Here is a 54,858-nt window from a genome sequence, read left to right on the forward strand (position 1 = left end):
CGTGCCTGCCCGTGGGCGTCGGCCGCAACCCCACCCGGAGGAGCCGGCCCCACCCGGAGGAGCCGGCCCCACCCGGAGGAGCCGGCCCGGCCGCCGGGTCGGCCCCGGCCGTCGGAGCCTGCCGCCCGACCAGGCCCTGCCGCGCGGGACCGAGATCTCGGTTCAGGAACGGCGGCGCGGCTTTCCGGAGCGCGAGCTCCTGGGCGCGGCACCGCCGCCCGCCTTCCGGCGGCCGCCCCCGCCCGACTGCTGCTTCTGCCCCTGCCCCTTGCCCTGGCCCTTGGGCTTCCCGGCCGCGGACGCGCCCCGGGCCTTCGCCTTGGCGGACCCGCCGGACTTGTCGGCCCTATCGGCTCCATCGGGCTTACCCGACTTGCTCGCCTTGTCGTCGGGACGGCGGCCGCGCGAACTGTTCACGGTCCGCCCGCGCACGATCCCGATGAAGTCCTCCACCAGGTCGGTGGTGGCCTCCTCCGGCCAGGCCAGCGCCACCTGCGACTGCGGGGTGCCGGTGATCGTCCGGTACGTGAGGTCCTTGCGGTGGTGCAGCCGGGCCAGCGACTGCGGGACGATCAGCAGTCCGATGCCCGCCGCCACCAGCTCGATCGCGTCCGCGGTCGTCGCCGGACGCTCGAAGGCCGGCTCGCCGGGCGGCCGCTCCCAGTCGAGGGTGTCGTCCAGCGGGTGCAGCACGACCTCCTCGGCGATGTCCTCGACGGTGACCTCGTCCGCCGCCGACACCAGATGGTCCTTGGGGCAGACGACGACGGTCGTCTCCGTGTAGAGCGGGATCGCGCTGAAGACCGTGCGGTCCACCGGGAGGCGCAGCAGGGCGGCGTCCGCGCCGCGCTCCCGCAGCACCCCCTCCGCCTCGGCGGCGGTCACCTGGTCCAGTTCGAGGCGCACCTCGGGGTGCCGCTGGGTCCAGACCCGCGCCCACTTCCCGGGCGTGACCCCCGGCACATAGCCGAGCCGGAACACGGGGCCGGCGGCCTCCGGCCGGTCCGTGCCCGACTCCGGGGCGTGCTCCGGGACCGGCCCCTCGGCGGGGTGCTCCCCGGCCGGGTGGTCCTGGGCCGGGGCGGGAACGGGGGTGAGGGATGCGTCCGAGCCTGTCACCAGGCCAGATTACCGGCCGTGGTCGGCGGGCGCGCACCTGCCCGATATTCTTGTCGGCATGACGCAGCAGCAGAACGCCCAGACCATGAAGCCCGCCACCGCGGCGAAGAAGCTGGGCGTCTACCTCGACGCCACCCCCGCCGACTTCCGCGAGGGCATCGTCACCCGCGCCGAGCTGAACGCCCTCCAGACCGACCCGCCGCAGTGGCTGCGCGACCTGCGCCGCGACGGCCCGCACCCCCGCCCCGTCGTGGCGGCCAAGCTCGGCGTCTCCATCTCCGGCCTGGCCCGCGGCGGCGTGACCGAGGCCCTCACCACCGAGCAGATCGAGGCCCTGAAGGCCGAGAACCCGGAGTGGTTGCAGAAGGAGCGCGCCACCCAGGCCGAGGTCCGCAAGGACAATGCCCGCATCAAGGAGATGCGCGCCGAGAAGGCCGAGAAGGCCGCCCGCGCCACCGAGCGCGACTGACGCCCGGCCCGACGGCGGCTCCCGGCGTTCCGGGGGCCGGCATGCGGCCGGTCACGCCAAAACCGGGTGCGCCCGGCCGGGCCCCGGTGGTGCAATCGCCGGATGCGCAGTGACACGGAGACGCAGCCGCAGACACCGACGGCGGACGGACCGGCAACCGCCGCCGAAGACGGCGCCGGGACCGGGACCAGGGCCGGGGCTGTGGCCGAGCAGTCGACCACCGTCGACCGGGGCCGCTTCCTTGACGCGGTCACGCCCTGGGAGCGCACCGACTGGCGCACGGAGGCCCTCGGCTGGGTGCGAACCCACCTCGCCCGGCACGGACTGACCGAGACCGGCCCCCGCGAGGCCCGCGTCCGCCCCTGGTCCGTCCTGGTCCGCTTCCGCACCGGCCCGGGCGAGCGCGACGCCGTCTGGTTCAAGGCCAGCGCCCCGGCCGCCGGATTCGAGGCCGCCCTCGGCGACGCCCTCGCCACCTGGGTGCCCGAGCACGTGATGACCCCGCTCGCGGTCGACGCCGCACGAGGCTGGGCGCTGTGGCCCGACGGCGGCCCGTTGCTGCGCGGCGCGCTCGACCGCGGCGAGGCCGGCCGGGCCGACTGGCTCACGGCGGTCGGGCAGTACGCGCGGATGCAGCGCGCCCTCACCCCGTACGCCGACCGGCTGGCCGCGCTCGGAGTCCCCGGCGCCCGTACCGCAGAGCTGCCGGAGATCTTCGACCACCTCGTCGAGACCAACCCCACCCTCGCCGCCGACACCCGCCGGACCCTGCGCGCCGGACGGCCGCGGCTGCTCGACTGGTGCGCCGAGCTCGACGCCTCCGGCGTCCCCGACTCGCTCGACCACTGCGACCTGCACGACGGGCAGGTCCTCGCACCCGCAGCCGGCCGCTTCACCTTCTTCGACTGGGGCGACGCCGCCGTGGCCCACCCCTTCGCCAGCCTCCTCGTGCCGGCCCGGGACGTGCGCGAGCGGTACGGGCCGGAGTCCGTCACCGCCGTCCGCGACGCCTACCTGGAACCCTGGGCCGAGCTCGGGACCCCGCTGCCGGAGCTGCGCCGCGCCGCGACCCTCGCCGTCCGGCTCGCCGCGCTCTCGCGCGCCGTGTCCTGGTTCCGGCTCTTCCCCGGGACCCCGGCCGACGACTGCCACGAGGCGAGCGCCTACTGGATCGAGGCCCTGTTCGCCGAGCCCGACCTGCTCTGACCCGCGCCCCGGCGCCGATCGGCCCCGAGGGGCTATCCCCGCCCCCGTCCCGGACCCCGCCCCTTCACGGCGAGGAGGTGCAGCAGCCGGGCGGTGTGCCGGTACGGGGCGCGGCCGGCGGTCGCGATCTCCAGGCGTTCGAGGCGGGCGTAGTAGGCCGGGTCGAACTTCACGGCGTCGTCCGGGATGTAGTCGCAGAACACCCGGATCCCGTAGGGGTGCACCTCGTCGCAGCCCAGCTCGCGCAGCGCCCCGGCCAGCTCCTGCTCGGTGTGCAGCCGCAGCTCCGCGTCGAAGAGGTCGGTGTGCACGGTCGGCGCGTCGAGCGCCGCGAGGACGCCGTCCGGGTCCATCGTGCGCACCGCCGCGCGCAGCGGCTCGGAGTGCCGGTTCATGGCGATCACCGACACGAGCCCGCCCTCCCGGGCCGCCCCGAGCGCCGCGCCCAGGGTGCCGGTGGTGTCGCGGGCGTACGGCAGCACGCCGTGCAGCAGCACGAGGTCGAAGCCGCCGTCCGCCAACGCGGAGGGCAGCGCGGTGACATCGGCCGTCACGCACGCGATCCGGTCGCCGAGCCCGGCCCGTACGGCGCGGCGCGCGGCGGTCGCCAGCATGGCGGGCGCATAGTCGACCACGGTGACGTGATGGCCGTGCGCGGCCAGCCGCAGCGCGTCCCCGCCGTCCCCGCCACCGAGGTCGAGCACCCGCAGTGCCCGGCTGTTCGCCGCAGCCTCAGCCGTCGTCTCCGCCGCCGTGTTCGCCACTGTCTCCGCGGTCGTCTCCGCCGTGGTCTCGTCCGCCGGCGGCAGATGGCGCAGGAGGTTCGCCTCGGCCACGGCGTACCGCAACCGTCCCCACGGTTCCTCCTGCCACTCCCGCCACGCCTCGACGCCCGTGTCGAACGCTTCCGCGTCCCCGCCCCGTTCCGTCATGCCGCGTGCTCCCCTTCGCCCGTTCCGCCGCTTCCGGCTGCCGTGCCGGACCTGCCGGACCGGCGGATTCCGCGGACTACGGTACGGGCCGGGCCCGGCCCGCCCGAGCCGTTCCGCCGGACCGGGGTGTCCAGGCGCGCGCCCCCGGACCGAGGCGTAGCCCGTGCTGCCGTGCGCCGGTGCGCGCCGGTCGAGCATCAGTTCCGCTTATGGTCGGCATCGGAAAAGCGAACTGGACCTGAGGGGTTGCCGGCCGCCACCCTCGACGGCATGGAACTGGACTTCACTCCCCACGGCATCCTCGTCCCCCTCGTCACCCCCTTCGGCGCCGACGGGCGCCCGGACCTCGACGCGCTGGACGCCCTCGGGCACTCCGTCCTCGACGGCGGGGCCACCGGGATCGTCGCGCTCGGCACCACCGGCGAGGTCGGCGCCCTCGAACCCCACGAGCGCGCCGCGGTCGTCGACACCTGCGCCCGGGTCTGCCGCGAGCGCGGCGTCCCGCTCGTCGTCGGCGCGGGCGGCGGCGCCACCGCGGCGGCCGGCCGGGAGCTGGCCGAACTGGGCGCCCGGCCGGAGGTGGCGGCCGCCCTGGTGACGGTGCCCGCCTTCGTGCGCCCCTCGCCGGACGGCGTGCTCGCGCACTTCCGCCGGCTCGCCGCGGACAGCCCCGTACCGCTGATCGTCTATCACATCCCGTACCGCACCGGCCGTACCCTCGACGCCGCCACCCTGCGGGCGCTCGGCTCGCTCCCCGGCGTGATCGGCGTCAAGCACGCCGTGGGTGGCGTCGACCAGGACACCGTGGCCCTCCTCGGCGACCTCCCGGAGGACTTCGCCGTCCTCGCCGGCGACGACGTCTTCGTCTCCCCGCTGCTCGCCCTCGGCGCGGTGGGCGGCATCCTCGCCTCCGCCCACCTGGCCACCGAACGCTTCGCCGCCCTCGCCGAGGCCTGGCGCACCGGCGACGCCGCCCGTGCGCGTTCCCTCGGCCACCGCCTCGCCCACCTCTCCGCGCTCCTCTTCGCCGAACCCAACCCCACCGTCGTCAAGGGCGTCCTCCACGCCCAGGGCCGCATCCCCACACCCGACGTCCGTCTTCCGCTGCTGCCCGCCTCGGAGGCGTCCGTGACGGCGGTGACGAAGGCCCTGGCGGAACTCGCCGACCCCGTGTGACGAGCAGGGGGGAGAGGCGGGGAGGCGGGGGACGCGCGGCACGGGGCCGAAGGAGAGACTCCGAGCCGCCGAGGGCAGGGAAAAGCGTTTGAGGGGGAGAGGCGGGCCCGCTACCGTCAGCCGGGTGACGAGCCCCGAGTCGGACAGAACCGGGCCGCCGGTCATTCGACCCCGGCGGCGCACCGACGGCTGAGCCGGACCCCCGCGGTCCCGGCCCGGCCGCGCCTGCCCGGACGCGCGCGCCCGCGCCCCGAGTGACCGGACCGAGCGCCCCTCGTCCGCCTCGTGTCACCGGAGCCGTCTTCCGTGCCTCTCTTCCTCCATGTCCTGGCGCTCGCCGTGTTCGCCCAGGGCACCTCCGAGTTCATGCTGTCCGGGCTCGTGCCCGACCTCGCCCGCGACCTCGGCGTCGCCCCGGCGGCCGCCGCCGCGCTCACCGCCGCCTACGCCGCGGGAATGATCGTCGGCGCGCCCTTGATGGCCGCCGTCGGCGCCCGGCTGCCGCGCCGCCCCGCCCTCGCCGGCTTCCTCGCCGCGTTCGTCCTCGTCCACGTGCTCGGCGCGCTGACCACGGACTTCGCCGTCCTCTTCGGCACCCGCGCCGTCGCCGCTGTCATGAACGCCGGCTTCCTCGCCCTCGCCCTGCCCCACGCCGTCTCGCTCGTCCCCGAGGCGCGGCGCCCGCGCGCCACCGCGCTGCTGCTGTCCGGCGTCACCCTGGCATGCGTCGTCGGCGTCCCGGCGGGCGCGGTGCTCGGCGCGGCGTACGGCTGGCGCGCGGCGTTCTGGGCGGTCGCCCTGCTCTGCCTGCCCGCCCTCCTGATGCTGCTGCGCCGCCCCGCCCCGGGCCGCGATCGGGTCCCCGCCGGGCCCGCGGACGTCTCCCTGCGGCGCGAGCTCACGGCGCTGCGCTCCGGCCCGCTGCGCGCCACCCTCACGGTCGCCGCGCTCGTCAACGGCGCGACCTTCGCCGGCTTCGCCTTCCTCGCCGTCATCGCGACCGACACCGCCGGCCTGCCGCCGGTCGCGGTGCCCGGACTGCTCGCCGCGTTCGGCACGGGCGCGTTCCTCGGCGTCACCGCCGCCGGCCGCACGACCCTCCGCCTGCCGCTCGCCCTCGCCGTCCTGCCCGTCGGCTGGGCGCTGATCGCCGCCCTCGGCGCACACCCCGTCCCGCTGTTCCTGCTGGCCGCCGCGCAGGGCGCGCTGTCCTTCGCCCTCGGCACCACCCTGGTCTCCCGCACCCTCCACCTCGCCCCCGACGCCCCCTCCCTCTCCGGCGCGTTCGCCACGGTCGCCCTCAACACCGGCGCCTTCGCGGGTCCGCTCCTGGCCGCCGCCACCACGACCCCGCTCTGGACCAGCGCCACCCTGGCCCTCGTCGCGCTCGCCTGCTGGGCGGGGACGCGGCGCGCCTGACCGCCGACGGCAGCGGGCGGGCGGGGCGAGCACCGGTCACGAGCCCGGCCGGCGGCCCCGCCAGGGCGCTCCGGGGCGACGTGCGCGACCGTCGGCCCTCCGTCCCCCCGACGGGCCGGTGTCAGACCCGTCTCGTACGCTGCCTGGCCATGAGCATGAACGGTGAGTACCTGCGCCTGACCCCCGCCGAGCTGAAGCGGGCCCTCGCGGACGCCGAGTGGGCCCTCGAGCTCGCCGAGGAGGCGCAGGACGCGCAGGACGAGGTCGACGGGGGCGAGGGCCGGTGGTTCAGCACCGGCCAGACGTGGAACCTGCTCGCGTTCCTGCTGCGGCGCGTGGAGTTCCCCGTCGACCTCGTCTTCGGCGAGGAGACGCTCACCGAGGAGGACTGGGGCTATGGGAAGCCCCGGTACCTGACCCCCGAGCGGGTGCGGCTCGCCGCCGACGCGCTGGGGCGGACGAGCTACGACCGGCTCGTCCACGGCGTGGACCCCGCCGAGCTCACCGCGGCGGAGGTCTACCCGCTCATCTGGGACGAACCGGCCGCGCTGGACTGGGCGCGGGACGACTTCGGCTCCCTCGTGGAGTACGTCCGCGGGGCGGCGGCCGACGGGGACGCGCTGGTGCTCTGGATCGACTGACCCGGCCGATCCCCGTCCTGGCCGATCCCCGTCCCGGCCGGATCTCCGGGACGACCGGATCCCCGGGACGGCCCGTCTGCCCTCAGGCCCGGTGCATCGCCGCCCGACGGTCGGCCGTCGCCAGGGCCGTGTTCGCCGCGGCCACCGTGCCGTAGACGAGCGCCCACACCGGCCGGTCCAGGGCGGCGAGGGCCAGGGTGGCCGCGCCGAAGACCAGGGCCTTGACCGCGAGGACGATCGGGAGGGCGACCGGGAAACGGGCCTTCGGGGCGGCGAAGAGCCCCCACACGAAGGCGGCCGCCGCCGGCAGCACGACCGCCAGGAGGAGACGCGGCGCGAGCGGGCCGGGGCTCGCCCAGCCCCACCACGCCAGGACGGCGAGGGCGGCCAGTTCCAGCAGGAACGCGAGGCCCTCGTTCAGGACGTGCACGGGCGTGGGGAGGCGCATGGCGGTCATTCTGCGCCAGGACCGGGGCGGCCACGAAAGGAATTCCGGCGCCGGCGCCGGAATGGCGGGCGTCATGCCCCAACGGCCCCCGTATGTCCCTGGCCTGGCGTCCCGTCAGATCAACAATGGGTAACGGAAAGGGACAGTGCGGGCAGAATCCTTCCCTCCGCTACCGCTCGCCTGGGATCTTGCGTCCACCCCACACCACACAGGGCCCGGCCCGGCGCCACCCGCGCCACCGGGCCATCGGAGGACGCATTGTTTTCCCACATATCGAGCCGGCTGAGACTCCCCGTCGCGGTCGCCGCCGCCGTCGGCGCCACCGTCGCGATCGCCGCCCCCGCGCAGGCAGACGTCCAGCCCCTGGTCCCGAAGGACCGGCCGGCCACGGCCACCGGCAGCCAGGCGCCCGCCGCCCGGGCGACCACCACCGGGACGGCGACGACCGCCGCCTGGGCCGCCGGCACCCGCGCGTACCTCGTCATCACGACGCCCGGTGACACCACCGCCGTACGCTCGGCCGTCACCGCCAACGGCGGCACCGTCTTCGCCGCCTACGACGCCATCGGCGTCGTCGTCGCCCACTCGACCTCCGCCTCCTTCGCCGCCACCCTGCGCGGCGTCGCCGGCGTGCAGCAGGTCGGCGCGACCCGCACCTCCGACGTGCCCGCCGACGCCTACAACCCGGCGCTGCCCGCCAACCCCGCCCAGTCGACGACCACCCTCACCGAGTCGAACCGCTGGGACATGACGCAGATCAAGGCCGACCAGGCCTGGGCCGTCACCACCGGTTCCGCCGCCGTCAAGGTCGGCGTCCTCGACACCGGCGTCGACGACCAGCACCAGGACATCGCGCCCAACTTCGACGCCGCGGACTCCGTCTCCTGTGCCTACGGCAAGGCGGACACCCGCGCCGGCGCCTGGCGGGACGTCGACACCCACGGCACCCACGTCGCCGGCACCATCGCCGCCGCGAAGAACGGCAAGGGCGTCATCGGCGTCGCCCCCGGAGTGAAGATCGCCTCCGTCCGCATCGCCGAGCCCACCAGCACCCTCTTCTTCGCCGAGAACACCATCTGCGGCTTCATGTGGGCCGGTGACCACGGCTTCAAGGTCACCAACAACAGCTATTACACCGACCCGTGGCAGTTCAACTGCCCGGACAACGCCGACCAGGCCGCCATCATCGAGGGCGTCCGCCGCGCCCAGGCCTACGCCGAGTCGAAGGGCTCCCTCCAGGTCGCCGCCGCCGGCAACTCCAACTACGACCTGGCCAACAAGACGACCGACAGCGAGAGCCCCAACGACTCCACGCCGGTCACCCGCACGATCACCAACGCCTGCATCGACATCCCGACCGAGCTGCCGGGCGTCGTCACCGTCTCCGCCCAGGCCAGCGGCGGCGCCAAGGCCTCCTACTCCAACTTCGGCAACGGGATCATCGACATCGCCGCCCCCGGCGGCGACGGCACCACCGGCGTGTACTCGACGCTGCCCGGCGGCAAGTACGGCTCCAAGAGCGGTACGTCGATGGCCTCCCCGCACGTCGCCGGAGTCGCCGCGCTCATCGCGAGCGCCAACCCGGGCTTCACCCCGGCCGACATCCGCACCGCCCTCGCGACCCAGGCCACCGACAGGGCCTGCCCGTCCGACACCCGCTGCACCGGCACCGCCACCAAGAACGGCTTCTTCGGCGAGGGCCAGGTCGACGCGCTGAAGGCGGTCAGCGGCACGACCCCGCCGCCCACCGGCTCGTACTTCGAGAACCTCACCGACGTCACCATCGCGGACAACGCCACCGTCGAGAGCCCCATCACCGTCTCCGGCCTCACCGGCAACGCCCCCGCGACTCTCAAGGTCGGCGTCGACATCAAGCACACCTACCGCGGCGACCTGGTGCTCTCCCTCGTCGCCCCGGACGGCACCGTCTACCCGCTGGAGGACTTCTCCAACAGCGACAGCACGGACAACGTGGCCAAGACGTACACGGTCGACGCCTCCGCGGAGGCCGCGAACGGCACCTGGAAGCTGCGCGTCCAGGACATCGCGAGCCAGGACACGGGCCGCATCGACGCCTGGAACCTGACCTTCTAGGTCGTTTGCCTTCCAGGTCGCTCCGTCCAGCCCCCGGGATCCGTTCCCGGGGGCTTCGGCGTGCCACCGGCCGCGCCCGGCCGGGGTAGGGTCCCCCCTCGCACGCATGATCACAAGGGGTGGGGATGAGCAGGGACACGTCGGAGAGACCGTCGCGCACCGGCACGAAGACGGATACGCATGCGGAGGCGGGTACGGATACGGAGACGGGCACGGACACCGACGCGTACGCGGACGGGCGGGACTGCCCGGACTGCGGCGAACGGGTCCCCGTCGACCCGCGCTTCGTCACCTGGTGCGCCGCCTGCGGCTGGAACGTGGACCCCGAGGGCGCGGCCCAGGAGGAGCCCGAGCCCGATCGGGTCGAGCGGCTGCGCCGCGGCCTCGCGCACCGGTACGGCGAGCAGCTGTTCGCGGACCTCGCCGACCCGGGCGCGGACGGGCCGGGCGCGCCGGTCACGCGCCGCACCGGCGGAGCCGCACGGCTCGGCACCCTCCTCGCGCTGGCCGTGCACGGCCTCACCGCGGCACTGGCCGCCGCGGGGCTGTGGCTGCTCGTGGCCGGCTGGGGCGAGGGCCTCCAGGCGGTGCTCGGCGCGTTCCTCCTCGCCCTCGCCGTCCCGCTCCGCCCCCGATTCGGCCGCCTGCCGAAGGACCCGGGCGAACTGCCCCACCTGGAACGCGCCGACGCGCCCGAGCTCTTCGCACTCGTCGACGAGATCGCCGCGAGCGTGGGCACCCGGGGCGTCGACCTCGTCCTGCTCGACACGAGCGTGAACGCCTCCGTCAGCACGTACGGCATCCGCCGGCGCCGCCTGCTCACGCTCGGCCTGCCGCTGTGGAGCACCCTGGAGCCGCGGGAACGCATCGCCCTGCTCGGCCACGAGCTCGGACACTACGCCCACGGCGACACCCGGCACGGCCTCCTCGTCCACAGCGCCCTGTGCTCGCTCGACACCTGGCGCTACGTCCTCGCACGCAGCGAGGACGGCGGTACCCTGTCGGACCTGTTGATCAACGTGCTCACCGCGCTGCCGCGCTGGGCCGTGCACGGACTGACCGCACTCCTGGACGGCGCGACGCTGCGGGCCACCCAGCGCGGCGAGTACCTCGCCGACGGCGCCGCCGCCCGGGTGGCCGGCCGCGACGCCGCCACCGGCCTCCTGGAACGGCTGCTCGTGTCCGGGAGCATCGAAGCGGCCCTGCACCGGGAGATCGTCGGCGCCCGCACCCGGGTGGGCGCCCGGGCCCGCCGCGAGGCCCAGGCCGACGGGCTGTGGGAACGCGTCGCCGTCGCGGCCCGCTCCGTACCGCGGCACGAGTACGAGCGGCTCCGCCGCGTCGCAGAACTGCGCGGCCACTGCGTCGACGACACGCACCCGCCCACCCACCTGCGCCTGCGTCACCTCGCCCGCGCCGAGCCCCGCCCGCCCGTCCTCGTCCTCACCCCCGCCCGCGCCGCCGCCCTGGACACCGAACTGACCACCCCGTCCCACCGCGCCGCCATCCTCCTGCTCCGCGACGGCGCGGCCTGACGGGGCTCGTCCGGCCGGAGCCCGGGGGAGTGGCCCCTCGGGCACCCGAAGCCGCCCCAACCCGCCTACGCGGGTGCCGTGTCCGTCACCGTGATCGCGCCCACCGGGCAGGCGCGGGCGGCCTCGCGGACCAGCGGGCCGCCCCCGGCCTCGCGGTCGGGGCGGACGGTGCCGAAGCCGTCGTCGTCCTGGGTGAAGACGTCGGGGGAGACGAGGGCGCACTGGCCCGCGCCGATGCAGACGTCCGTGTCGATGCCGATGTGCATGGAGGTGGCTCCTTTCACCAGGTGACGGGGAGTTCGAGCATGCCCTGGATGGTGTCCCCCGGCTTGAACGGGATCTCCTCGGCGGGCGCGGCGAGCCGCAGGCCCGGCAGCCGGCGGAGCAGGGTGCCGAGGGCGATCTCCAGCTCGGCGCGGGCCAGGTTCTGGCCGAGGCACTGGTGGATGCCGTAGCCGAAGGCGAGGTGGTGGCGGGCGGACCGGTCCCAGTCGAGGACGTCGGGGTCGGCGTAGGCGGCGGTGTCACGGTTGATGAGGGAGGTCGCGAAGACCACCCCCTCGCCGGCGCGGATGACCGTCCCCTCGACCTCGATGTCCTCGCGGGCGACCCGCAGCATCCCGTCGGCGATCGACAGGAAGCGCAGCAACTCCTCGACGGCGCCGGGCAGGAGCGCCGGGTCCGCGCGCAGCTCGGCGAGGCGCTCCGGGTGGCGCAGGAGGGTGAAGGTGCCGAGGGAGATCATGTTCGCGGTGGTCTCGTGCCCGGCGACGAGCAGGATCGTCGCGAGCTGGATCAGCTCGGCGCGGTCCGGCGCCCCGTCCTGGAGCTGCCGGGCCACCAGGTCGTCGAGCACCCCCTCGCCCGGCTTGCGGACCTTGCCGTCGACGAGTTCGCCGAGGTAGTCCTCGAGCTTCGCGAGGGCGTCCTCGGTGTCGGCGCTCGTCGGGCCGCGCAGCAGCCGCCGGGACTGCTCCTCGAAGAAGTCGTGGTCCTCGTACGGCACGCCGAGCAGGTCGCAGATCACGATCGACGGCACGGGCAGGGCGAACGCGCCCACCAGCTCGGCCGGCGGCCCGGCCTCCTCCATCGCGTCGACGAGCCGGTCGACCGTGGCCTGGATGCGCGGCCGCATGGCCTCGATCCGGCGCACGGTGAAGCTCGGGATCAGCATCCGCCGCTGGATGTTGTGCTCGGGATCGTCCCAGCCGAGCAGCGCGGCACGGCGGCGCCTGCGCACGGCCGCGGCGCGTTCCACCGGGATCGGGAAGTCGGAGCGGGTCGAGTCGGTGGACAGGCGCTGGTCGGCCAGCAGGGCGCGGGCGGCCCGGTGGCCGGAGACGAACCACACCTCCCGGTCGTCCCAGAGGGTGACCCGGGACAACGGGCGTTCCTCGCGCAGCGGGTCGTAGGCGGTGGGCGGGTGGTAGGGGCAGGTGCGGTCCTGGGGGAATGCCACGACGTCGGTCATCGGGGTCCTCGCAGACGGCGGTCGTCAGGATCTCTTTCCTCACCCACTACATGCCTCAGGCATCTATCTGGTCTACGCGGAGTTCGGCCAAACCACCGGAACGGGTGCGTCCCCGCGCGGAGGCGTCCGCACGCCCGTCCCCGGGGCGGTCCGAGGAGTGGAAATCCGCTTGCCCGCCGGGCCCGCCGCCCTAGGCTCCTGCGCATGTCACAGCCTTCGCAGCAGTCCCAGATCCCGTCCCGGTCCGTGCGTCTGCACGTCCACATCACCACGCTCCCCGGCCGCGGCGGCGAGCAGATCGCGGCGTACGAGCGCCTCGCCCCGCTCGTACGGGCGGAGCGGGGCTGCCTGCAGTACGACCTGCACCAGGTGCTCGGCGACGCCGACCGCTTCGTCCTCGTCGAGCACTGGGCCTCCCGCGAGGCGCTTGCCGCGCACGACGCGGCCCCGCACATGACCGAGGCCGCTGCGGTCAACTCGGCCTTCCGGGCGGGCCCGGTGCAGGTCGTCGAGCTCGCCGCCGACCCGGTGGCCTGATCCCGTGCCCGGCCCCGTTCCCACTCCCGGCACCGGACCCGATCGCCGGCCTGGGCCCGACGCCGACCCCGTCGGCACCCCGACGGTCCTCTTCCCCGCCGACCCGCTGCGCCCGCACCGCCCCGACCCGCACTTCGCGGCGGAGGCGCGGTGCGTCGCCGAACTCGGGGGCGCGACCGCCGTCGTCGACCACGACGCCCTTGCGGCGGGCGGCGACGTCCGCGAGGCGGTACGGCGCGTGCCGGCCGGCGCAGGGCCGGTCTGGTACCGCGGCTGGATGCTGTCCCCGACGGCGTACGCGACCCTGGAGGCCGCCCTCGCCGCGCGCGGGCGCACCCTGCTCACCCCGGCCGCCGCGTACGCCCGCGCCCATGAACTCCCGGGCTGGTACCCGGACTTCGCCGCGCACACCCCGCTGAGTACCTGGCTCCCCGGCACCGGCATGCCCGACGACGCGGCGCTCGCCCGGGCCGCCGCCCGGCTCGGCGGCTCCGGCCCCGCCGTCGTCAAGGACTACGTGAAGTCGCGCAAGCACGAGTGGGCCGACGCCTGTCTCGTCCCCGACCTCGCGGACCCGGCCGGGCTGCGGCGGGTGGTCGGACGGTTCGTCGAGCTGCAGGGCGAGTTCCTGGCCGGCGGCGTGGTGCTGCGGCGCTTCGAGCGGTTCGTACGGGACGCGGAGGGACGCGCGGAGGAGGCGCGGGTCTGGTGGCTGGACGGCGCGCCGGTCCTGGTCGGCCCGCACCCCGACACGCCCGGGGTCCGGCCGGAGCCCGACCTCACCGCCGTGGGCCCGCTGGTCCGCGCGCTCGGCTGCCGCTTCGTCACCACCGACCTGGCGCGCCGGTCCGGGGACGGCGCGTGGCGGGTGGTGGAGGTCGGCGACGGGCAGGTCAGCGACCTGCCGCGGGGCGTCGACGCGACCGGTCTCCACACCGCCCTCCTGGCGGCGGGGCCCGGTTACTGAGCGGCGGTCTCGAGGAGGGCGGTGATGCGCTCCTCGACCGCCGGGTCGAGCCCGGTCAGGGCGAACGCGGTCGGCCACATCGTGCCCTCGTCCAGCGTCGCCACGTCGTTGAAGCCGAGCGTCGCGTAACGGGCCTTGAACTTGGAGGCAGGCTGGAAGAAGCACAGCACCTTGCCGTCCTTGGCGTAGGCGGGCATCCCGTACCACAGGCGCGGGGCGAGCGCGGGCGCCGCGGTCCTGACGAGGGCGTGGATCCGCTCGGCGAGGGCGCGGTCCGCGTCCGGCAGCTCGGCGATCTTCGCGAGGACCTCGGCCTCCGCCTCCGCCGCCTTCTCCGCCTTGCTCGCGCGGGAGCCGCCGCGCGAGGCGGCCCGGAGTTCCTTCGCGCGCTCCTTCATCGCGCTGCGCTCCTCCTCGGTGAAGCCGTCGGCGGCGGCGTCCGTGCGCGCGGTGCGCCGGCCGGCGGTGCCGGTCTTCGCCGGGGCCTTGCGCGACGTCTGCTTCGCGTCCGTCATGATGCTCTTCTCCCTCTGTGGCGGCGGTCCGTGGCTTGGCTGGTTCCCATCCTAGGAACGGACCGGCTGCGGGGGCTTCTCCGAAACTGATCGGTCTCCGACAGGAAGGCCGAGGTCCGATTTAGGCCGATTCATATAGTTTCGGTGAGGGTGGTGTGATCGTTGGAAGGGGCATGAAGCAGCTCGGACGGCGCCGTTGGCTCTGGTCACCCATCACCACCTGGCAGGCGAGACGACTTTCGCGGAAGACCGGCATCGACGTGGACGAGGCCTGGACCCGGATCCGGTTGACCACGCATCCGGAGGAGTCGCACTTCGCGCTCGCCCGGGACGTGTTGCAGCGCGCCCTGCCCGTCCGGCGCGGCGGCTGAGCGGGTCAGGCGGTGCGGAGGCGCCGGGCGCTGCCCAGGATGTGCGGGGCGGCGGGGGAGGGGAGCCGCGACTCGGGAAACGCGAAGGCCTCGATCGAGGTGACCTCGAACCCCGCCGCCTCGATGGCCGCCCGTGTGTCGCGGCCGGTGTGGCAGCCGCCCGCGAGTCGCGGCCAGACGGTCGCGTCGAGCGCGCGCTGCACCCGCCGCATCCCGGGGGTCGCGGCGCGGACGTGCTCGAAGAAGCGCAGCCGGCCGTCCGGCCGCAGGACGCGGTGGAGCTCGGCGAGCGCGGCCCGCGGATCGGCCACCGAGCACAGCGTCAGACAGGCCACGGCCGCGTCGTACGAGGCGTCCGCCATCCCCGCCAGGTCCTCGGCCACCCCGGCCGTCACCTCCACGGGCACCGGCGCCGTCCGCGCGGCCTCCACCGCGAGCGCCCGCAGCCTCGGCTCCGGCTCGACGGCGAGGACCCGCCGCACTCCGGGCGGGTAGTGGGGGAAGTTCAGCCCGTTGCCGGCGCCGATCTCCACGACCTCGCCGACGAGCCCGGCGAGCAGTCTCCGCCGGTGCTCCACGGCCCCCGCCCGGTCCAGCGCGGGCCCGGCGACCCGGGCGTAGACCCGCGCGAACAGCGGATGCGGACGATCCCGCGCCCGCCCGACTCCGACCACGCCCACCGTCCTCTCCGGCCCCTCGTTCCACGGTAGTCCCGCGGAGGCCCATCGCACCCTCGGCCCGCTCCCGTGCCGCCCGGTAGCGTCGCGGCATGCCTCCTTCCGACTGGCGCGCGGACCGCATCGGAGCGGCTCTGCGCGGCGAGAACCCGACGGTCCTGCGACGCCTGGACGCGGGCTTCGCCGTGATCGGCGACGTCCAGTTCCTCCCCGGCTACGCGGTCCTGCTCGCCGACGAACCGGACGTGCGGCGGCTCTCCGCGCTCCCCAGGCCGAGACGGCTGGCCTTCCTGTCGGACCTCGACCGGCGGGCCGAGGCCGTCGAGCGGGCCTGCCGGCGCCTCGACCCCGCCTTCCGCCGGGTCAACCTGGAGATCCTCGGCAACCGCGACCCCTTCCTCCACGCGCACGTGTGGCCGCGGTACGCCTGGGAACCCGCCGAGCTCGCGCGGAGACCCGTGTGGGGCTATCCGCGCGAGCGCTGGACCGATGAGCGCTACCGGCTCGGGCCCCGTCATGACCGGCTGAGGGAGGAGATCGGGCGCGAGCTCGACCGGACCGCCGGGGCGGAGTGACGGGCGCCTCGTATGCCAACTGGGCCTCAAAACAGAGGTGTTGACGGTTGGTCTGGACCAATCTACCGTCGTGGGGACCGACCGCACCTCATGCACGGGCCCTTCCCCCCCCACATCCCAGGGAGCACGCATGCCAGGCCACCGGATCGTCCACGCCGTCGGAGCGGGGCTCGCCACCCTGCTCGCCGCCGTCACCGCGCTCGCCGCCCCCGCCGCCGCCGAGAGCGCCCCCTCCGCACCCAGGACCACCGCCGCCGAGACCTGCGCGCTGAAGCCCAGGCCCGCCGGCAAGGTGCTCCAGGGCTACTGGGAGAACTGGGACGGGGCAGCCAACGGCGTGCACCCGCCCTTCGGGTGGGCGCCCATCGACGACCCGCGGTTCGCCGCGCACGGCTACAACGTCCTCAACGCCGCCTTCCCGGTGATCCGTTCCGACGGCACCGTGCTGTGGGAGGACGGCATGGACAGCACCGTAAAGGTGCCCACCCCCGCCGAGATGTGCCGCGCCAAGGCCGCCGGCGCCACCGTCCTGCTCTCGATCGGCGGCGCCGCCGCCGGCATCGACCTCAGCTCGCGCGCCGTCGCCGACCGGTTCATCGAGACCATCGTGCCGATCCTCAAGACCTACAACTTCGACGGCATCGACATCGACATCGAGACCGGCCTCGTCGGCAGCGGCAGCATCGGCACGCTCTCCGCCTCCCAGGCGAACCTCATCCACATCATCGACGGCGTCCTCGCCCGGATGCCCGCCGGCTTCGGCCTCACCATGGCCCCCGAGACGGCCTACGTCACCGGCGGCAGCATCGTCTACGGCTCGATCTGGGGCGCCTACCTGCCGATCGTGAAGAAGTACGCGGACAACGGGCGCCTGTGGTGGCTCAACATGCAGTACTACAACGGCAGCATGTACGGCTGCTCCGGCGACTCCTACTCGGCCGGCACCGTCGCCGGCTTCGTCGCCCAGACCGACTGCCTCGACCGCGGCCTCGTCATCCAGGGCACCACGGTCCGCGTCCCGTACGACAAGCAGGTCCCCGGCCTGCCCGCCCAGCCCGGCGCCGGCGGCGGCTACATGTCGCCGTCCCTGGTCACCCAGGCCTGGAACCACTACACCGGCCGGCTCAAGGGCCTGATGACCTGGTCCGCCAACTGGGACGGTTCGAGGAACTGGACCTTCGGCGACAACGTCAAGGCACTCCAGGGCCGGTGACCCCGCCGCCCGGCGACGGGTAGCCTCCGTGATCATGACACGTGCCTGGACCCTGCCGACCCTGTTCCTGCTCTGCGGCCTGCTCGTGGCCACGCCCACGTTCCTGGAGGGCGAGCCCGTCCGGGCCGGGGTCCTCCTCACGGTCTTCCTGCTGATCGCAGCGGCGCACTCGCCGCTGGTCTTCCCCCGCCCGCTGCGGGCCGAGGAGGCACGGCGGCGCAGCGCACAGGACGGCCGCCCGGTCGTCTACTGGCGGCCGGGCTGCCGCTACTGCATCCGGCTCCGGCTCGGCCTCGGGCGGGACGCCCGGCGGGTGCACTGGGTCGACATCTGGCGCGACGCCGACGCCGCGGCGGAGCTCCGGGCGGTCAACGGCGGCGACGAGACCGTGCCCACGGTCTTCGTCGACGGCAGCCCGCACGTCAACCCCGGCCCCGCCTGGGTGCGCGACCACCTGGCCCGCCGCGCCTGACGCGGCGGGCCAAGGGGGCGTCACAGGCCGCTGGTGTGCGACTTCGCGGTGATCTCGTACGCGAGGGTCAGCGTGCGCCGGCCGCCGGGCGGGAGCGGCACGTCCCAGCGGACGATGCCGTCCGCGTCGACCTCGTCCGGCACCGGCGCACATGCCTCTTTGCGGAGCCGCACCTGCACCGCCGACACCTCCGAGACCGGGATGCGCTCGCGCACCGTGACCATCCGCTCGCCCTCCTCCCCGGGGGCCGACAGCCGGGACAGGTGCACCCGCACCGTGCGGGAGACCACGGTCCGCTGGGACAGCGCGGTGGTGTCCCGGGACTCCTCGACCCGCCGCACCACCCGGTAGTCGTCCTGACTGCCGAAGGCCAGCTCCGCCGGCGCGCCGGGCGCCGTGAAGTCCAGCGCGCCGCGCCCGCTGAAGCCGCTCGCCCGCACCAGGTCGACCGGCCCGGTCAGCAGCGCGTGCCCGGCACCGTTGTCGAACCGCACCAGCTGCGTGACCAGCGGCGACAGCTCCGGGGAGCAGGCGTGCTCGATCACCGCCCCGGTCGTGAACGAGCTCAGCGGGACGCGGTGGGCACGCCCGTCGGACGGGACGCTCACCGGCGCGGGCGCCGACAGCACCCGCGTCTCGCCGCCGTCGTCCACGCCGGGGAGCCCGACGACCGGCAGCGGTCCGAGCGCCGCGATCGTCTCCTCCCGCGTCTCCAGGTCGATCGTCGCCCGCTCGGCCGCCGACCGCTCGACCAGCGTCAGCCGGTCCTCGACCAGCTTCGGCGGCTCCGTCGCCTGCGCCGTCCGCGCCGTGGACAGGGTCAGCCGGACGCCGTCCCAGTCCTCGCCGGTGCGCTGCCACACCACCGCGTCGCTCTCCAGGGTCAGCGACTCCCCGTCGAGCACCGCCCGGTAGGCCGGGCGCCACAGCGCGCACGGCGTCAGATGCGTGACCCGCAGCAGGGCCGGGCCCGCCACCGGCGCCCGTACCGTCAGCTCGATGTGACCGACCAGCTCGGCCGGCTCCTCCTCCGCCGCGTACAGCGCCTCCGTGGCCGCGCCCAGCTCCTCGCCGACCCGGGTCAGCTCGGCCTCGACGGCGCGCAACCGCTCGGCGTGCGTCTCGCGTTCGGCGTCGATCCGGTCCAGTTCGCGGGTCCAGCGGTCGGGGTCGGCCGTCCCGTACCCCGTGCCCTCGCCGATCTCGCGCAGCAGGTCGGCGGCGAGCCCGCCCAGCAGGTCCAGCCGGGTCGCCAGCCGGTCCCGCCGCCGTCCGAGCTCCGTGCGCTCGGCGGTGAGCGCGTGGACGCGGCGGCGCAGCGGCGAGTCGTCGTCGGAGGGGAGCGGTCCGCGCGGGACCCACTCCCGGACGATCCGTACGTCCAGGACGTCCGGCGCCCCGGGCTCCCCGCCCGGATGACCGCCGTCGCCGCCCCCGGCCCGCTCGGGCGTCAGCTCGGCGTGCAGGGTGCGGTCGACGGCCAGCGCGCTGACCGGCCCGAGCCGCAGCCGCCGCACCCCGGGCTCCAGGAACAGCCGGGCGGTGCGCTCGACATGGGCGCGGTCCTCCAGGCAGGTGACGGCGGTGACGGGGAGCGCGAGGGGCGGCGCGTCCGCGGCCGCCGGGACGGGGGTGTCGGTGCTCGTGGTCATGTCTGTCAGCTCCTCCGGTCGCCGCCGGCGAGGGTCTTGCCGGCCGGGATGCGGATCTCGTAGCCGCCGTCGAGGGCGGTGGTGGCACCGGCGGGCAGCTCCACGCGCCACAGCCGGGTGCCGGGCGCGAGCGCCTCCGCGTCCGGGCCGCCGCCGGACGCGCCGTCCTCGCCGCGCGCGGGCGCCGTCCAGTCGGCCCGCTCCTGGATCTTCACGTCGGCCTCGGAGCTGACCGGCACCCGCTCCTGCACCTCGACGGTGACCGGCCGGGCCAGCGTGTTGGCCAGCTCGACCCGGATCCGGTGGTCGAGGACGAGCGTGCCACCGCGCAGGCCCGCGGTGGACTCGTGCAGCTGGGTGCGGCGGGTCACCCGGATCCCGTCGGCGGGGCCGAGGCCGACCCGCCGCTCGCCGCCGGGCGCGAGCGTGGGCAGCGCGGCCGTCACCATCAGCCCGTCGCCGCCCGCCACCTCCATGCCGCCGGCGAGCAGCGCCCGACCGCTGGTGTTGGACAGCACCAGCGTGGCGTACACGGTCTGCTCGACGGACGGCACACACAGGTACTCGGTGCGCAGGCCGACCGTGATCTCCCCGACGGTGACGGTGTGCCAGGTGCCGTCGGACGGGATGTCCGCGCGGGCCGCCGCGTCGTAACGGTGGTCGAAGGAACCGGCCGAGGTGCGCGGCAGGACCGCGTGTCCGGGCAGCGGCAGCGCCGCCACCTTCTCGGCCCGCCTCCGGTACTCGGCGGCCACCGGGTCGGCCGGGGGCGTCCCCGGGAACAGGCGTCCCCGGCGGGCCGCCGGCTCGTCGGGACCGCTCAGCACCAGGGCCGCGTAGTCCAGTTCGGCACCGCTCGGCCGCGGCGGACCGGGCACCGGCTCGGCGGCCGGCGGCGCGGGGGCGGGCACGGGCGCGGTTGCCGGCGCGGGCACCGGCAGCCCGGTCATCGGCGGCGGAGCGCCGTAGCCGCCGCCGAAGGCAGCGCGGGGCGCGGCCCCCGGCGCCGGCGGGCCGCTCGGCGCGAGCGGGCCACCCGGCGGCGGAGGCGGCGGCAGCACGGCGGCCGGCGGCACGGGAGGGGCGGCGACGGGCTCGGCCGCACCCGCGGACGCGGCGGCCCCACCGGCGACCGCCAGGCCGTACGCGCCGCCGGGCCCCGGATCCGGGCCCGCACCGTCGTACCCGGAGAACAGATCCCCGAGCCCGGCCGGCGGCTCCCGCCACCCCGCCGGCGGCGGCGCGGGCCGGCTGCGCCCGATGCGGATCGAGGCGAGCCGCGGCAGATCGGTGCGCCGGCCGAGATCGGCGGTCGCGAACGTCACCCGCACACCCGTCCAGTCCTCGCCGGTGCGCTGCGCGACCGAGGCGCGCAGCACGAGCCGACCGCTGCCGTCACCCTGGCGGGCGTCCAGCCGGTACGAGGGCACCCAGACGGCGCCCGGCACCCCGTACTCCACGGCCAGCTCGACCTCCCGGCCGGCCGGGCCGTCGAGCGTGAGGACGGCGCTCACCGTCGTGTCCACGTGCGGGTCCGGGCGGTCGCCGGAGGCGCGGGCCAGCCGGTCCTCCAGGACGTCCGACCGGTGGTCGAGCTCCCGGATCTCCTCCTCCAGCTCCGCGAGCCGGGCGTGCAGCCGGGCCAGCCGCTCGTCCACGAACTCCGTGAGCGCGAGCCAGGCCTCGACCGGCGCGGGACGGTGCGGGTCCTCGCGCCGGCGCGACGGGGCGACCGGCCGCAGCGCCGCGACCTCCTTGATCAGCGCCGCCTGGCGCTCCTTGCGCGCCCGCGCGGCTGCCTGAGCCTCCCTCAGCCGCTCGGCCTCCCGGTCCAGCTCGTCGCCGGCCCGGTCGGCGACCGGCTCGGCGGTCACCTCAAGGCGCGCCTCGGTGACCCGGACGCCCTCGCCGCGCACCACCCGCACGCGCAGCGAGGCCGGGTCCGCCACCCGCGGCAGACCCGTGACCCGCACCCGGCCGTCGTCCGGCACCGCTCCACACGCGAGCCGGGTGCACAGCGCCCCCTGCGCGTACACCACCACGCCGTCGAGCGCCGACCCCCAGCCGAGGGTCCGCGCCCGCTCCGTCTCCACCGTCATTCCCTGCCCCCCGAACGCCGTGTTCGTCCCAGCGGCGGAAGCCTACGCGCCGCCACCGACAACGGGGCGGGCGCGGGGGAACGGCGCGGGGGCCCGGAACGGCGCGGTGGTTCAGAACGGCAGGCCGACGTGCGCCAGCGCCTGCCGCAGCAGCGCCCCGTGGCCGCCCGGCATCTCGCTCTGGACCGCGGCCGACGCCGCCTCCTGCGGGCTGAACCAGACCAGGTCCAGGGCGTCCTGGCGCGGCCGGCAGTCGCCCGTCACAGGGACGACGTAGGCGAGCGACACCGCGTGCTGGCGCGGGTCGTGGAAGGGTGTGATGCCGGCCGTCGGGAAGTACTCGGCGACCGTGAACGGCTGGAGGGAGGACGGGATCCGGGGCAGCGCCACCGGGCCCAGGTCCTTCTCCAGGTGGCGCAGCAGCGCGTCGCGGATCCGCTCGTGGTGCATGACACGGCCGGACACGAGCGTGCGGCTGATCGTCCCGTCCGCGCCGATCCTCAGGAGCAGGCCGATGCTGGTGACTTCGCCGCTGTCGTCCACGCGCACGGGCACGGCCTCGACGTACAGGATCGGCATGCTGCCCCGCGCGGTGTTCAGCTCGTCCGCCGACAGCCAGCCTGGCGTGGTTTCGGTCATGTCAGACATCGCTTGATCATACTTTCCCGGCCGGGCCGCGTCTCGGAAAACACGCCTGCCGGGCGGGTGGAAGCCGTCCCCCGCACCCCCCCGATCCCCGCCGCACCACCCGCCCCACCCGTCCCGCCCGTTCGCCCTCACGGCATAGGATCGACACCCGGCCCGAGCGGCCGGTGACGAGCCGGCGCCCATCGAGGGCGCGGCGCGAGACGGGGGAGTACGGGGATGGGACGGCGCTGGGTCAAGGTGCTGCTGATCGTGTTCGGCATACTCGCGGCGCTGTTCGTCGCGGTGGACCGGATCGCGGTGCACTACGCGGAGAAGGAGGCCGTCACCCTCGCCGAGGAGAAGTACGGCTACGGCGCCGGGTCGACCGACGGCTTCACCGAGCTGTCCATCCACGGCTTCCCGTTCCTCACCCAGGCCGCCTCGCTCCGGTTCGACCACGTCACCCTCACCGCCGGGAACTTCTCGGTCAACACCACCGCGAACGCCCAGGGCGACCACCTCGGCATCCGCCGGATCGAACTCGACCTGCACGACCTGTCCGCCCCCTCCGTCACCGCGCGCCGCGTCGACGCCAACCTGGTCACCGGGCGCGTGACGATCGGATACGAGGAGCTGTCCGGCGTCCTGTCCCGGCTGACCGCCCGGGGCGGCGCCCTCACCGTCGCCCAGGGCGCCGCCCCCGCCGGCGACGCCGGCCCGACCCTGGCGCCGCTGCGCGTCACCGGCACCCAGGACGGGCGGAAGCTGGAGACCGCGGCGAGCATCTCGGTGGCGGCGGACGAGTTCGAGTTCCGCGTCCCGGAGCTCGCGGCCCAGCCGTACACCTGGCGCGTCCCGCTCCCGCAGAACGTGAACATCACCGCCGTCCGCGCCACCGCCGACGGCGTCGAGTTCGAGCTGACCGGCCACCAGGTCGTCCTCGGCGGATGACCCGCGCGCCGGCCCGGTCCCGGGGCGGGGGCCTCGCCCTCGCCGCCGTGACGACCGCGTTCCTCCTGGCCTTCCACCGGGCGGTCCCCAACACCCCGGGGCGCCCCGGCAGCCTCCTGGAGGCGTTCCTGCCCTGGCTCGGCGCGGTGGTCCTCGTCCTGCTCGGGTGGGCGCTGCTGCGCCGCGCCGCGCTCGCCCTCGTCGCCCTGCTGCTGCCGGTCGCCGCCTGGACCCACCTGTTCGGCGGACTGTGGCTGCCCGCCGCCGGCCTCCGGCCCGGCGACCTGGTCGTGGCGCAGCACAACGTCAGCGACGAGAACGCCGACCCCGCCGGCACCGCGCGCGCCCTCGCCGCCGCCGGGCCGGACCTCATCGCGCTCCAGGAGCTGCTGCCGGCGGCGCTGCCCGCCTACGAGCGGACCCTGGCCGCCGCGTACCCGTACCACGCCGTCCACGGCACCGTCGGCCTGTGGTCCCGCCACCCGCTGACCGGCGTCCGGCCGGTGGACATCAAACCCCGCGCGATCACGGAGGGATGGAGCCGCGGACTGCGCGCCGAGGTGCGCACCCCCGACGGCCCCGTCGCCGCGTACGTGGCCCACCTCCCCTCCGTACGGATCGGGCCGCGCGGCTTCGCCTCCGCCCGGCGCGACGAGAGCGCCCGGCTGCTGGGGCGGGCGATCGCCGACGAGGAGCTGCCCCGGGTCGTCCTGCTCGGCGACCTCAACGGCACCGTCGACGACCGGGGCCTCGCCCCGCTCACCTCCCGCCTCCACGTGGCGGAACGCGGCTTCGCCCTCAGCTTCCCGGCCGCCTTCCCGGTGGCGAGGATCGACCAGGTGATGGCCCGCTCCGGCACCGTCACCCAGGTGCGCACCCTGCCCGCCACGGGCAGCGACCACCTGCCCCTCGTCGCCCGCGTCAGCCCGCTTCCGGCAGACCGCCCCGGGCGATGACGTCCGCGTACCAGCGGGCGCTGTCCTTCAGCGTGCGCCGCTGGCTGGCGAAGTCGACGTGCACGATGCCGAACCGCTTGCTGTAGCCGTACGCCCACTCGAAGTTGTCGAGCAGCGACCACAGGAAGTAGCCGCGCACGTCGGCGCCGTCCGCCAACGCCCGGTGCACCGCCTCCAGATGGCCCCGCAGATAGGCGACCCGCTCGGGGTCCTTCACCTGCCCCGAAGGGTCGGCGTAGTCCTCGTAGGCCGCGCCGTTCTCCGTCACCAGCAGGGGCACGCCCGGCAGTTCGTCCCGCAGCCGCACCAGCAGCCCGTGCAGTCCGTCCGCGTCGACCGGCCAGTCCATGGCCGTGCGCGGCCCGTCGACCGGCACGAAGCGCACGTGCCGCTCCGCGCCCGCCCACGGCGACGGCTCCCCGGGGGCCGGGCCGGGGCCGGCCTCGACCACGGTGGGGGAGTAGTAGTTGATGCCGAGCGAGTCGATCGGCGCCGCCGTCGTCGCGAGGTCCCCGTCCCGTACGAAGGACCAGTCGGTGATCGCGGCCGTGTCCTCGACCAGGTCCTTCGGCAGCCGCCCGTGGAACACCGGATCGAGGAAGATCCGGTTGCCGACGGCGTCGATCCGCCGGGCCGCGTCCCGGTCCGCCGGATCCTCCGAACGGGCCCGCACCGCGTGCAGGTTGAGCGTGAGCGACACCTCCGGCGCGGGCGACCCGGCGGGCGCCGCGGGCAGCGCGGCGCGCAGCGCCCCGACCGCAAGGCCGTGCGCCAGGTTGAGGTGGTGGGCCGCGCGCAGGGCCGCGAGGTCGCTGGTGCGCCCCGGGGCGTGCACCCCGCTGCCGTAACCGAGGAAGGCGGCGCACCACGGCTCGTTGAGCGTGGTCCAGGTCGCCACCCGGTCGCCGAGCGCCTCGGCCGCGAGCCCGGCGTACTCGGCGAAGCGGTACGCCGTCTCGCGCTGGGGCCAGCCGCCCGCGTCCTCCAGTTCCTGCGGCAGGTCCCAGTGGTAGAGGGTGGCGACCGGCCGGATGCCGGCCTCCAGGAGTCCGTCGACGAGCCGCCGGTAGAAGTCCAGGCCCCGCTGGACGGCCGGCCCGCGGCCCGTGGGCTGCACGCGCGGCCAGGCGATCGAGAAGCGGTAGTCCGTCACCCCGATCCGGCGCAGCAGCGCGATGTCCTCGGCGGTGCGGTGGTAGTGGTCGGCGGCGATGTCACCGGTGTCGCCGTTGCGGACGCGGCCCGGGGTGTGGCTGAAGGTGTCCCAGATGGACGGCGTGCGGCCGTCCTCGCGGGCGGCGCCCTCGATCTGGTAGGCGGCGGTGGCGGTGCCCCAGCGGAACCCGGGCGGGAAGCGGAGCGGCTTGGACATGAGGACACGACTCCCGGAGGTGAGAAGGGCGATGCGGTACGGGGAGAGACGAGGAGAGATGAGGAGAGGTGACGAGAGGCGGGGAGAGACGGGGAGGGACGGGAGAGACGCGGGTGCCGGCGCGGTCGGGCCGGCGCGGCGGGCGGGGCCGGGGCGCTCAGCCCTTGACCGCGCCCTGCATGATGCCGCCGACGATCTGCCGGCCGAGCAGGCCGAAGACGAGCAGCACGGGCAGGGTGCCGAGCAGGGTGCCGGCCATGACCACCGACTGGTCGTTGACGTAACCGCCGCCGAGCTGCCGCAGCGCGACCTGCACCGTCGGCTCGGAGGAGGAGAGGGCGACGACGGGCCAGAAGAAGTCGTTCCAGGCGGTCATGAAGGTGAGCAGACCGAGCACGGCCATGCCGGGACGGGCGATCGGGACCACGATCGACCAGAAGATCCGGCCGTTGGACGCGCCGTCGACCCGGGCCGCCTCGATCAGCTCGTCCGGCAGCGACTGCACGAGGTACTGGCGCATGAAGAATACGCCGAAGGCGGAGACCAGTCCGGGCAGGATGACGGCCTGGAGCTGGTTCACCCACTGGAGTTCGGCGATCAGCATGAAGAGCGGGATCACGCCGAGCTGTGGCGGGATCATCATCGTGCCCACGGTGACGGCAAGGAGCGCGCCCCGGCCGCGGAAGCGCAGCTTGGCGAAGGCGAACCCGGCGAGCGTGCAGCACAGGACCGTGCCGAGGGTGATCGAGCCCGACACGATCAGGGAGTTGAGGAGCGCCGTGCCGATGTCGGCCTCCTCGGTCACCGCCCGGATGTTGTCGGCCAGGTGCGGACCGGGCAGCAGCGCCGGCGGGACCTTCGCGAGGTCGGCGTTGGAGCGGCTGGCCGCCACGAGCGTCCAGTAGAAGGGGAACGCCGAGACGAGGACCGCGAGCACGAGGACCGCGTAGGCGAGGGGCCCGCCCTTCAGGGTCCGCCCGGCGCCGCTGCCGCGCCGGGGCCGGCGGGCCGGGCGGTCGGCGATGGACTCGCGGACGGGCGTGGGCGGTGCGGCGAGCGCGGTCATCGACCGGCCTCCTTGCGCGAACGGCGCCGGACGACCAGGGCGTTGACCCCGACCACCAGCAGGATCAGCAGGAACATCACCCAGGCGATGGCCGCCGCCCGCCCCAGGTGGAAGAAGCCCCAGCCCTGCTCGTACAGATAGAGCCCGAGCGTCTGGTACTGGTGCGAGATGCCGCCCGACACCGAGCCCTCGAAGAGCAGCGGCTCGCCGAAGAGCTGGGTCGCGCCGATCGTCGAGACCACGACCGTGAACAGGATGGTGGGACGGAGCCCGGGCAGCGTCACGTGCCAGAACTGGCGCAGCCGCGAGGCCCCGTCCATCTCCGCGGCCTCGTACAGCTCGTGGGGGATGGACTGCATGCCCGCCAGGTAGATCAGCGCGTTGTAGCCCGTCCAGCGCCAGATCACGATGGTGGAGACCGCGACCTGGGAGGCGACCGTGCCGGTCTGCCAGTCCACCGGGTCGATCCCGACGAGCCCGAGGACCACGTTGACCAGGCCGAAGTCACGGCCGAAGAGCTGCGCGAACACGAGCGTCGCGGCGGCGACGGAGGTCGCGTACGGCAGCAGCATCGCCGTGCGGAAGAAGGTCCGCCCGCGCAGCCGGTGGTTGAGCACGTGCGCGAGCCCCAGCGCCATCACCAGCTGGGGCACGGTGGAGAGCACCCCGATGGTGAAGGTGTTGCGCAGCGCGGTCCAGAAGTACGTGTCGGAGAGCAGCGCCGTGTAGTTGCCGAGGCCGCGCCACTCCATCTCGCCGGGCGTCTGCAGCTCCACACGGTAGAGCGACACGAAGGCCGTGTAGAGCAGCGGGAAGAGGCCGAAGGCGGCGAAGAGGGTGAAGAAGGGGGCGAGGTAGGCGTACGGGGAGGCCGTGCGCCAGGCACGGCGCAGCGCGCCGGGGCGGCTCGCCGCCCCCGGTCCGGTGGTCGTCGGTGCGGTCAGGGTCACGGTGCGGCCCTTCGGAAGGGAGGAGAGGCGGGGGTGGGGGAGAACGGGGAGGGGCCGGGGCCCCGCCGGGGGGAGGGCGGCGGGGACCCGGACGCTGAGCCGCGCCGGTGGCGGCCCGGCTCAGCCGATGGTGTTGTCGACGCCCTTCTTGGCGTTCGCCCAGGCCTGCGCCGGGTCCGTGCCCTTGCGCTCGACCTCGCCGAGGGCGTTGGTGATCTGCTGGGCCACGTTCTGGTCGTGCACGCCGAGCACCTGCACCGGGGCCTCCTTCGCCGCGTCGCCGAAGATCCTGCCGATGGGCGCGCCGGAGAAGTACGGGTCGGTGGCGTCGGCGATCTGCGCGATGGCGGCGGTCGCCGACGGGAAGCTGCCCTGCTTCGTGAAGAGCCGCGCCTGCTGGGCGGGGGCGGTGAGCCAGGCGATCAGTTCGTACGCCTCCTTCTTGTGCTTCGCGGCGCGCGGCACGGTCAGGTAGGAGCCGCCCCAGTTGCCGGCGCCGCCGGGCAGCTTGGCCACGTCCCACTTGCCCTTGCCGGCGTCACCGGCCTGGCCCTTGATGTAGCCGAGCATCCAGGCGGGGCAGGGCAGGGTGGCGAAGGAACCGGCCGCGAAGGCCTGGTTCCACTGCGGCGACCACTGGTCGAGCTTGGCCGTGAGTCCGTCCCGGGCGGCGGTGACGGAGGTGTCCCAGGCGGTCTTGAGGGCCGGGTTGGTGTCCCAGATCAGCTTGCCGGAGGCGTCGTAGTAGCGCTCCTTCTGCTGGCCGATCATCACGGAGTAGAGGCTGCCGACGCTGTCCAGCCACGCGCTCTTGGCGGGGGCCTTCGCCTTGTACTGCCGGCCGAGGTCCAGATAGCCCTCCCAGGTGGACCACTTCCGCGCGAGTTCCTCGCGGTCGGTGGGCAGTCCGGCCTGCGCGAGGAGGTCGGTGCGGTAGCAGATGGCTTCCGGTCCGACGTCGGTGCCCAGGCCGAGGACCTCGCCGTTCCTGCCGACCGCGGCCGACCACTTGGCCTCCGCGAACTGCCCCTTGAGCTTCTCGGCGCCGTGCTTGCGCAGGTCCTCGAAGCGGTCGGCCTGCTGCTGGGCGACCGAGGCGATCCGGCCCACCTCGACCGCCTGGACGTCGGCGAGGCCGCCGCCGCCCGCGAGCCGGGTCTGCAGGGACTTCCAGTAGTCGGCCTCGTCCTCGGTGTCCGTCTGCTTGATGGTCACGCCCGGGTGCAGCTTCTCGTACTCGGCGTAGAGCCCGGCCTCCTCATACCCGAAGGAACCGAAGAGGTCCACGGTGATCGTGACCTCGCCGCCGGCGCTGTCGGCGGCGCCGTCGGGCGCACCTCCGCAGGCGGCGAGCAGGACTCCGGCGAGCGCGACCGCCCCCAGGCGGACGGCGGCCTTGCCGGCGGCCCCCGCGGCTCTTCCGGCGGCTCGGGCAGTGGACATGGGAAGCCTCCTTGGCTTCGGGACCGAACGGGAACGACTGCCTGAGAGCGCTCTCAAGCTGCGAGGGGAGCGTGCCCGCGCCCTAGGGCTTCCGTCAAGAGTCGAAGGCGTAACGGCCCAGAAACGCCCCGGACTTCAGATGTTGCGTCATGTATTGACACCAGCATTCGGGGCGCCCTACGTTTCCAGCCGTCTGAGAGCGCTCTCACCTGCTCGTCAGCCGGCGCACCCCCGACCTGCACGCACCGCCGGCCCCGATCCGTCGTCACCGCCCGCGGTCACGCACCCGCCGGCACCCGCCCGTGGTCACCCCCACCCCTCCGACCCGAGGTGTTTCCCATGCGAGTCCCCCACCCGCGCCACGCCGCCTCGCTCCTCCTCGCCGCCGCGCTCGCCGCGATCGGGCTCGGCCCCGCCGCGGCCCCCGCGGCCGCCGCCACCGTCCCGGTCGGCGCCGGGAGCTACGCCGACGCCCGCCCGCCCGGAACCTCGGGCCCCACCACCAACACCGGCACGCCCGTCACCCCCAAGGTCACCGCGGCCGCCCAGGGCAGGCCCGTCCCCACCAACGACTGGTGGTCCTCACTCGCCTTCCAGCGCTACGGGGACAACCCCTACTCGACCCCCATGTACGGGCACCCGCTCACCTACCAGGCCACCGCCGGCGGCCTCGACATCGGCTACCCCACCAGCCCCGCCGTCGTCGGCGACGGGCGCCAGTACGAGTACGCCCACAAGCGGGACCTCACCGTCGGCCTCGCCGGGCTCAACGCCCCCGACACCAAGGCCGACGCCTGGTCCGACTGGACCGTCACCCCCTACTGGTCCGACGGCACCCGCACCCTGCGCACCACCATCGGCCACGGCAGCCCCTTCGTGTACGCCCGCGGCACCGGCGGCAACGCCCAGATCACCACCGCAGCGACCCCCGCCGTCTTCGCCGACCAGGGCAACGTCCTCGGCATCACCGTCGCCGGCCACCACTACGCCCTCTTCGCGCCCACCGGCAGCGACTGGATCGTCAACGGCAGCACCATCAGCGCCGGACTCGGCGGCCGCGACTACTTCTCCGTCGCCGTCCTGCCCTCCACCGACGCGCTCGCCACCTTCCGCAGGTACGCCTTCAGCTTCGTCACCGGCTCCCGCGTCGACTGGAGCGTGACCAGCGGCACCGTCCGCGCCACCTACACCCTCACCACGGAGGCCAAGGAGGGCACCGAACGCGGCACCCTCCAGGCCCTCTACCGCCACCAGTGGCTGCACAGCACGGACGCGCTGACCCCGTACACCTACGTCTCGCCGCGCGGCACCATGAAGGTGCGCGAGGCCGCCTCGTTCACCACCGCCCAGAAGGCCGCCCCCGTGCTGCCCGCGCTGCCCCGCACCTCCGCCGTGGACACCGCCCGGCTGCGCGGCCACCTCAACGAGGTCGTCAACGCCGCCGACCCGCTCAATGGCGCCGTCGACACCTACTGGACCGGCAAGGCCCTCGGCCGCCTCGCCCAACTCGTCCCCGTCGCCGACCAGATCGGCGAGACCGCGACCCGCGACCGGCTCCTCGGCCTCCTCAAGGGCCGCCTCCAGGACTGGTTCACCGCGGGCGGCGCCAACGAGTTCGCCTACGACCCCAACTGGCGCACCCTCATCGGCTACCCCGCCTCCTACGGCAGCGACACCGAACTCAACGACCACCACTTCCACTACGGCTACTACGTCCTCGCCGCGGCGATCGTCGCCCAGTACGACCCCGGCTGGGCCGCCGACTCCGCCTGGGGCGGCATGGTCAAGACCCTGATCCGCGACACCGCCAACCCCAGCCGCACCGACGGCGCCTTCCCCTTCCTGCGCGGCTTCGACGTCTACGCCGGCCACAGCTGGGCCTCCGGACACCAGGGCTTCGCCGCCGGCAACAACCAGGAGTCCTCCTCCGAGTCCACCAACCTCAGCGCCGCCCTCGTCCTGTGGGGCTCCGCCACCGGCGACACCACCCTGCGCGACCTCGGCAGCTACCTCCTCGCCACCGAGGGCGAGGCCATCACCCAGTACTGGTTCGACGCCGACCAGCAGGTCTTCCCCGGATCCTTCACGCACGACACCGTCGGCATGGTGTGGGGGAGCGGCGCCGCCTACTCCACCTGGTGGACCGCCAACCCCGAGGAGATCCACGGCATCAACGTCCTTCCCGTGACCGGCGGTTCGCTCCAGCTCGCCGCCCGCAAGGACGCCATCCGGCGCAACATCGCCGAGATGGAACGCGAGAACGGCGGCCCCGCCGTCGAATGGCGCGACATCCTCTGGGAGTTCCAGTCCCTCGCCGACCCCGCCACCGCCCGCGCCACGTGGGACGCCGGCAACGCCTCGTACACCCCGGAGGCCGGCGAGTCCAAGGCCCACACCTACCACTGGATCGCCACCCTCGACGCCCTCGGCGCCCCCGACCCCTCGGTCACCGGCGACCTGCCCACCTCCGCCGTCTTCAGCAAGAACGGCGTGCGCACCTACGCCGCCCACAACCACGGCTCCACCGCGCGCACCGTGACCTTCTCCGACGGCAAGAGCCTCACCGTCCCGGCCCGGTCCACCGCCACCGGCACCGGCACCGGCGGCACCGACCCCGGCCCGCAGCCCTCGACGGGCAACACCTTCCGGGTGCGCTCCGGCGGCACCCTCACCACCGCCACCGACGGCACGCCCGGCAGCGACACCATCCTCTCGGCCGGCGGCACCAACCACGACGGCACCCCCTACCGCCCCCTCGTCTACGAGGCCCGGGGCGTCAACGGCACCCTGCGGTCGGGCGCCACGACCGCCTTCCGCCTCCCGGTGGACGCCGGCACGGCCGTCGGACTCGGCCAGCAGGTCCGGGTCAGCTACGACCTCACCGGCGACGGCACCTTCGACCGCACCGAGACCTACCACTACTTCGCCACCGACCCGGTGACCGGCTGGGAGGAGTACAACCAGAACCGCGGCCTCCAGTCCGCCACCGGAACCCTCGGCGACCTCACCGGCGGCACCGTGCGGCTGGAGGTCTGGAGCGCCATCGGCAACGCCGACTCCCGGCTGCGGACGGGCGCGGAGGACTCGGTCCTGGTCATCCCGTACGGCTGAGCCGGCGGGTACGACCGACCCCTCGGGTCCGACCGACCCGCGCGTACGACCGAGGCGGTGGCCGTCCTTCCGACGGCCACCGCCTCGCGCGTTCCAGGGCGGGGGACCGTCAGGCCGAGGCCCGCCGGACCAGGCTGGTCTCCGTGATCACCGAGGCCGTCGCCGCGTCCGCCGCCCCGTCGAGGAGCCGCATCAGCAGCCGCACCATCAACCGGCCCATGCCCTCGACGTCCTGGTGGACCGTCGTGAGCGCCGGATCGGTCTCCCGCACCACCGCCTCCATGTCGTCGAAGCCGACCACCGCGACGTCCTCGGGCACCCGCAGGCCGCGCTCGCGGAGCGTCCGCAGCGCGCCCGCCGCCATCAGGTCGTTGGCGGCGAACACCGCGTCGACGTCCGGCCGCCGCTCCAGCAGTTCGGCCATCGCGCGCGCCCCGCTCTCCCGCGTGAAGTCACCCTCGCACAGCAGCTCCGGATCCGGATCGACCAGGACGTCGTGATAGCCGGCGACCCGGTCGAGCGCCGAGGTCTGGTCGCGCGGTCCCGCGAGGTGAGCGATCCGCCGCCGCCCCAGCGACACCAGGTGCCGCACCGCCTCGCGCGCCCCACCCCGGTTGTCGCAGTCCACGTACGGCACGGTCGGCCCGGGAGCGACCGGCCGGCCGCCGAACACGGCGGGCACCCTGCTCCGGGCGATCAGCGCCGGCAGCCGGTCGTCGCTGTGCAGCGAGAAGGCCAGCGCGCCGTCCACGTGCCCGCCGTCCAGATAGCGCGCGATCCGCCCGTGGTCGCCCGGGCCCTCCACCCACAGCAGCACCAGCTGGGTGTCCCGGGCGGTCAGCTCCCGGCTGATCCCGCGCACCTGCTGCTCGAAGAAGGGGTCGGAGAAGATCCGGAACTCCGGCTCCGCGATGATCACGGCCACCGCGCCGTGCCGCCGGGTCACCAGGGAGCGCGCGGCGTGGTTCGGTACGTAGCCGAGTTCGTCGACCGCCTCGCGCACCTTGTCGACCAGTGCCTGCCGCACGCCCGAGCCGCCGTTGACCACCCGTGAGACGGTCGCCCGGGACACCCCGGCGCGCGCCGCGACGGCCTCCAGGGTGGGGCGGGGCGGCTCCGTGGTCTCCTCGGGCAAGGCGGGCACTCCTCGTTCCTCCGTTCCGCACGGGCGTGGCGACGCCGCTCAGGATAGTCCCTGGAAGGCCCCTTCTGAGAGCGCTCCCAAGATGCGAGAGGGGAGGCGGGAGGCTACGCCGAACGGCTGGCGGCTGTGACGCCGGGCGGGCCGCAGGGAACCCCTCCAGAGACACGCCCGTAGGCCCATACGCCGATACGCCCCATGCCCATCCGTACGCCCGACGGGGCCGCCGCAGGAGGGAGAGGCCCGCCATGACCGCCGCCCCCGAGGAGCCGGCCCGCGACCACGAGCCGATCGGCGACCGCGACCGTGAGCAGGCCCGCGGCCGCGCCGGCGCGTCCGGCGAGGACCCCGTCGTCGAGCGGCTGCTGCGGCACGGCATCCTCCACATCAGCGAACCGATCACCGACGCCACCGCCGACCGCGTCACCGCCGAGCTGCTGCTCCTCGCCGCCGAGAACGACCGCCCCGTCACCCTCTACATCAACTCGCCCGGCGGATCCGTGCCCGCGGGCATGGCGATCTACGACGTGATGCGGCACATCGGCAACGACGTCGTCACCATCGGCCTCGGCTACTGCGCCTCGATGGCCCAGTTCCTGGTCTCCGCGGGCACCCCCGGCAAGCGCTACGCCCTCCCCAACGCCCGGATGATGCTGCACCTGCCGGCCTTCGCCCAGCCCCCCACCGGCACCGGCGAGGGCATCCGCCACGAGGAGCTGCGCTACAGCCGCGACCGCATCGCCGACCTCCTCGCCGGCTTCACCCACCGCGAAGTCGCCCAGGTGGTACGGGACTTCGCCGAGGACCGCTGGCTGACCCCGGCGGAGGCGCTGGAGTACGGACTGATCGACCGCGTCCTGGACGCGGCGCCGCCCGCCACCTGACGGCCCGGGGCCGACGGGCGGTCAGGGGGCTCACCCCCGCAGCCGGGTGTTCAGCCGCGCCGCCTGCCGGGTCAGATGGTTCCGCTCGGCGAGGTTCGTCGCCTCCCGGGCCGCCTCCGCGTAGAGCCGGGCCGCCGTCCTCAGGTCGCCGGCCCGCTCGTGGAGGTACGCGGCGGCCGCCGCGTACCGGGGAAGCGCCGGGTCCAGCTCCGCGAGGGCCGCGAGACCCGCGCGCGGACCGTCGGCCTCGCCGACGGCGACGGCCCGGTTGAGCCGGACGACCGGGCCGTCGTTGAACCGCGCCAGCTCGTCGTACCACTCCACGATCTGCACCCAGTCCGTCTCCGCGGCCGTCGGGGCGTCCGCGTGCAGCGCCGCGACCGCCGCCTGCGCCTGGAACTCGCCGAGCCGGTCCCGGGCGAGCGCCGCCTGCAGGATCTCCACCCCCTCGGCGATCAGCGCCGTGTCCCACAGTCGGCGGTCCTGCTCGGCGAGCGGTACGAGACTGCCGTCGGGCGCCGTCCGGCCGGCCCGCCGGGCGTGGTGCAGCAGCATCAGCGCCAGCAGCCCCGCCACCTCGGGGTGGTCGAACGCCGCCGCCAGCTGCCGGGTCAGCCGGATCGCCTCGGCGGCCAGGTCGACATCACCGGAGTAGCCCTCGTTGAACACCAGATAGAGCACCCGCAGCACCGTCGAGACGTCTCCCGGCCGGTCGAACCGCACCTGTGAGACCGTCCGCTTGGCGCGGCTGATGCGCTGCGCCATCGTCGCCTCCGGCACCAGATAGGCCGCCGCGATCTGGCGGGTGGTCAGCCCGCCGACCGCGCGCAGCGTCAGGGCGACCGCCGACGACGGGGTCAGCGACGGATGCGCGCACAGGAAGTACAGCCACAGCGTGTCGTCCCCTTGCGCGGCGGGGCCGGGCTCCGGCTCCACCTCGACCAGCTCCTCGCGCCGCCGCCGGGCCGCGTCCGCCCGCGTGGCGTCCAGGAACCTGCGCCACGCCACGGTCACCAGCCAGCCCTTCGGATCGCGCGGCGGATCGGCCGGCCACACCCGCACCGCCTCCACCAGCGCGTCCTGGACGGCGTCCTCGGCCGCCGCGAAGTCCGCTCCGCGGCGGACGAGGACCGCGAGCACACCCGGCGTCAGGCTCCGCAGCAGCGCCTCGTCCATCGTTTTCCGGTCACTCCCCGACTCGTCCGTGGTGCCGTGATTCCCCGATGCCTCCGTTCACTCCGTGATGGTGAGCGGCTCGGTGAGGAAGGGCCGCAGCTCCAGCCACTCGTGGATCGGCTCCCCGCCCGCCCCCGGCGCCGCCGACAGCTCACCGGCCAGCTCGACCGCCCGCTCGTACGAGTCGACGTCGATCACCATCCACCCGGCGATCAGGTCCTTCGTCTCGGCGAACGGCCCGTCCGTCACCGGCGGCCGCCCCTCCCCGTCGTACCGCACCCACGCTCCCTGCGGCGCCAGCGCCTGCCCGTCGACGAACTCGCCGGTCTTCTCCAGACGGGCCGCGAAGTCCCGCATGTAGGCCATGTGCGCCGTGACCTCCTCCGGCGTCCACTGGTCCATGGGAACGTCGTTCACGGGGTCGGGGGCGCCGCGGTAGTGCTTGAGAAGCAGGTACTTGGCCATGATCTCTCCTCGATGGGGTGCGACCCATTCTGGTCGCGCTCACACCGGGGACGGAGCCGACGACGCGTTCTCGACATCCCCGCCCGAGATTTTTTCCGGAGCCGCCCGGACGGGCCCCGAAGGGTGCCCCCGCCCGCTCTGGCCCCGGCCGGGCCCACCCCGTAGGCTGCGTGATCCACATCATCCGGGGGGATCGTGAACATCACGGGGATCACGACCATCACGCGCCGACGCAGACCGCCGGCCTTCCTGCTGCTCGGGCTGGCCATCGCCCTCGGCGCCGGGGTCGTCGCGGGACTCGCCGCGGGTGGCGAGGGGGCGCTGGTCCTGTTGCTCGGGCTGCGTGAGTACGTGGTGGTGCTGGGGTGGCTCTTCCTGGCCGCGCTGACCGGGGCCGTCCTGCTGGGGCTGCCCTCGCGGTCCTGGCTGCGCGTGCCCCTGGCCACCGGACTGCTCGTCATCGGCGCGCCGATCCTGCTCATCGGCGGATGGGTCTCGGGAACGTTCGGTGACGACGACCAGGAGCTGCGGACGGAGCCGGCTCCCGGCCGCGCCGACCGCCGGCTGGTCGTGGTCGACGTGACCGGCGGCTTCCTGGACCCCACGCGGTGCGTCCACGTCCGCCAGGGCATCCCGCCCTGGGAACGCCGCTGGAGCGTCGGCTGCTTCAACGCCGACGCCGAGGAGAACGCGCTCGCCGAGGCGGCCTGGACGGCCCCGGACCGGATCCGCATGACCACCGAGGGCGGCGCGGTCCACACGGTGACCCTCGACGCGCACGGCCGGCCGGACCGGATCGTCTCCGTGCCCGAAATGCGCTGAGGGGGGGGGCGGCGCCCCCTTCTCACCGCGGCCGAAACCCCTGCGTTCGAACGGGTGGGCTCCGTCGTTGTTCCTCGGGACGACACCCCGCATCCGCTCACGGAGGCCGCGATGACCCCCTTCCCAGACCCGCAGCCCGTACCGTCGGAGGTGGGCGGCGCGGACGTGCCGGCGCACGCCTCGGCGGTGATCCACGACGGCGAGGGGTGCCGTCTGCTGCACCTGCGGGACGCCGGCACACCCGAGATCCGGGCACGGGGGACCTGGTCGCTGCTGGGCGGCGTGCGCGCCGGGCGCGCGTACACCGAGCCGGGCTGGGCCGGGCGGTGACCGACTTCGCCGCAGTGGGGCGCGACTACGCCGAGCACTCCGGCAGTGCCCGTGGCCGGCTGCGCCACGACCTGGTCGCCCACCGCCTGCTCGCCGAGCTGCCGGACCGCCCGTCCACGGTGCTCGACGTGGGGTGCGGGGACGGCGAGATGACCCTGCGGCTGGCCGCCGCCGGGCACCGGGTGACCGCCGTGGACCCGTCGGAGGGGATGCTCGCCGCCGCGGCCCGGCGCATCGCCGCCCGGCCCGAACTCGCCCCGCGCGTCCGCCTCCTGGAGGCGGGCGTCCACGACCTCCCGTTCGCGACCGAGCGGTTCGACGCGGTGTGCTGCCACGGCGTGCTCATGTATCTGGACGAGTCGGCGACGGCCGTCGCCCGGCTGGCCGGCCTCCTCGCCCCCGGTGGGCTGCTGAGCATCCTGACGAAGAACCGGGCCGCGATCGGCGTCCGGGAGGCGCTGCGCGGCGACTACGAGGTGGCCCGCGCACTCATCGAGGGCGGCGCGGGCACGAGCGTCGGGAACCTCGGCATGCCGACGCGCGGCGACACCGCCGAGGAGCTCGACCGGCTCGCTGCCGCCCAGGGCCTCGTCCCGCTGCCCTGGCAGGGCGTGCGGATCTTCCACGACCACCGCGCGGACTGGACGCCGGACCCGGAGGAGTACCGCCTCGCCCTGGCCACCGAGCGGGCCGCCTCGGAGCGCGATCCGTACCGCCGGCTGGGACGGCTCGTCCACGCCCTGGCCCGGCGCTCCCGTCCCACCGGCGGCGCGTCCGGCCCCGCACGATCCCGATGAAGTCCCCCCCACCGGACGGGCGCCGCCCGCGACACGATCGGAGAAGACCATGACCCTGACCGACGAGGAGTACGGCGCGCTGCGCGCCTCGGCCGCCCTGTGGGCCGGGACGTCCGTGCTGATCACCAACCGGTGCGGCGACGTGCTGGTCCAGCACGTCGACTATCTGGAGACCTGTCTGCTGCCGGGCGGCGGTGTCGACGCCGGCGAGTCGCCCGCGCGGGCCGCCGCCCGCGAGCTGAGGGAGGAGCTCGGGGTCACCGCGGTGGTCGAGCGCGGCCTCGCCGTGGACTGGGTGTCGGCCGCGAGTGCGGCGGCGCCGGCGGCCATGCGGTTTCCCGGGGAGCTGCTGCACGTCTTCGACGGCGGCACCTGGGACGAGGAGCGGATCGGCGCGATCCGGCTGCCCGAGCAGGAGATCGAGGATGTCGAGTTCGTCGAACCGGCCCGGCTGCCGGAGCTGATGACGCCGCGGGACGCGCGCCGCGCGCTGTCCGCCCTCCGGGCGCGGGTCCACGGGGCGGGCGCCGTGCTCCTGGAGGACGGACTGCCCCTCGCGCCGACCGTCCTCGACCGGGTCGGCGTTCTGCGGACCCCGCGGGCACGCCGCCCCGCGCCGGACGGCCTCGCGGCGGAGCGCTCGCAGAGGTGGCTGTTCGCACCCGACGGGCGCGTCCTCGTACTGCTCGATCCGGCCACGGGCACCGCGTTCCTGCCGGGCGACACACCGCTGCCTCAAGGAGACGGGGTCGGGGGCGGGCTGGGCGACGCGGGCGGGGTCTCCTTCGCCGCCCTCGCCGAACTGGGCCAGGGCCAATGGGAAGCGGTCCCCGGAAGCCCGTACGTCCGCGTCCTCGCCACCCCGGAACAGGCCCTCGAACTCCTCGACCGGGGCGCACCGGCCGAGGACCTGCTGGCCGCCGTCCATCATGCCCGGGAGGGCCTGGGCCTTCCGCGGGCCGCCCGTCAGGCGGTCACGGAGACGGGTGGGGCGGGCACCCGGGACGTCAACGTGGGTTGACAAGACCCTGCCGTCAACCTACGTTGACAGACATGAGTGAGGCGACCGATCTGGCCAGCCGCGCCGGCGACCGCGACCCCCGTGTGGGCCTGCGGGCCGTGGCCGCGCTGCGGCGGCTGTTGGAGCAGTTGGAGGCCGTGCAGGTGCGCAGCGCACGGGCGCAGGGGTGGTCCTGGCAGGAGATCGCGGCCGAGCTGGGCGTCAGCAGGCAGGCCGTGCACAAGAAGTACGGGAGGTCCTAGATGTTCGAGAGGTTCACCGCGACGGCGCGCTCCGCCGTGGTCGGGGCGCAGGCGGAGGCCGCGCAGGCGGACGCCACGACGGTGGGGGAGGAGCACCTGCTGCTCGCCCTGCTCGAGCAGGGGGCACTCGACCCGCTGGGCGTGGACCGGGCCGCCGTGCGGGCCGGACTGGGCGAGGCACGGCGCCGGGGCGGCCTGTCGAAGGCCGACGAGGAGGCCCTCGCCGGGCTGGGCATCGACCTCGGCGAGGTGGTGGCCCGCATCGAGGAGACCCACGGCGAGGGCGCGCTGAGCGCCGCCGCCCCACGGGGCCGGGCGCGCGCCGCGGGGCTGTTCGGCCGCCGGGAACCCGGCCCCCGGTCCCACCGTCCGTTCGCGACCGAGACCAAGCAGGTGCTGGAGAAGTCGCTCCGTATCGCACTCGGACGCAAGGACAGGGAAATCGGCGCCCGGCACCTGGTCCTCGCCCTCGTCGCACGCCCCGGCCCGGTCTCCGAGGTCCTCGCGGACCACGGCGTCACCTACGAGCGGGCGGAGCGTGAACTGTCCGGGTAGCACCGGTCCCGGCAGCGGCGCCGACGCGGTAGCGGGTGCGGCGGAGCCGTACCCAGTCGGCCGCGGTGCCGCCGCCGATGAGCAGGGCGGCGCCGGCCAGGACCCAGGCGGCGGTCTGCCAGGCGGGCCGTGAGCCGGAGGAGAGGCCGAGGACGCACCGGCCGGGGCCGGAGGGGGCGGGCGGACGGCCCTGTCTAGCATGGGCGACCATGACGAGGACGCAGGTGGGGGCCGTCGGCCGGCTGTTGCGCGCACTGATCGGGACCGTACCGGAGCCGGAGGGCGCGGGCCGGGAGGGCGGCGGGGCCCTCGGCGCGGTGGAACGGACGCGGCCCGCGCGGGGCGTGGCCGCCGGCGTCGCCACGGCGGGCGGCCCCGACGCCGAAACGGGCGCCCTCCTCAGGAAACTGACGGAGCGCCACCTGGGCGCCGACCCCGACCGCTGGTGCGCGCTGCACGACGCCCTGGCCACGTACCGCGGCGAGCTCCCCGCCCTCCTCGCCGACCTCCCGGCCCCGACGCCGGCGGCCGAGGGCGAGGTCCGCCCGCCCGCACCGCGCAGCGTCCACCGCACGCTCGGCCTGCTCCTCGAACACGCCGAACCCCGGCACGCCGCGACCGCCCTCGCCGCCCTGCCCGAGCGGGTCACGACGGAACTCCTGGCCGGCGGGCCCCTGCCGGCCCCCGCCCTCGTCACCGCGGTCGTCGACCACGGCGACACCCGCACCCGTGCGGCCCTGGCCCGCCACCCGCGGCTCGACGCCCGGGACCTCGCCCGGCTCGCCGCCGTCGGCGACGCCGGGGTGACCGCGGCCGTCTACCGCAATCCGCGCACCACCCCGTCCCTGCGCCGCACGATCGCCGACCGGTTCGACACCGTCCCGCTCGACGACACCCTCCGCGCCGAACTCACCGCGCCGCACGGCCGGGCCCCGCGCACCTGGCTCGCCCCGCTGCTCGGCTCGGGCGACCCGGCGCTCGTGCTCCCGGCCCTGCGCTGGGGCGTGCGCCGGACCGCCCAGCAGTACGCCCTGCTGAGGATCTGGGAGCGCAGCGGCCCGGACGCCGTACGCGCCCTGCTCGACGCCCCCGACGCGCGCTCCGTGCTGCACAGGGACGTGGTCGACACCGTCACGGCGGCCCTGGCCGCCCCCGACGGCGACGGGCCGCGCCGACTGCGCGCGCAGGGCGAACCGTACGAGGACCCCGCCCGGCTGCCCGCGCTCCTCGCCACCGCACGCGGCACCACCACCCTGCGCGACCTGCTCACCGAGCCGTACGCGCACGACCTCGACGCCCTCGCCGCGGCCCACGCGAAGACCCCGTTCATGCCGAAGGCCTGCGAGGAACTGGCCCGGCACGAGGCGGCGAGCGACGAACAGCGCCGGGCGTTCCGGATCAGCGTCCTCAACGAACCGTGGCGGACCGGAGGCCGCCGCGCCGGCAACACCACCCCGCCCGCCCGGCGCCTCGCGGCGGAGGAACTCGACGACAGCGCCCCCGACTGGGCCGAGGGCATGGCGGCCGCGGGTCTCCTCGACCCGCTCGACCTCGTCCGCACCGCCCGTCCCGCCGGCCACGCCCTCGCCGCGCTCGCCCGTCTCGCCGAACGCGACCTGCTGGGCGCCGAGGCGACCGCCGAACTGCGAGGCCTCGCCGACACGCACCTGGGCGAGCGGGAGGATGCCTGGGCGGCCCTGGACACCCTCCTGCCGCAGCACCGCGGCAGCCTCGCCGAGTTCGTCGCCGAGGCGGGCAAGGCCGCGGACGAGACCGTCCCCGCGCCGGCGCACGGGACACCGGCGCACGGGACACCGGCGCACGAGACGCCGGCGCACGAGCCCGCGGCCCGCCCGGAAGACCGGCCACCGACCGCGCCCCCCGCTCCTCCGCAGCCCTCGGCGCCCGCCTCCCCCCGCCCCTTCCGCCGCGGCGACCGGGTGCTCGCCCTCGCCGCGCTCGACCTTCTCCTCTCCCTCGCCCCGGACGACGCGCCCCGGCCCGCCGACCCCGAGGTGCTGCGCGCCCTGACCGTGCACGAACCGGCGACCGCGCCCGGCCTCGCCACCCCGGCCTGGTTCGCCGCCGCCTGCGCCGCGCACGGCATCCCCGCCTCCGAGGACGGCTACGCCCACGAGGCGCCCGGCCTCGCGGACGTACGGTCCCCGCTGCCCGAGACCTACGGTTCCGGAGCACAGCACTTCGAGCGGGCCTACGCGCAAGGCGTACTGCCCGCCGAGGAGTTGCTCGCCGTGCTGCCCGCCCGGCGGCTGCTCCTGCTGCCGTACGACTGGCAGCGCCTGGCGTTCGCCGACGCCTGGCGGGCCGCGCTCGCCCGCCGGCTGCGCACCGCCCTCGGCACCGACCCCGAGGCCTGGCTCCGGCTGGCCGCGACCGTGACCGCGTCCGAGGCGGCCGCCGAGGACCTCACCTGGGCTGAGCTCCTGGAACGCGCGCTCTCGGACGCCCGCCCGGCGCCCGGCGCGAGCACCGTCATCGGCCGGCCCAGGCCGGCCACCCCGGACGAGGCGCTCGACCTCCTCGCCCACGGCGACCACCTGTGGGGCTGGCCGGAGGGCACCCTGCTCTGCCTCGCCGACCCCGAGGTGATCGCCGCCGTCCTGCCCCGGCTCGGCCCCGACGGACCCTGGCTCCTCGCCGCCTACCTGCTCCGCCACGACCGCACTCCGCCCGCCGCCCTGGACCGGCTGCTCGCGGACCGCGACCCCGAGGCCCTGCGCGTGCTGGCCACCCAGTCCCGCTGGATGGAGCGGAGCGGCGCGGTGCGGCACCTCGTCGACCTCGACGACCCCGAGGTCGACCTCGCCCTGCTGCGGCACGGGGTGTCCCGGACCCTCGTCCACCGGATCGTGTCCCGGTCCCGGCCCGGCGGCGGGCGCCCGTCCCTCGGTGCCCGGGTGCTCGCCGACTGGCGTGCCGGGGGCGCCGCATGGCCGGCCGGCGGCACGGCCTGGCTGTGCTCCGCCGAACCCGACCTCGTCGAGGCGCTGCTCGACGCCACCGGCTCACGGCTCGGCCTCGCCGAGCAACTCCTCGGCTGCCTGCGCCTCTTCGAGCACGGCGGGCCCGAGCGGCTGGCCCGGCTCGCCGCGCGCTCCGCCCTGGGGCGCTCCGCCACCACCGTCTGCGCGAAGGCCCTGACCGCGGCGGACCCCGCCGCCGTGCTCCGCGCCCGGCTGGACCGCGAGCTCGCGCCGGAGAAGCTCGTCCGGAAGCTGCGGCGCTCCCGGAGCGCCGCGCACACCCGGGACCTCGTCGCGTCCCTGCCGCCCGGGGAGCCGGTCGACTGGGCCGCGCTCGAAGCCGCCCACGCAGAGGAACCGCTCCCGCACTGGCAGGACCTGGTGCGCCTGGACGGCGTGCCCGAGGACGTACGGCTGCGGCACGCTGCCCTGCTGCCCGAGCCGGGACCCGACGGGCTGCACGACAGCGCGCGGCTCACCCGGGAACGCGCCCGTTACGGCCTCGGCGGGCTGTACCGGCACGCGCCCTCCACCCAGCTGGACGGGCTGCTCGCGGCGGGCCTCCTCGACGCGCCCGACCTGCTGCGCCTCGCGGCCCCGGCGGCCCGGCTGCTCGCCTACCTGGGCGCCGCGGCCCGCCGTACGGACGCCCCGCCGCAGGCCGCCGAGGCCCGCACCCTGCTCGCGGACCTGGTGCGCTCCCGCCTCGGCACGGACCCGGCGGCCTGGCACCGGGTCGCCGAGCGGCTGACCGGCCTCGACCCCGCGTGGGACCCGGACTCCACGGTGGAGGCGCTGCTCACGGCGTGACCCGCGCGTGAGCGGGCGACGCGCGTCGGCGCGCGCGGACCGGTCGGGGGCCGGTACGCGCGCGCCGGGGCGGGTCAGCAGGCGCCGAGGTCCTGCCAGACCCCCCACTCGCCGGTGGTGCCGGGCTCCTCGCCCAGCGTCCACCACTTGGCCTTCCAGGTGTGCCCCTTGTGGGACACCTGCCGGCCGCCGGTGTAGACGGTGCCGGAGCTCCAGGGGGGTGCCGTGCACTGGTGTCCGGTGCCGCCGGTGATGGTCAGGGTGTAGGTCGCGGTGTGCGCGGCCGAGGGGCCCGCCGCCGTGACCGTGATCGGGTACGTCCCCGAGACCGCCGCCGACGTCGTCGCCAGGGTGAGCGTCGACGAGCCGCCGGCCGTCACCGAGGCCGGGCTGAAGGAGGCGGTGACCCCGGCCGGCAGGCCGGAGGCGCTCAGGCTCACGGACTGGGCCGCTCCGGAGGTGACCGCCGTGCTGACGGTGGTGGTGGCGGAGGCGCCCGCCGCCACGGTGCCGGAGGCCGGGCCGGTGGTCACGGAGAAGTCGTCGGCCGGGGTGGTGGTCCCGCCGGTGAAGGGCGCGAAGACATGGCTGAAGTCCCAGGTGTTCTGCGCGATGCCGGAGCAGTTGTCGGCGGCGGCGCCGCCGGGGCAGCCGCCGTTGTCGCGCTGGAGGGCCCAGAAGGACAGGGTGTTGATGCCCTGGGCGACCGCCCAGTCGTACACGGTGCGGGCGTTGGCCAGGGTGAAGGTCTCGGCCGGGCCGAAGTCGTCGACGCCGATCATCTCGGTGACGCCGACCATGGCCCACAGCTGGGCGGCGGTCTTGGTCGGGTAGAGCGCGGCGAGCTGGTCGTGGAGCCCCTGGGCCGCGGTCTGGGTGTCCTTGGCCATGTCGTGGGCGGCGTTGTCGTAGTAGTCGAAGGTCATGAGGTTGACGACGTCGACCCGGGCGCCGTTCGCGACGGCGTTCTTGAGGACGGCCAGTCCGCTGGGCGCGAGACCGCCGGTCGTCGTCGGCAGGGTGTACGAGATCTCCAGCTTGCGGCCGGAGGCGGCGGCCCGGTCCTGGAGGAGCTTGATGGCCTTGTTGCGGCGGTCGATGCCGGCGCTGTCGTCGAGCGAGTCGACCTCGATGTCCATGTCGAGGCGCGTGACGTCGTAGGTGGTGAGGACCTTCTCGTACGCGTCGGTGATCTGCTTGACGTCGGTGCAGCTGTCGGCGATCTCGGTGCCGGTGGTGTCGGCGGTGTAGCCGCCGAAGGAGGGGATCACGTCCCCGCCCCGGCCCTGCATGGTCGTGATGTCGGCGCCGAAGACGGCGCTGGAGACCGGCATGCCCGTGTCGCCGTTCCAGTACGGCGTGCACGAGCCCTTCGTCGCGGTCTGCAGAAAGGCCATGGTGAGGTGCTTGGCGCCCGACTGGGCGGACAGGGCGGCGGGGCTCTCGCCGGTCCATGCCTCGAAGTACGGCGCGAAGACCCGGTTGGGCAGTGGCGTCGCCGCCTGGGCGGTGCCGGCGTCGAGCGCGGTCAGCCCGGCCGCGGCGACGGCGGTGGTGACGGCGGCGACGATCGCGCGCAGCGTGCGCATGCGTCTCATGTCAGTCAGTCCCAGCTGTGTGAGGGGTGGGAAGCACCCCGCTCCGGCGGGAGCGCGGGCGGGGTGCGGGTACTGGGATAGCGGCCGCCGAGGAACCGGGTCAATGGTCTGGACCAGGATGGGAGTGGACCGGTCGCGGGCATCGCGGTTCGTTTCCCCTGCCCACCCCAGGGGGTGTGGACTAGACCAATTCCTGGAATTTTGACGGCTCTTGACCTGACGTCGGACGCGGCCGGATCACGACGCGCTCCAGACGGGGGCGTACTCGACGTGGATCTCGCGCCCGTTGGCGAGGGTGCCGTCGTCGGAGCGGAACCGCGTGCAGTGGTGCGGGCCGTGCGGGTAGGGGGCGACGTCCTCCGGCCCGGTCCTGGCCAGCTCGTGGAAGTGTCCGGCGGTCTCCCTGAACACCTTGGCGCTGCCGGTCATGAAGAGGGTCTCGGCCCGGACGTGCTGGTGGATGAGGTCCCGGTTCTCCCGGTGGTGCCGCGCGGCCGGGTCGAGGCCGGCATCGGCCTCCAGTGCCGCCGCGGACAGCGTGACCGTCCGCGGACGGCCCCGGCCGAGGCGGCTGCGGATGTCCTTCCAGTCCGCCGGTGCGAACTGGAGCGAGTGGTGCAGCAGGACGAGATCGAGCAGGCGCGGCGTGTCCTCGGGCGGTCCCGGCACGGGCGGGCGGTTGGCGCGGATCGGCAGGTGGACCAGCGCGCGCGGAGACATCGCGGCCAGTGTCCACAGGCCGCCGATCCGCTCGGCGGCCTCCTTGTCGACGTAGGCGTCCAGGGAGTAGGCACGATCGATCAGTACCGCGTGGGGGAGCGGGCGGCCGGGCCGGACGACCTGGAACTCCCGCGCTCCGAGGCGGACCTGGTGGACGAGCAGGGACAGCTTCACCGGTCCGCCGCTCCCGGCGGCTCCTCGGACGCGTCCAGCTGGTGGTCGGCCCACACGTAGGTCTCCGGCAGCAACTCGGCGATGCGGACGGGGCGCAGGTCCTCGCCCGCGCCGACGATGACCGTCAGACCGGGGAAGTAGTCGAGCAGCACCTGCCGGCAGCGGCCGCACGGCGGGACGACGCCCCGGTCGCGGTCGCCCACCGCGACGACGGTGGTCAGCTCGTACGCCCCCTGGGCCGCGGCCGCCCCGATGAGCACCAGCTCGGCGCAGGGTCCGCCGGTGAAGTGGTAGGCGTTCATCGCCGTGACGATCCGCCCGTCCGCCGCACGGGCCGCCGCCGCCATCGTGTGGTTGTCGCCGTGGCTGCGCGTGCGGGCCACGCGGGCCGCGGCCTCCACGAGTTCACGGTCGACGGCCGGCCGGGCGTCGACGGGGCGGGGCTCCGCGGTCATGCTGTGTGCCTACTTCCAGGATCGGTTCGCTGTCCGGCGACCGACCGTGCCTCAGGCGGCCAAGATCCGCAACCGGAATTCGCCCGCCTCGGGCCGACCCCGCTGGAGGGCGTGGGGTTTTGGGGCCGGCTAGGCCGGCCGGGGGCCGTCGTCCGGCCGTACCGTCACCGGTCGTTCGAAGAAGGTCTCCAGGACGACCGTCGCCTGGGTGCCGCTCACCCCCTCGATCGCGTACAGGCGGCGCAGCACGTCCTGCAGCTGCTCCGTGGTCGTCGTCCGCACCTTCACGAGCAGCGTGGCGCTGCCCGCGATGACATGGGCCTCCACGATCTCCGGAAGCGCGGCGAAGGCCTCCGCCGAGTCGCCCATCCAGGCGTGGGCGTCGACCATGACGAAGGCGAGCACGCCGCCGCCCACCACGGCCGGGTCCACCTCCACGGTGGTGCGCCGGATGACCCCGCGCTCGCGCAGCTTGCGCACCCTCTCGTGTGCCGCGCCGGCGGACAGGCCCGCGGCCCGGCCGAGCGCCGCGTAGGACTGCGTGGCGTCCCGCTGGAGTTCCGTCAGCAGCACCCGGTCGATGTGATCCACAACTCTCCATTCGGCATGACCTTGCCAAGACCATATCTCATCCTCCAGTCTCCCCATCGAGCCGAAGAATGTTCGGTCGACATGGCACGGAGGGGAACCATGACCGGCGAAGGCCCCGGACTCTACGAGATGTTCGACGAGCGCTTCCGCACCGGACGGTGCATGAACGGAGACGCCGACCTAGAGGTTTTGTACACCGGCTGCCGCTGGGCGGAAGGGCCCGTCTACGTCCCGGCCTGGCGGCAGGTGGTGTGGAGCGACATCCCGAACGACCGCATGCTCCGCTGGGACGAGGAGACCGGCGCGGTCGCGGTCTTCCGCCGCTCGGCCGGTCACACCAACGGCAACACCCTCGACCGCCAGGGCCGGCTCGTCACCTGCGAGCAGGGCAACCGCCGGGTGACCCGCACCGAGCACGACGGCACCGTCACCGTCCTCGCCGACCGCTGGCAGGGCAAGCGGCTCAACAGCCCCAACGACGCCACCGTGAAGTCGGACGGCTCCATCTGGTTCTCCGACCCCGACTTCGGCATCACCAGCGACTACGAGGGCCACCGCGCCGACAGTGAGATCGGCGCCAACAACGTCTACCGCATCGACCCCGACACCGGCGAGGTGCGCCTCGTCGCCGACTGCTTCGGCGCCCCGAACGGCCTGGTCTTCTCCGCCGACGAACAGCAGCTGTACGTCTCCGACACCCGCGCCGGGTACATCAGGGTCTTCGACGTGCGCGAGGACGGCACCCTCTCCGAGGGCAAGATCTTCGCCGACGCCTCCGGGCGCCCGAACGCCCGCTTCGACAACCTCCGCTTCGACGACGGCGGACGCCTCTGGGCCGCCGCCATGGGCGACGGCGTGCACTGCTACGACCCCGACGGCACCCTGATCGGCCGGCTCGTCGTCCCCGAGGCCGTCGCGAACATCTCCTGGGGCGGAGCCAAGCGGAACCGTCTCTTCATCGCCGCCGAGACCAGCCTCTACTCCCTGGTCATGGCGGTCACGGGCACCCACCCCACCGGTCCGGGGCGCTCGCCCTGGACGTACACGGTTTGAAAGCGCCCCGCCGTCGCCAGCCTGAGTACGAGACGGCGCACGGGCCGGCGACGGCGGGAGGGCGGGGCATGACGGACGTACGGGACAGGGGCGAAGGCCCGACGAGCTGGCGGCCGGCCACCTTGCGGACCTCGGACTGGCTGTTCCCGGTGCCGGCACCGGCACCGGCACCGGCGTCGGGACGCGTTCCGGGCCGGACGAACGCGGGCGGGCCGCCGGACCCGGCTCCCGTCCCGTACCCCGACGGCAGCCTCACCGCCCGGATCGACAGCGCCCTCTGGCACGGCACCGGCTTCGCCCTGCTCCGCGGCCTGGACCTCGACGGCCTGACCGACCGCCAGGCCGTCGAACGCTGCGCCGAGCTCGTCGGCGCGCTCTGCGCCCCCGCCGGCCTGCGCCTCCAGCGCTCCGCGCACGAACTCCTCACGGCGGCCACGGCCCCGGCACTCCCGCATGCCCCCGCGGCGCCGCTCGCCCCCAGCGGCGACGAGAACCTCCTCCTCCCGCACATGGACCGCGGCGAGGGCCCCGAACCGCCCAGACTCCTGGCGCTCCTCTGCGTCCGCCCCGCCACCGAGGGCGGCGCGTCCCTCCTCGCCAGCGGAGCCGCCCTCCACGAAGAGCTCGCGGGCACGGACCCGGATGCCCTCCAGGAGCTCCACCAGGACTTCCGCTTCGGCCGCGGCGCCGGCTTCGACCGCGTCCGGCCGGTCTTCCGCCACCACGCCGGCATCCTGCGCGTCCACTACAACCGCTACTGGATCGCCCGTGGCCAGGAGGAGACCGGCACCCCCTTCCCACCCGCGCGCCACGCCGCCCTGGCGAGGATGGAGAAGCTCCTCCAGGACCCGGCGATGGTACTGACCGTGCCCCTGCGGCGCGGCGACCTGCTCCTCGTGAACAACTCCGCCGTCCTCCACGGCAGGATGCCCTTCACCGATCACGGCGCCCCGGCAGCCGGCCGCTGCTACGCACGCGTCTGGGCGGACTGACGGGTGGCACCGCGCGGAGGCCGCCTCAGCCCGCCGCGTCCTCCAGGGGGACGGCGAGGTGCTCGGCGAGGGCGGTCAGTGCCGTACCGAGGGGGAGCGCCACGCGGCCCCGGGCGTGCCGGTCGCCGCGGGTGGGGTCGCGGTTGATGATCAGTACGGCCTTCCCGGCGTCGGCGGCCTGCCGCACGAACCGCAGCCCGGACATCACCGTCAGCGACGAGCCGAGCACCAGCAGCGAGGCGGCCTCGCGGACGAGGGCCCGGCACTGCTCGACCCGCTGCGGCGGCACGTTCTCCCCGAAGAACACCACGTCCGGCTTGAGCACCCCGCCGCAGACCGCGCAGGGCACGACCCGGAAGTCGGCGACCTGCTCGTCGGTGAGGTCGGCGTCCCCGTCCGGGTTCAGCCCGGCCGGCACCGGAGCGAAGCCCGGATTGGCCTCCTCCAGCCGGGCGGCGAGCTCCCGGCGCGGGCTGAACGCCCCGCAGGACAGGCACACCACGCGCCGCAGGCTGCCGTGCAGCTCCACGACCTCGGTGCTGCCGGCGGCCTGGTGCAGCTGGTCCACGTTCTGGGTGATCAGACCCGACACCAGGCCCTGCCGCTGGAACGCGGCGACGGCCCGGTGCCCCGCGTTCGGCAGGGCGCGCCCGAAGGTCCGCCACCCCAGATGGCTGCGCGCCCAGTACCGCCGCCGGGCCCGGGCGCTGCCGGTGAAGTCCTGGTACGTCATCGGGGTGTGCCGGCTCAGGCTGCCGCCCTCGCCCCGGTAGTCGGGGATGCCGGACTCCGTGGAGATCCCGGCCCCGCTCAGCACCAGCACCTTGCCCGCCCGCAGCACCTCGGCCACCGGCGCCAGGTCCGTGGTCGCGGGCGGGAGGTCCTCGGTGGGCGTCCAGCTCAGAGTCGGGCGCGTACGCATGCGCCCAGGGTACGAGACCGCCCGCCGGAACCGCCCGGGCCGCCGCCTCGGGCCGCCGCCTCGGCCCGGGGCGGCGGCCGGCCGTCGGGCGCCGGCCGGGCGGCGGGACCGTACCGCACTCAGGTCATGATCAGCAGGCGCGTGTTCGGGACCAGCTTGCGGTTCACGCTCGTGCTCTGCACGAAGATCGTGTAGTCGTCGTTGTGGTCGGGCTTGATCCGGACCTCGACGTCGGGCAGCCCGAGCAGGGCACGCGCCTCGGGTCCGGAATAGATCCGGTCGGTGCTCTTCTCCAGGACCGCGATGTGCTTGCGGGCCTGGATCTTCTCCGGCTTGCTCAGCTGGTAGTACGCACCGCCGGTGCGGTAGGTGTGACCGCTCTCGATCACCCACTCCTTGATCGCCGCGGCCCGGCCCACCGGCAGCAGCGCGTAGCCCGACGGGTCCACCGGGGTGAGGCCGGCGGCCTTGATGGTGTCCTTGTTCACCGTGTCCGCGCCGGTCGAGAACACCGCCCGGGTGCCGCGGATGCCCTTGGTGCGGCCCACCATGAACTTCTCGGTGGCCTCCTGGATGACCTGCCCGGCCTCTTCCAGGCCCTGTGTGCTGGTGGCGTCCCAGATGGCGATGTTGTCCTTGGGGAAGCCGCACTGGGTGGCCTCCCGCTTGCCCATCTGGTCCGGCACGAGGACGGCCAGCGTCCAGTTGTCCTCCTGCGTCTCGATCATCTCGGCCACCGCCGCCATCAGCGCGCGCGGGTCCTTCGACGGGGCGTCCGGGCTGCGGTGACTCGCGTTCTCCTGCCCGTCCGTGAGGATGAAGGTCAGGAAGCTGTGGTCACCGTAGAGCTGCGCCGTCTGCGCCAGCTCCCGCTGCGACTTCAGCGCGGCCGCGAGCAGCGCGGTCATCCCGCCCGCCCGGTACAACTGCTTCAGGGACGGCATCCGCAGGACGTCCTTGTCGTAGATGACGCACTCCACCTTGTCGGCGAAGACGTACACCGTGACCCGCGTCTCCTGGTCCAGCTCCCGCGACCGTCGCGCCAGGTAGGCGATCTGCTGGTCGGCGACCTCCACCACCTTGCCGCTCAGGCGCGACATGGACGAGCTGGCGTCCAGGACGAGAGCGACGTGGTTGATGTAATTCTGGTTCTTGGACACGGCAACTTCCCCCTCGTTCCGGCTTGATGGTCCTACCGTCTCACCCACCACTGACAATTCGATCAGGTGTTCTGGCGCCCCGAATCCGGCGGATACCCACGCCTCCGGCCGGCGAGCGGCGGCCCAGGTATGCGCATCGGCCACCGCCAACAGGCCCTGGCGGGCAAGCTGTCGTCATGGACAGGCAAACGGATGCGGGCCGTCGCGAGGCTCATCTCTTGAGTCCGGCCGAGCCGGTGAGGCAGCACGCGGATGCCGCTGAGCCCTTGGAGAGCTTGAAGCGACTGTTGCGGCGCCTGCGCGTGGAGCAGGGGCTCACCATGGGAGGGCTGGCGCGGCGTGCCGGGCTCGGGCGGACCACGACGAGTCAGGCGCTCAACGGGGGCACCGTGCCGAGCGAAGCCACCCTCGTCTCCTTGGCGCGGGCCCTCAGGACGCCGGCGGACCCGCTCCTCGGGCTCAGGGCGCTCGCCTGCACGGCTGCTGACGCAGAGGCGTCCGGCGTTTCCGGAGGCCCGCAGTCCAGGTTCACGTACGCATACCTGGATCAGCGCCCCACGAACCTGCTGCGCGTGCTCCACGGGAAGGTACGGGAGTTCCCGTTGGTCGGGCTGAGGATCAGGACCGTGTTGGTTCACCGCGCCGTGCGGGCGGACGATCCCGGGCTCCCCGCCCTGATGGTGCAGTGCGCGGAGGAATGCCACGCGTTCAAGGATCGGATCAAGAGCCCTCGTGAGGCGGTGGAAGCGATGTTCGTCCTCGTCTACCTCGCCGTCGTGTTCGACGACCGTTCTCCATCCGACCCGGCGATGGAGGACGTGTACGCCGAGGTCTACACCGCTGCGATGGTGTTCCTGGCCGAGTTCGACATCGACTCGTTGAACTTCCTCCACTTGCAGGGGTTCCTCGATGGCCAGACGAGCGGCGGCGTCATCGCACCCTGGCCGTTGCTCGACGCGTTCTACGGCCAGGTGGCGCCCTGCTTCCCGGAGGGCTTCTGACCTTCCTGGTGATGCAACTGTGGTCGGCGGCGTTCGTCTTCGCCCGCCCGAACCTCGCTGAACACCGTCGACGGGACGCTCGACGCATCAGTTCAGCCCCACACCTCCGGGAGTCGTCGTGTCCGATCTCGTCATCGTCCTTCTCTGCGCTGCCGTAGCCCTCGTCGTGGCCCTCCTGGCCGCCGCCGCGGCGGGCAAGCTCGCCCGCCTGGACGGGGCCACCTATCCGGCCGCGCTTCTGCGCGCGGCGACCGCGTTCGGCTCGGTCGTGACGCTCACCGCCGCCGTGACCGCGTCCCTCGCCGCACTGCCCCGCTGAGCCGCGCGGGCCCGTCGGCTACCCGGGCGGGGACGCCGACGGGCCGGTGCGGACGACGGCTTGGTCGCCGCGGGGGCCGAACAGGTGGAGGATCTCCACGGCGGCATCGTCCGCCGGGCCGAACCAGTGCGGCTCCGTGGTGTCGAACTCGGCCACCTCCCCCGGCAGCAGCGTGAACTCCCGCGCCCCGAGGACGAGACGCAGCCGGCCGGCGAGCACGTAGAGCCACTCGTAACCCTCGTGGGTGACCAGCTCCGGCGGCCGGGGCGCGAGGACCTGCTTGAAGACCTGCACCCGGCCCGGGTACTGCGTCAGCGGTACGAGGACGCTGCCGCCCGGTCGGCGCAGCGGCCTCAGGTGGACCCGGGGGTCGCCGCTGGCCGGTGCCGCCACCAGTTGGTCGAGCGCCACGCGGTGCGCCCGGGCCAGCGGGATCAGCAGGTCGAGGGTCGGGCGGCGAATGCCCGACTCCACGCGGGACAGCGTGCTGACCGAGATTCCCGTCGTCCCCGCGAGCGCTTCGAGGGTGAGCCCCCGTTCCCTGCGCAGGCGGCGCAGCCGCGGGCCGATGCCCTCGAGGATGCGCTCCAGCTCGACGCCGTCGTCCTCGGCGGTTCCTGTGTCCATGGGCCCAGTTTTGCAGGGTTCGCAAAAAGCGTGGGCCACGGCCACCGCTCGGCCCGAATCTGTCCGCGCACCCCGTTCCCGGACCGCACCTCGGAGGCACGCCATGACCACGACCGCGACCACACCACCACCCGTCGCCCCCGTACTGAGCGCGCGCAGACGCTGGACCGTACTGGCCGTCTGCTGCCTGAGCATGTTCCTGGTGGGCCTGGACACCACCGTCGTCAACGTGGGCCTGCCCGCCATCGGCCGCGGCCTGGGAGCCGACACCCGCGGACTCGAATGGATCGTCGACGCCTACACCCTGGTCCTGGCGAGCCTCCTGATCTCCTTCGGCGCCCTGGCGGACCGCTTCGGACGCCGCCGGATCTTCCAGTGCGGCCTCGTCCTCTTCGGGGCGGCCTCCCTGCTCTGCGCCCTCGCCCCCACGGCCGGTGCTCTCGTCGCGGCGCGCGCCCTGCAGGGCGTCGGCGCCTCCATGCTCAGCCCCGTGGGCCTCGCGATCGTGGTCAACGCGATGCCGGACCCGAAGGAGCGGGCGCAGGCGATCGGCGTCTGGGCGTCGGTGTTCGGACTCAGCATGGCCGCGGGGCCCGTCACCGGCGGAGCGCTCCTCGCCGGGCTCGACTGGCGGGCGCTGTTCTGGGTCAACGCACCCGTCGTCGCGGCCGCGCTGCTGCTCAGCGCGCTCTTCGTACCGGAGTCGGGGGAGCGGCGGACCCGCCGGCTCGACCTGCCCGGGCAGCTGCTGCTCACCGTGGTCCTCGCCGCCGTGGTCGGGCTCCTCATCGAAGGACCGCGCATCGGCTGGACCTCGCCCGCGGCACTCGCGGGATACGCGGGAGCCGCCGCGGCGACCGCCGCGTTCGTCCGGGTCGAGTCCCGCCGGCCCGAACCCCTGGTCGACCCGCGGCTCTTCCGGCGCCCGGTCTTCAGCGGCGCCGTCGTCGGAGCCGTGGCGGTCTTCGTCGCCCTGAACACGACCCTGCTGCTCAACACCCTCTATCTGCAGCACACCCGGGGGTGGACGCCGCTCGCCGCGGGCGTGGCGAGCCTTCCGCTCGCCCTCGGCGCGCTCGTCTGCGCCCCGTGGTCCGGCCGGATGGTCGGCCGCGCGGGGCCCCGGCTGCCCCTGCTCCTCGCCGGCGGGTTCCTCACGGCCGGCGGACTCTGCCTGGTCCGGCTGAGCCCGCACACCAGCGTGCTCCTGCTGCTGACCGCGTACGCCCTCATCGGCATCGGGTTCGGCTTCGCCAACGCCCCGATCACCAACACCGCGGTGAGTGCGCTGCCGCCGGACCGCGCGGGCGTGGCCGGGGCGATCACGTCCACCGCACGCCAACTCGGCGCCGCCCTCGGCATCGCCCTCGCCGGCGGCCTGGTCGCGACCGCCGACGCCACGGAGCTCGCGCGGGCCTCCCGGCCCGGCTGGATCCTCGTCGCCGCCTGCGGCGCCCTGCTCCTCCTCGTCGCCCGGGCCGCCCGCCCGCAGCGGACCGCCCCGGGCCCGGACCGGGCGTGACGGGGGCGCACCGTGGCCGGAAGGCGGCAGGCCGGACGAGCGCAGGCGAAACGGCTGGTATGACTGGGGCATGCAGGAAGAGATCGCACGCTCCGCCATCGACACGTTCATCTCCGCGTTCAACGCCTCGGACGACAGCCGCGTGACGGACCTGCTCTCCCAGGCACTGACTTCGGACGTGGTCTTCTGGGGTCCCTTGGGGCGCAGCGAAGGCATCGCGGCGGTCGAGGGGTTCGTGCGGGACATCCGCCGCCACCCGGCCGGCACCGGCACGATGGTGCGCTGCTCGGCGGTGGACATGCCCGGTGAGTGGGCCCGGTACCAGTGGGTCTTCACCACGCCGGACGGAGGCCCCCGTCTGGCGGGAACGGACGTCGTCCATCTGCGGCGCAGCCTCATCGACCAGGTCATCGTCTTCGCGGGGGAGATCGAA

The 54,858-nt window shown here is 74.7% G+C and carries 54 protein-coding genes (1 of these 54 only partly in view); 30 read left to right on the forward strand and 24 right to left on the reverse strand.

Features of this window, described 5'->3' with window-relative positions; translation table 11 throughout:
* Positions 1–162 precede the first annotated feature (162 nt).
* Positions 163–981, reverse strand: coding sequence for a LysR family transcriptional regulator substrate-binding protein (locus ACIGW2_RS27430; protein ID WP_391655587.1), 819 nt, complete (start codon positions 979–981; stop codon positions 163–165).
* Positions 982–1,177: 196 nt separating this feature from the next.
* Here ACIGW2_RS27430 and ACIGW2_RS27435 point away from each other — a divergent pair, with 196 nt between their 5' ends.
* Both ACIGW2_RS27435 and ACIGW2_RS27440 read left to right on the forward strand, forming a co-directional pair.
* On the forward strand, positions 1,178–1,588 hold the full coding sequence (locus ACIGW2_RS27435; RefSeq protein WP_391655464.1) for a DUF5997 family protein: 411 nt from the start codon (positions 1,178–1,180) through the stop codon (positions 1,586–1,588).
* A 201-nt stretch (positions 1,589–1,789) separates the two neighbouring features.
* The gene (locus ACIGW2_RS27440) at positions 1,790–2,794 is read left to right on the forward strand and encodes an aminoglycoside phosphotransferase family protein (RefSeq protein ID WP_391655465.1); all 1,005 of its coding nucleotides are present in this window, start codon (positions 1,790–1,792) and stop codon (positions 2,792–2,794) included.
* A gap of 32 nt (positions 2,795–2,826) precedes the next feature.
* On the opposite strand, the gene ACIGW2_RS27445 is transcribed toward ACIGW2_RS27440, so the two are convergent.
* On the reverse strand, positions 2,827–3,726 hold the full coding sequence (locus ACIGW2_RS27445) for a class I SAM-dependent methyltransferase (protein WP_399846652.1): 900 nt from the start codon (positions 3,724–3,726) through the stop codon (positions 2,827–2,829).
* 270 nt (positions 3,727–3,996) lie between these two features.
* On the opposite strand from ACIGW2_RS27445, the gene ACIGW2_RS27450 reads away from it, so the two are divergent.
* The 3 genes from ACIGW2_RS27450 to ACIGW2_RS27460 all read left to right on the forward strand — a co-directional run bounded on the left by ACIGW2_RS27450 (position 3,997) and on the right by ACIGW2_RS27460 (position 6,962).
* Positions 3,997–4,902: a dihydrodipicolinate synthase family protein gene (locus ACIGW2_RS27450; protein ID WP_391655467.1), complete on the forward strand. Its 906-nt coding sequence runs from the start codon at positions 3,997–3,999 to the stop codon at positions 4,900–4,902.
* Between the two features lie 306 nt (positions 4,903–5,208).
* Positions 5,209–6,321, forward strand: coding sequence for an MFS transporter (locus ACIGW2_RS27455; protein ID WP_399846654.1), 1,113 nt, complete (start codon positions 5,209–5,211; stop codon positions 6,319–6,321).
* 149 nt (positions 6,322–6,470) lie between these two features.
* On the forward strand, positions 6,471–6,962 hold the full coding sequence (locus ACIGW2_RS27460; RefSeq protein WP_391655469.1) for a YfbM family protein: 492 nt from the start codon (positions 6,471–6,473) through the stop codon (positions 6,960–6,962).
* A gap of 82 nt (positions 6,963–7,044) precedes the next feature.
* On the opposite strand, the gene ACIGW2_RS27465 is transcribed toward ACIGW2_RS27460, so the two are convergent.
* Positions 7,045–7,410: a YrdB family protein gene (locus tag ACIGW2_RS27465; protein WP_399846656.1), complete on the reverse strand. Its 366-nt coding sequence runs from the start codon at positions 7,408–7,410 to the stop codon at positions 7,045–7,047.
* 258 nt (positions 7,411–7,668) lie between these two features.
* On the opposite strand from ACIGW2_RS27465, the gene ACIGW2_RS27470 reads away from it, so the two are divergent.
* Both ACIGW2_RS27470 and ACIGW2_RS27475 read left to right on the forward strand, forming a co-directional pair.
* The gene (locus tag ACIGW2_RS27470) at positions 7,669–9,504 is read left to right on the forward strand and encodes a S8 family peptidase (protein ID WP_399846657.1); all 1,836 of its coding nucleotides are present in this window, start codon (positions 7,669–7,671) and stop codon (positions 9,502–9,504) included.
* Positions 9,505–9,629: 125 nt separating this feature from the next.
* Positions 9,630–11,039, forward strand: a complete 1,410-nt coding sequence (locus tag ACIGW2_RS27475) for a M48 family metalloprotease (protein WP_399846659.1) — start codon at positions 9,630–9,632, stop codon at positions 11,037–11,039.
* A 65-nt stretch (positions 11,040–11,104) separates the two neighbouring features.
* On the opposite strand, the gene ACIGW2_RS27480 is transcribed toward ACIGW2_RS27475, so the two are convergent.
* The gene (locus ACIGW2_RS27480) at positions 11,105–11,305 is read right to left on the reverse strand and encodes a ferredoxin (protein WP_391655473.1); all 201 of its coding nucleotides are present in this window, start codon (positions 11,303–11,305) and stop codon (positions 11,105–11,107) included.
* Between the two features lie 14 nt (positions 11,306–11,319).
* Positions 11,320–12,510 (reverse strand): cytochrome P450, encoded by a 1,191-nt coding sequence (locus ACIGW2_RS27485; protein WP_399846662.1) that lies wholly within the window; start codon positions 12,508–12,510, stop codon positions 11,320–11,322.
* Positions 12,511–12,714: 204 nt separating this feature from the next.
* On the opposite strand from ACIGW2_RS27485, the gene ACIGW2_RS27490 reads away from it, so the two are divergent.
* Together ACIGW2_RS27490 and ACIGW2_RS27495 are read left to right on the forward strand one after the other, a co-directional pair.
* Entirely contained in the window at positions 12,715–13,047 is a 333-nt protein-coding gene (locus ACIGW2_RS27490) for a putative quinol monooxygenase (RefSeq protein WP_399846663.1), read from the forward strand.
* A 106-nt stretch (positions 13,048–13,153) separates the two neighbouring features.
* Entirely contained in the window at positions 13,154–14,014 is an 861-nt protein-coding gene (locus ACIGW2_RS27495; RefSeq protein ID WP_399846855.1) for an ATP-grasp domain-containing protein, read from the forward strand.
* Here ACIGW2_RS27495 and ACIGW2_RS27500 read toward each other — a convergent pair.
* Entirely contained in the window at positions 14,008–14,412 is a 405-nt protein-coding gene (locus ACIGW2_RS27500) for a DUF1801 domain-containing protein (RefSeq protein ID WP_356071140.1), read from the reverse strand. The genes ACIGW2_RS27495 and ACIGW2_RS27500 overlap by 7 nt on opposite strands.
* 290 nt (positions 14,413–14,702) lie before the next feature.
* On the opposite strand from ACIGW2_RS27500, the gene ACIGW2_RS27505 reads away from it, so the two are divergent.
* Complete coding sequence (locus tag ACIGW2_RS27505) at positions 14,703–14,900, forward strand: hypothetical protein (RefSeq protein ID WP_356071117.1); 198 nt, start codon at positions 14,703–14,705, stop codon at positions 14,898–14,900.
* A gap of 5 nt (positions 14,901–14,905) precedes the next feature.
* Here ACIGW2_RS27505 and ACIGW2_RS27510 read toward each other — a convergent pair whose 3' ends face one another.
* Entirely contained in the window at positions 14,906–15,574 is a 669-nt protein-coding gene (locus ACIGW2_RS27510) for a class I SAM-dependent methyltransferase (protein WP_399846665.1), read from the reverse strand.
* A gap of 95 nt (positions 15,575–15,669) precedes the next feature.
* On the opposite strand from ACIGW2_RS27510, the gene ACIGW2_RS27515 reads away from it, so the two are divergent.
* From ACIGW2_RS27515 to ACIGW2_RS27525, 3 genes are all read left to right on the forward strand, one after another.
* Positions 15,670–16,152, forward strand: a complete 483-nt coding sequence (locus ACIGW2_RS27515) for a diadenosine tetraphosphate hydrolase (protein WP_399846666.1) — start codon at positions 15,670–15,672, stop codon at positions 16,150–16,152.
* 130 nt (positions 16,153–16,282) lie between these two features.
* Entirely contained in the window at positions 16,283–17,365 is a 1,083-nt protein-coding gene (locus tag ACIGW2_RS27520; protein WP_399846668.1) for a chitinase, read from the forward strand.
* A gap of 34 nt (positions 17,366–17,399) precedes the next feature.
* Positions 17,400–17,837 (forward strand): glutaredoxin domain-containing protein, encoded by a 438-nt coding sequence (locus tag ACIGW2_RS27525; RefSeq protein WP_399846669.1) that lies wholly within the window; start codon positions 17,400–17,402, stop codon positions 17,835–17,837.
* Positions 17,838–17,857: 20 nt separating this feature from the next.
* On the opposite strand, the gene ACIGW2_RS27530 is transcribed toward ACIGW2_RS27525, so the two are convergent.
* From ACIGW2_RS27530 to ACIGW2_RS27540, 3 genes are all read right to left on the reverse strand, one after another.
* Positions 17,858–19,489: a DUF4139 domain-containing protein gene (locus tag ACIGW2_RS27530; protein ID WP_399846670.1), complete on the reverse strand. Its 1,632-nt coding sequence runs from the start codon at positions 19,487–19,489 to the stop codon at positions 17,858–17,860.
* A gap of 5 nt (positions 19,490–19,494) precedes the next feature.
* Positions 19,495–21,588, reverse strand: coding sequence for a DUF4139 domain-containing protein (locus tag ACIGW2_RS27535; protein WP_399846672.1), 2,094 nt, complete (start codon positions 21,586–21,588; stop codon positions 19,495–19,497).
* Positions 21,589–21,699: 111 nt separating this feature from the next.
* Positions 21,700–22,227 (reverse strand): NUDIX hydrolase family protein, encoded by a 528-nt coding sequence (locus ACIGW2_RS27540; protein ID WP_356068741.1) that lies wholly within the window; start codon positions 22,225–22,227, stop codon positions 21,700–21,702.
* Between the two features lie 225 nt (positions 22,228–22,452).
* On the opposite strand from ACIGW2_RS27540, the gene ACIGW2_RS27545 reads away from it, so the two are divergent.
* Positions 22,453–23,166: a DUF2993 domain-containing protein gene (locus tag ACIGW2_RS27545; protein WP_399846673.1), complete on the forward strand. Its 714-nt coding sequence runs from the start codon at positions 22,453–22,455 to the stop codon at positions 23,164–23,166.
* Positions 23,163–24,122, forward strand: a complete 960-nt coding sequence (locus ACIGW2_RS27550) for an endonuclease/exonuclease/phosphatase family protein (RefSeq protein WP_399846676.1) — start codon at positions 23,163–23,165, stop codon at positions 24,120–24,122. The genes ACIGW2_RS27545 and ACIGW2_RS27550 overlap by 4 nt, the downstream gene beginning before the upstream one ends.
* Here the strand turns inward: ACIGW2_RS27550 and ACIGW2_RS27555 are convergent.
* The 4 genes from ACIGW2_RS27555 to ACIGW2_RS27570 form a co-directional block, all read right to left on the reverse strand.
* Complete coding sequence (locus tag ACIGW2_RS27555; protein WP_399846677.1) at positions 24,088–25,494, reverse strand: GH1 family beta-glucosidase; 1,407 nt, start codon at positions 25,492–25,494, stop codon at positions 24,088–24,090. The genes ACIGW2_RS27550 and ACIGW2_RS27555 overlap by 35 nt on opposite strands.
* Before the next feature lie 157 nt (positions 25,495–25,651).
* Positions 25,652–26,560 carry a carbohydrate ABC transporter permease gene (locus ACIGW2_RS27560; RefSeq protein WP_391655485.1) on the reverse strand — a complete coding sequence of 303 codons (909 nt, stop codon included), beginning with the start codon at positions 26,558–26,560 and terminating at the stop codon, positions 25,652–25,654.
* Positions 26,557–27,510: a carbohydrate ABC transporter permease gene (locus ACIGW2_RS27565; RefSeq protein WP_391655486.1), complete on the reverse strand. Its 954-nt coding sequence runs from the start codon at positions 27,508–27,510 to the stop codon at positions 26,557–26,559. The genes ACIGW2_RS27560 and ACIGW2_RS27565 overlap by 4 nt, the downstream gene beginning before the upstream one ends.
* Positions 27,511–27,630: 120 nt before the next feature.
* Positions 27,631–28,953 carry an ABC transporter substrate-binding protein gene (locus ACIGW2_RS27570; RefSeq protein ID WP_391655487.1) on the reverse strand — a complete coding sequence of 441 codons (1,323 nt, stop codon included), beginning with the start codon at positions 28,951–28,953 and terminating at the stop codon, positions 27,631–27,633.
* Between the two features lie 339 nt (positions 28,954–29,292).
* Between ACIGW2_RS27570 and ACIGW2_RS27575 the strand changes: the two genes are divergently transcribed.
* Positions 29,293–32,064 (forward strand): glycosyl hydrolase, encoded by a 2,772-nt coding sequence (locus ACIGW2_RS27575; RefSeq protein ID WP_399846679.1) that lies wholly within the window; start codon positions 29,293–29,295, stop codon positions 32,062–32,064.
* 109 nt (positions 32,065–32,173) lie between these two features.
* On the opposite strand, the gene ACIGW2_RS27580 is transcribed toward ACIGW2_RS27575, so the two are convergent.
* Complete coding sequence (locus ACIGW2_RS27580; protein ID WP_391655489.1) at positions 32,174–33,199, reverse strand: LacI family DNA-binding transcriptional regulator; 1,026 nt, start codon at positions 33,197–33,199, stop codon at positions 32,174–32,176.
* Positions 33,200–33,453: 254 nt separating this feature from the next.
* Between ACIGW2_RS27580 and ACIGW2_RS27585 the strand changes: the two genes are divergently transcribed.
* Positions 33,454–34,089: a ClpP family protease gene (locus tag ACIGW2_RS27585; RefSeq protein ID WP_399846681.1), complete on the forward strand. Its 636-nt coding sequence runs from the start codon at positions 33,454–33,456 to the stop codon at positions 34,087–34,089.
* 30 nt (positions 34,090–34,119) lie between these two features.
* Here ACIGW2_RS27585 and ACIGW2_RS27590 read toward each other — a convergent pair whose 3' ends face one another.
* Together ACIGW2_RS27590 and ACIGW2_RS27595 are read right to left on the reverse strand one after the other, a co-directional pair.
* Positions 34,120–35,265 (reverse strand): RNA polymerase sigma factor, encoded by a 1,146-nt coding sequence (locus ACIGW2_RS27590; protein ID WP_399846683.1) that lies wholly within the window; start codon positions 35,263–35,265, stop codon positions 34,120–34,122.
* A 57-nt stretch (positions 35,266–35,322) separates the two neighbouring features.
* Positions 35,323–35,730, reverse strand: coding sequence for a YciI family protein (locus ACIGW2_RS27595; RefSeq protein ID WP_361581683.1), 408 nt, complete (start codon positions 35,728–35,730; stop codon positions 35,323–35,325).
* Between the two features lie 195 nt (positions 35,731–35,925).
* Here ACIGW2_RS27595 and ACIGW2_RS27600 point away from each other — a divergent pair, with 195 nt between their 5' ends.
* From ACIGW2_RS27600 to ACIGW2_RS27630, 7 genes are all read left to right on the forward strand, one after another.
* Complete coding sequence (locus tag ACIGW2_RS27600) at positions 35,926–36,552, forward strand: hypothetical protein (RefSeq protein ID WP_399846684.1); 627 nt, start codon at positions 35,926–35,928, stop codon at positions 36,550–36,552.
* Positions 36,553–36,663: 111 nt separating this feature from the next.
* Positions 36,664–36,882 carry a hypothetical protein gene (locus ACIGW2_RS27605; protein WP_399846685.1) on the forward strand — a complete coding sequence of 73 codons (219 nt, stop codon included), beginning with the start codon at positions 36,664–36,666 and terminating at the stop codon, positions 36,880–36,882.
* Complete coding sequence (locus tag ACIGW2_RS27610; RefSeq protein WP_399846687.1) at positions 36,879–37,679, forward strand: class I SAM-dependent methyltransferase; 801 nt, start codon at positions 36,879–36,881, stop codon at positions 37,677–37,679. Before ACIGW2_RS27605 ends, ACIGW2_RS27610 begins: the two co-directional genes overlap by 4 nt.
* A gap of 49 nt (positions 37,680–37,728) precedes the next feature.
* The gene (locus ACIGW2_RS27615; protein WP_399846689.1) at positions 37,729–38,700 is read left to right on the forward strand and encodes an NUDIX domain-containing protein; all 972 of its coding nucleotides are present in this window, start codon (positions 37,729–37,731) and stop codon (positions 38,698–38,700) included.
* A 32-nt stretch (positions 38,701–38,732) separates the two neighbouring features.
* Positions 38,733–38,942, forward strand: coding sequence for a helix-turn-helix domain-containing protein (locus ACIGW2_RS27620; protein ID WP_356068695.1), 210 nt, complete (start codon positions 38,733–38,735; stop codon positions 38,940–38,942).
* The gene (locus ACIGW2_RS27625; RefSeq protein WP_399846691.1) at positions 38,943–39,497 is read left to right on the forward strand and encodes a Clp protease N-terminal domain-containing protein; all 555 of its coding nucleotides are present in this window, start codon (positions 38,943–38,945) and stop codon (positions 39,495–39,497) included. It begins immediately after the preceding gene.
* A gap of 209 nt (positions 39,498–39,706) precedes the next feature.
* Positions 39,707–43,291, forward strand: coding sequence for a hypothetical protein (locus tag ACIGW2_RS27630; protein ID WP_399846692.1), 3,585 nt, complete (start codon positions 39,707–39,709; stop codon positions 43,289–43,291).
* Positions 43,292–43,365: 74 nt separating this feature from the next.
* On the opposite strand, the gene ACIGW2_RS27635 is transcribed toward ACIGW2_RS27630, so the two are convergent.
* From ACIGW2_RS27635 to ACIGW2_RS27650, 4 genes are all read right to left on the reverse strand, one after another.
* Positions 43,366–44,889 carry a glycosyl hydrolase family 18 protein gene (locus ACIGW2_RS27635; protein WP_399846693.1) on the reverse strand — a complete coding sequence of 508 codons (1,524 nt, stop codon included), beginning with the start codon at positions 44,887–44,889 and terminating at the stop codon, positions 43,366–43,368.
* A 237-nt stretch (positions 44,890–45,126) separates the two neighbouring features.
* Positions 45,127–45,783, reverse strand: a complete 657-nt coding sequence (locus ACIGW2_RS27640) for a hypothetical protein (protein ID WP_399846694.1) — start codon at positions 45,781–45,783, stop codon at positions 45,127–45,129.
* Positions 45,780–46,238 (reverse strand): cytidine deaminase, encoded by a 459-nt coding sequence (locus ACIGW2_RS27645; RefSeq protein ID WP_399846696.1) that lies wholly within the window; start codon positions 46,236–46,238, stop codon positions 45,780–45,782. Before ACIGW2_RS27645 ends, ACIGW2_RS27640 begins: the two co-directional genes overlap by 4 nt.
* Before the next feature lie 129 nt (positions 46,239–46,367).
* Positions 46,368–46,829, reverse strand: a complete 462-nt coding sequence (locus ACIGW2_RS27650; RefSeq protein ID WP_361581653.1) for an Lrp/AsnC family transcriptional regulator — start codon at positions 46,827–46,829, stop codon at positions 46,368–46,370.
* Between the two features lie 99 nt (positions 46,830–46,928).
* On the opposite strand from ACIGW2_RS27650, the gene ACIGW2_RS27655 reads away from it, so the two are divergent.
* Together ACIGW2_RS27655 and ACIGW2_RS27660 are read left to right on the forward strand one after the other, a co-directional pair.
* Positions 46,929–47,882 (forward strand): SMP-30/gluconolactonase/LRE family protein, encoded by a 954-nt coding sequence (locus ACIGW2_RS27655; RefSeq protein ID WP_399846698.1) that lies wholly within the window; start codon positions 46,929–46,931, stop codon positions 47,880–47,882.
* 68 nt (positions 47,883–47,950) lie between these two features.
* Positions 47,951–48,874, forward strand: coding sequence for a TauD/TfdA family dioxygenase (locus tag ACIGW2_RS27660; RefSeq protein ID WP_399846699.1), 924 nt, complete (start codon positions 47,951–47,953; stop codon positions 48,872–48,874).
* Positions 48,875–48,899: 25 nt separating this feature from the next.
* Here the strand turns inward: ACIGW2_RS27660 and ACIGW2_RS27665 are convergent, their stop codons facing one another.
* The gene (locus ACIGW2_RS27665) at positions 48,900–49,796 is read right to left on the reverse strand and encodes an NAD-dependent protein deacetylase (protein ID WP_399846701.1); all 897 of its coding nucleotides are present in this window, start codon (positions 49,794–49,796) and stop codon (positions 48,900–48,902) included.
* Positions 49,797–49,915: 119 nt separating this feature from the next.
* Entirely contained in the window at positions 49,916–50,956 is a 1,041-nt protein-coding gene (locus tag ACIGW2_RS27670) for a vWA domain-containing protein (RefSeq protein WP_391655506.1), read from the reverse strand.
* 176 nt (positions 50,957–51,132) lie between these two features.
* On the opposite strand from ACIGW2_RS27670, the gene ACIGW2_RS27675 reads away from it, so the two are divergent.
* Both ACIGW2_RS27675 and ACIGW2_RS27680 read left to right on the forward strand, forming a co-directional pair.
* Positions 51,133–51,957 (forward strand): helix-turn-helix domain-containing protein, encoded by an 825-nt coding sequence (locus tag ACIGW2_RS27675; protein ID WP_399846703.1) that lies wholly within the window; start codon positions 51,133–51,135, stop codon positions 51,955–51,957.
* 118 nt (positions 51,958–52,075) lie between these two features.
* A complete protein-coding gene (locus ACIGW2_RS27680; RefSeq protein WP_399846704.1) occupies positions 52,076–52,276 on the forward strand; it encodes a hypothetical protein in 201 nt (66 codons plus the stop codon).
* A gap of 18 nt (positions 52,277–52,294) precedes the next feature.
* Here the strand turns inward: ACIGW2_RS27680 and ACIGW2_RS27685 are convergent, their stop codons facing one another.
* Positions 52,295–52,903: a helix-turn-helix domain-containing protein gene (locus ACIGW2_RS27685; protein ID WP_391655509.1), complete on the reverse strand. Its 609-nt coding sequence runs from the start codon at positions 52,901–52,903 to the stop codon at positions 52,295–52,297.
* A gap of 103 nt (positions 52,904–53,006) precedes the next feature.
* On the opposite strand from ACIGW2_RS27685, the gene ACIGW2_RS27690 reads away from it, so the two are divergent.
* Both ACIGW2_RS27690 and ACIGW2_RS27695 read left to right on the forward strand, forming a co-directional pair.
* Positions 53,007–54,425 (forward strand): MFS transporter, encoded by a 1,419-nt coding sequence (locus tag ACIGW2_RS27690; RefSeq protein ID WP_399846706.1) that lies wholly within the window; start codon positions 53,007–53,009, stop codon positions 54,423–54,425.
* A gap of 70 nt (positions 54,426–54,495) precedes the next feature.
* A protein-coding gene (locus ACIGW2_RS27695; protein WP_356068657.1) for a nuclear transport factor 2 family protein crosses the window boundary here: on the forward strand, positions 54,496–54,858 show its 5' portion. 15 nt of this gene lie beyond the right edge of the window; 363 of the gene's 378 nt are visible here — the first part of the coding sequence; it begins with the start codon at positions 54,496–54,498; the stop codon falls past the right edge of the window.

The sequence above is a fragment of the Streptomyces sp. NPDC053541 genome (assembly GCF_044544705.1).
Classification (GTDB): Bacteria; Actinomycetota; Actinomycetes; order Streptomycetales; family Streptomycetaceae; genus Streptomyces.

What these genes read in the sequence shown, in the direction of transcription:
- ACIGW2_RS27435 (WP_391655464.1), top strand. Translation starts at nt 1,178, where the DNA reads ATGACGCAGCAGCAGAACGCCCAGACCATGAAGCCCGCCACCGCGGCG.
- ACIGW2_RS27445 (WP_399846652.1), bottom strand. Translation starts at nt 3,726, where the DNA reads ATGACGGAACGGGGCGGGGACGCGGAAGCGTTCGACACGGGCGTCGAG.
- ACIGW2_RS27450 (WP_391655467.1), top strand. Translation starts at nt 3,997, where the DNA reads ATGGAACTGGACTTCACTCCCCACGGCATCCTCGTCCCCCTCGTCACC.
- ACIGW2_RS27460 (WP_391655469.1), top strand. Translation starts at nt 6,471, where the DNA reads ATGAGCATGAACGGTGAGTACCTGCGCCTGACCCCCGCCGAGCTGAAG.
- ACIGW2_RS27465 (WP_399846656.1), bottom strand. Translation starts at nt 7,410, where the DNA reads ATGCGCCTCCCCACGCCCGTGCACGTCCTGAACGAGGGCCTCGCGTTC.
- ACIGW2_RS27475 (WP_399846659.1), top strand. Translation starts at nt 9,630, where the DNA reads ATGAGCAGGGACACGTCGGAGAGACCGTCGCGCACCGGCACGAAGACG.
- ACIGW2_RS27480 (WP_391655473.1), bottom strand. Translation starts at nt 11,305, where the DNA reads ATGCACATCGGCATCGACACGGACGTCTGCATCGGCGCGGGCCAGTGC.
- ACIGW2_RS27485 (WP_399846662.1), bottom strand. Translation starts at nt 12,510, where the DNA reads ATGACCGACGTCGTGGCATTCCCCCAGGACCGCACCTGCCCCTACCAC.
- ACIGW2_RS27490 (WP_399846663.1), top strand. Translation starts at nt 12,715, where the DNA reads ATGTCACAGCCTTCGCAGCAGTCCCAGATCCCGTCCCGGTCCGTGCGT.
- ACIGW2_RS27500 (WP_356071140.1), bottom strand. Translation starts at nt 14,412, where the DNA reads ATGAAGGAGCGCGCGAAGGAACTCCGGGCCGCCTCGCGCGGCGGCTCC.
- ACIGW2_RS27505 (WP_356071117.1), top strand. Translation starts at nt 14,703, where the DNA reads ATGAAGCAGCTCGGACGGCGCCGTTGGCTCTGGTCACCCATCACCACC.
- ACIGW2_RS27515 (WP_399846666.1), top strand. Translation starts at nt 15,670, where the DNA reads ATGCCTCCTTCCGACTGGCGCGCGGACCGCATCGGAGCGGCTCTGCGC.
- ACIGW2_RS27520 (WP_399846668.1), top strand. Translation starts at nt 16,283, where the DNA reads ATGCCAGGCCACCGGATCGTCCACGCCGTCGGAGCGGGGCTCGCCACC.
- ACIGW2_RS27525 (WP_399846669.1), top strand. Translation starts at nt 17,400, where the DNA reads ATGACACGTGCCTGGACCCTGCCGACCCTGTTCCTGCTCTGCGGCCTG.
- ACIGW2_RS27530 (WP_399846670.1), bottom strand. Translation starts at nt 19,489, where the DNA reads ATGACCACGAGCACCGACACCCCCGTCCCGGCGGCCGCGGACGCGCCG.
- ACIGW2_RS27535 (WP_399846672.1), bottom strand. Translation starts at nt 21,588, where the DNA reads ATGACGGTGGAGACGGAGCGGGCGCGGACCCTCGGCTGGGGGTCGGCG.
- ACIGW2_RS27540 (WP_356068741.1), bottom strand. Translation starts at nt 22,227, where the DNA reads ATGACCGAAACCACGCCAGGCTGGCTGTCGGCGGACGAGCTGAACACC.
- ACIGW2_RS27545 (WP_399846673.1), top strand. Translation starts at nt 22,453, where the DNA reads ATGGGACGGCGCTGGGTCAAGGTGCTGCTGATCGTGTTCGGCATACTC.
- ACIGW2_RS27550 (WP_399846676.1), top strand. Translation starts at nt 23,163, where the DNA reads ATGACCCGCGCGCCGGCCCGGTCCCGGGGCGGGGGCCTCGCCCTCGCC.
- ACIGW2_RS27555 (WP_399846677.1), bottom strand. Translation starts at nt 25,494, where the DNA reads ATGTCCAAGCCGCTCCGCTTCCCGCCCGGGTTCCGCTGGGGCACCGCC.
- ACIGW2_RS27560 (WP_391655485.1), bottom strand. Translation starts at nt 26,560, where the DNA reads ATGACCGCGCTCGCCGCACCGCCCACGCCCGTCCGCGAGTCCATCGCC.
- ACIGW2_RS27570 (WP_391655487.1), bottom strand. Translation starts at nt 28,953, where the DNA reads ATGTCCACTGCCCGAGCCGCCGGAAGAGCCGCGGGGGCCGCCGGCAAG.
- ACIGW2_RS27575 (WP_399846679.1), top strand. Translation starts at nt 29,293, where the DNA reads ATGCGAGTCCCCCACCCGCGCCACGCCGCCTCGCTCCTCCTCGCCGCC.
- ACIGW2_RS27585 (WP_399846681.1), top strand. Translation starts at nt 33,454, where the DNA reads ATGACCGCCGCCCCCGAGGAGCCGGCCCGCGACCACGAGCCGATCGGC.
- ACIGW2_RS27590 (WP_399846683.1), bottom strand. Translation starts at nt 35,265, where the DNA reads ATGGACGAGGCGCTGCTGCGGAGCCTGACGCCGGGTGTGCTCGCGGTC.
- ACIGW2_RS27595 (WP_361581683.1), bottom strand. Translation starts at nt 35,730, where the DNA reads ATGGCCAAGTACCTGCTTCTCAAGCACTACCGCGGCGCCCCCGACCCC.
- ACIGW2_RS27605 (WP_399846685.1), top strand. Translation starts at nt 36,664, where the DNA reads ATGACCCCCTTCCCAGACCCGCAGCCCGTACCGTCGGAGGTGGGCGGC.
- ACIGW2_RS27615 (WP_399846689.1), top strand. Translation starts at nt 37,729, where the DNA reads ATGACCCTGACCGACGAGGAGTACGGCGCGCTGCGCGCCTCGGCCGCC.
- ACIGW2_RS27620 (WP_356068695.1), top strand. Translation starts at nt 38,733, where the DNA reads ATGAGTGAGGCGACCGATCTGGCCAGCCGCGCCGGCGACCGCGACCCC.
- ACIGW2_RS27625 (WP_399846691.1), top strand. Translation starts at nt 38,943, where the DNA reads ATGTTCGAGAGGTTCACCGCGACGGCGCGCTCCGCCGTGGTCGGGGCG.
- ACIGW2_RS27630 (WP_399846692.1), top strand. Translation starts at nt 39,707, where the DNA reads ATGACGAGGACGCAGGTGGGGGCCGTCGGCCGGCTGTTGCGCGCACTG.
- ACIGW2_RS27635 (WP_399846693.1), bottom strand. Translation starts at nt 44,889, where the DNA reads ATGAGACGCATGCGCACGCTGCGCGCGATCGTCGCCGCCGTCACCACC.
- ACIGW2_RS27645 (WP_399846696.1), bottom strand. Translation starts at nt 46,238, where the DNA reads ATGACCGCGGAGCCCCGCCCCGTCGACGCCCGGCCGGCCGTCGACCGT.
- ACIGW2_RS27655 (WP_399846698.1), top strand. Translation starts at nt 46,929, where the DNA reads ATGACCGGCGAAGGCCCCGGACTCTACGAGATGTTCGACGAGCGCTTC.
- ACIGW2_RS27660 (WP_399846699.1), top strand. Translation starts at nt 47,951, where the DNA reads ATGACGGACGTACGGGACAGGGGCGAAGGCCCGACGAGCTGGCGGCCG.
- ACIGW2_RS27665 (WP_399846701.1), bottom strand. Translation starts at nt 49,796, where the DNA reads ATGCGTACGCGCCCGACTCTGAGCTGGACGCCCACCGAGGACCTCCCG.
- ACIGW2_RS27675 (WP_399846703.1), top strand. Translation starts at nt 51,133, where the DNA reads ATGGACAGGCAAACGGATGCGGGCCGTCGCGAGGCTCATCTCTTGAGT.
- ACIGW2_RS27685 (WP_391655509.1), bottom strand. Translation starts at nt 52,903, where the DNA reads ATGGACACAGGAACCGCCGAGGACGACGGCGTCGAGCTGGAGCGCATC.
- ACIGW2_RS27690 (WP_399846706.1), top strand. Translation starts at nt 53,007, where the DNA reads ATGACCACGACCGCGACCACACCACCACCCGTCGCCCCCGTACTGAGC.